Raw genomic sequence first — 52,359 nt, 5'->3', positions numbered from 1 at the left:
GAGATCACGGCATAAGCCGTAAAGCCATTGCGCAGGGAAGGCCGGGTGTTCTCCGCTGCCCTGTATGCTCGTGTGCACCTTGTTTTGTGCAAACCGCACGCGAGACCGCGGGTGCAGCGCGCACCCGGTCTTCCCTGCGCCCTCTCATTTGGGGAGGGCGGGAAGTTTCTGGCAAAGCTCGGGCGCAATGCGTCGCGAGAATAATTTTTGTCGTCCCGCGAAGGCCGGGACCCATAGGCCGCGGCCCCTGTTATTGAAAAAGGAAGATGACGACCAGCGTGCAAAAGCAATTACCGCCTGTGGTTATGGGTCCCGGCCTTCGCCGGGACGACGGATAGTGATTGGCATACTGGAGCGCCTGTGGTGATGACAGCTGATGGCTCACCCCGCCCGCATCTCGGCCTTGATCATATCCGCCGCCTTCTCGCCGATCATGATCGTCGGCGCGTTGGTGTTGCCGCCGATCAGGGTCGGCATCACGGAGGCATCGACGATGCGCAGGCCTTCCAGGCCGTACACTTTCAGCTTGGGATCGACCACTGCCATCGGATCGCCAACGCCCATCTTGGCGGTGCCGACCGGGTGATAGACGGTGTCGACACGGGCGCGCAGAAGCTTGCGGATGTCGTCGTCGGTGTGCACATCAGCGGTGAACATGTCCTGTTTCTGCAGCGCGCGCAGCGCCGGCGTGTCCAGCAACCGTTTTGTCACCTTGTAACCGCCGACCATGGTTTCGAGATCGTCGGGATGGCCGAGGAAATTCGGATCGATCAACGGCGGCGCAAAAGGATCGGCGCTGCCGAGCGCGACATGGCCGCGGCTCTTTGGCCGCAGCTGGCAGACATGGAGCGAGAAGCCCGTGCCCTTGTGCCGCTTGCGGCCGTGATCGTCGGTCAGCGCCATGCCGAAATGCAATTGCACGTCGGGCACGTCGAGGTCGGGCCGGGTTTTCAGGAAGCCGCCGCATTCGGCGAAATTCGACGTCATCGGCCCGCGGCGCTCGCGCCGGTACTGGCGGATACCGCGCAGCAGCCGCGGCAGGGCCTTGAGCGAAAGGCCGTTGAAATTCGGATTGTCGGACAGGTAGCCGAACACGAAGTCAGGATGGTCCTGCAAGTTCTGTCCGACGCCGGGCAAATGATGCACGCTTGCGATGCCGTGCTTGCCAAGCGCCGCGCCGTCGCCGACGCCGGACAGCATCAGCAGCTGCGGGGTCTGGAACGCGCCGGAGGCGACGATCACCTCGCGCCGGGCGCGGAGCTGCTTCAACTCCTTGCCCTGGCGGTATTCGACGCCGACCGCGCGCTTGCCCTCGAACAGGATGCGCGTGGCTTGCGCGGTGGTCTCGACGCGCAGATTGGCGCGGCTATTCATATGCGGATGGATATAGGCGCGCGCCGCGCTCCAGCGTTCGCCGTTCTTCTGCGTCACCTGGTAGATGCCGAGGCCTTCATGGTCCTCGGCGTTGAAATCTTCGCGGATCCGGAATTGGCCTTCCTGCGCCGCCTGCAGGAAGATCTGCTGCACCGGATTTTCGGTGCGCAGTTTGTTGACGGCGAGCGGGCCGTCCTTGCCGTGATATTCGCCGCCGAAATCGGCGTTGTTTTCCGAGCGCTTGAAAAAAGGCAGCACGTCGGAGAACGACCAGCCGGCGTTGCCGAGCGAGGCCCATTGGTCGTAGTCGCTGCGGTGGCCGCGGATATAGACCATGGCGTTGATCGCGGACGAGCCGCCGAGCCCCTTGCCGCGCGGCTGATAGCCGATGCGGCCGTTGAGGCCGGCCTGCGGCACGGTGTTGAAGGCCCAATTGTTGATGGTGCCGGTCACCATCAGCGCCAGCGCGAACGGCGTGGTGACCACCCAATTGTCGTTCTTGCCGCCGGCATCCAGCAACGCCACCGACGTCTTTGGGTCCTCCGAAAGCCGTCCCGCCACCGTGCAGCCGCCGGAGCCGCCCCCCACCACCACGAAATCGAATATGTCCGTCACGCGCCGCCCCCGATAATGATGTTTTTGTGGACTTTTGTTGCGTCAAAGTTCCGCTTTTGCGCCTTTGATGGCAAGGGCGGCTTCCCGAGGCCGTTTCGTGCCGTTTTTGGCGTCACAAAAACCTCAAAAACTGCACCATGGGCCTTTCCAAAGCAGGCTTGCGTTGATACATACCCCTCGCACCCAGGGGCATTGCCCGGGTTGCCTTCTCAGGAAGCCTCTGGACGGGAACGATCGACGCCCAAAAGCGTTGGCCGCTTTCGCTTCGGGTTCGGTTTTTGGGAAGGCGCGCAACGGTTTAACGCGGGGTGGAGCAGCCCGGTAGCTCGTCAGGCTCATAACCTGAAGGTCATAGGTTCAAATCCTATCCCCGCAACCAAGTTAGCCCTTCCAGGTCATCGACCTGGAAGGGTTTTTCTTTGGGGTCGCCGATCCCGGCCATCGGGCCAATCCCGTGCGGGCGAATCGCGCGGCGTCAAATCGGTGGCTTCGATGCGCAGGCGATTGGCGGAAGGTCTCAACGCCTGCCTGATGTGTGCCGTGTGCCGCCACGGCGTTCCGACTCTCAACGAGCGAACGAATAGCGCCGGCCGATCTTCGCGCATATACGCTGCCGTGCTGCACCCGACAGCTGTACTGCAAACCCCATCGCTATGAGTACTCAGTAAGCAATGCGCTGCCTAAATCTTCCGACGACAGACAATTCTTTCACCACGAAAGCGAAACGTGAAAAGGTTAGCATCACGCGGGGCCGCTTGGTGGGAGTGGTGCACGTGAGTTGTGAACGAAGAATCTTTCCAAGGCGATATCAGGCAAACATCGCACAGCCTTATACCCTCATCGGGTTGACGGTAGAGGAGACACGTGAGTTCGAACGGCTGGACCATCTTTCTGTCGAAGGCGATTCAGGCAACGCCACCTGGACTCCGGATGGCGAGCCAACGACGCCCGAAGAGAGGCGATGGTTCGAGCTTTATCGCAAACACGAAATCGGCTGGAGTGCCTGGCTCGCAGCCGAAGGTGGGTCGACAGCGGCATTTCCCGTTCGAGATCGCTCGGTGCTCTAGCATTCCGATTTTTTTTGATCTGGTGTCCCCTCGCTTGGAGCGATTCGCCGGGCTCCTATTTGAGTATGTCTGTTATTCATTGATTGCATGGGTCGGTTGCGTTGTTGCAGAAGCTCGCCGGGTGGCACGCCTTGTGCTTTTTATTTTCTGTGCGCCGGAACCGCGCGCTTGTCGCTTTATTGTCGCAACTCTGCGCCAATACAGCCCGCCAAACAAAGTGGAATAGAAGATGAGTTCACCAATGCTATGTGATGACGATCAGGATTTTTCCGCCGGTGAACACCTTGGACGTGAAATTCAGCTGCAGGATTCCTCCCTCCGCAATATCTACGAGACGCGTTTGCAACTCGCCCAGCAGCTTGAGGAAAATCTGGCCTTGCGCCGCGCGATAACGCTTCGGCAACGGCAGTCACTGGCGCCCCTGGAGCCCAGTAGGGTTCGCGCAAACGGGCGGATGCGTTAGGGCGATCGTTTGATCGTCGCTGTCGACTGAAAACTCGGGAATGCGCGTTTCCGCACCCGATTGCGAGGTGCATGCCGACAGGTCCCATCACATGGGCGCCCAACCCTGCAGCGCTACTTTTCGGGGGAGCACATCGGTCGCGCACGCCGAATTGCCGGTGCTGGGCTCACTGGCATTCAAAAGGCCCCGATCGGGAAGATGCCGAGCCGGATTCCGATTTGCACCGGCTCCGGCCAACTTCAAAAGATTGTATCATTATAGGAGGCAACCATTGGATGTTGTGGCGGGCAAATTTGTCCTCCAAATTGCCTCCTGCGAGAAATTTTTTTGATGCGAACCCGTATTTCCCCTAATCAAATGTGGTAATTTTGCGAAGTATTGAATGGGAATACAACCTGAGCGAACAAATAAGTCGCCAGAAAAATATTGCAGGGAGAAGAAATGAAGTTTCGCAAATTCAATCTCTCGTCATTTTCCATGGATGAGTTGTGGGCCCTCCATGAGCAAGTCGGCAATATCCTGGCCGAAAAAATAACGAGTGAAAAACGTGAGCTGGAGCAACGCCTTGCGAAGCTGAACAGCGGCATGATGGCGAAAATCAAACGGCCGGATCGGCAAGTGGCGGAACGGCGAGCCGCTCGCCGAAAATATCCTCCGGTGCTTCCCAAATTCCAGAATCCATCTGACCCGTCCGAAACGTGGGCCGGTCGAGGCAAGCAGCCGCGCTGGATGGTATTGCAGCTCAAGGCCGGCAAGAAGATGAATGATTTTCTGATTGATCGCGTCAAGCGCAAGCGCGCGAGCACCCGGTAGACCGCAGAAGTTCGGCCCCGACGCACGTTCGCTGCCGCGGACGTCATTCAGCGCGCCGCAAATCGGCCGGGCCATACGCTGGGCCTGCCGCGCAAGGGTGACTGCCTCGAGCGCACGGCGGGTGGGCGCGCTGGAAGTCGTCTTCCCGCTTCGCCGGTCGACGGCCTAGCCGGCCAGTGCCACCTCGGCCAGTTCGAGCCATTTGGTTGCCATCTCGCGCAGCATCCGGCGCGATTGTTCATCGGTCGTCGTGGCGGCCAGCTGCAGGCAGTGATTGGCAAAATCCACATATCTGTCGCTCAGAGAAGTCTGCTGCATGATCGATCCGCGAATATCAGGAAGTTTTGTCCGTCGAGGAGAAGGCCAAACGGACTGAGATGCCATCTCGCGAGAGTTATCTTGCTGCCGGCATTTAAATAGATATTACTCCGATCAAATTTTAAAATTCAACTGCCCAAGCCACATTTGGATTAGGAATCAGATTTTATTTGATCACCGAGCTGATCGACATTTACTGAACACAGTGCGCCACTAGAGGGTGTGCCACGAGCTGATCAGGTTCAGCACCTCGTTCTCATTTCTCCAAACAAGCAGAGCGCGCCAAAATGCTGCAGCGGCCGGAAAGAATCCCGTTTGTTGTCAGGGCCAAAGAGAAGTTTTTCACGGGAGGATTCCTAGGGCTGATACTGCTGGTAATGGCGGTGTGGATGTACTTTCTGGGCTCCATCTTTTTGAACCTGGTGACCTGGTTTCTTTCCTGACCGACGGGCAGGATGCAGGGCCCGGTGAATTCGGATTCGATCGAATCGCTTTCCATGGGCGTCACGGGCGCGAGCGGCAGGCAATCAACAATCAAAGTGTCGGTGCCGCAAGACCGGCTGCACGGGCGATCGGAGTTATGGGAGCGTGAATGGCGTACATTTTCCTGGCTAAGCTGTGGGACGGTGCGGTCGCGTCCTTTGTTCGCTCAGACGGTGAACACTTGATCGTCCGCGTCGAAGGCCATGAACGAAAAATTTCGCGGGACGTATGGCGAGAGCTCCCCGAGCAGCAGGATCGCGTCCATCATCGCGAGCATGGGCATGGACGGCACGGACCGGCAGATCCTGGCTTGCGCAGATCCGAGCAATGAATCGACGAGTGCCTTGAGTGGCATCGGTGCTTGCCGCGATCGTGCGAGCCGGACCTCAGATCAACGACATTTGAAGGGAAGATGCCCGATGCCCGCAGAGCCGTCCGCAAAATTAAATAATTATTAACCAGGTTCGAGTGACCTAGGGCATTATGCTGCCGTGGCGGCGCCAACGGGACGGGCATTAAACGATGTTTCAGCTGCTCTCACGGACTCGCGCGCAAAAGCATGCTGGCGATCGATCGGGCGACCGGGATTTCAGGGTTCGGTCGGCCGGACGTGATCTCGACACCGACCGGTTACGGGTGAGCTCCATTCTGGGCGCGCTGGATGCTTCCATTCGCGAGGCGGAGCAGGAGCAATCGGGCCTCAGCCGGCGCGTCGAAGACGTCCTGGCCCGTGCTGCGGTGACATTCGGAAATGGCACCGACGAGTACCTTGAGCGCGACGCACTCGACAGCCACCACCAGACCTTGTTCGGCAACGAGATCTCCAACGGACAGCGCCGGCTTCAGGAACTTGCGACAACGATAGCCCACTTCAAGTTTTTGAAGGCTGCTTTGCTTAGCCGCTTTCCGGACTTCAAGCCTCCTGCACCCGCCGCGTAAGTCTTGCGCGGCCGCAGCGCCATTTTCCTGGGACCAGATTCAGCCCGGTCAGTACCGGTCCCTCAAGACAACAGGCTTCGGATCGAGCTGTACGCCTTGCCAAACGCCGTTGATCGCCCGGATCGGGTCTCGGTCCGCGACCGACTTGCCTTCGAAACTCCCAGGCTGCGCAGCAATCGACCATCGCCTTGGCGATCATTTGGACTCTCGCCGTGCGCCGGAGGACGCTACGATCGGCGCTTTACGAATCCCGATTTTAAACTGGAAAGGCATTGCCTGAGGGTTGCTTGCATGGATCCAGAGGATTTCCGATATCGGGTTGCGGACGATGGACGGATTGCCATTGCCGGCCTCACTCTGGAGGAAACCCTGGAACTCGAAGCGCTGCTTCGGTGGCAGGACGTTGCGAGGGATTTGTCGCGCGAATTGCGGCTCCTCGAACTATATCTAAGACATCATGCGACCTTCACCGACAGGCGCCGGATCATCGACGCAGGCAGCAGCGAGTCGCTCCACGTGCGCCGGCCACGCGACGTCAGCTCAAACGGTCCTCGCCGAGCCCGGCGGATGGCTGGAATGTCTCCGCGCATCCAGGTGCTGCGATCGGCGCTCGCCATCGGCATGGTCAGCGTGGGAATGCTCACCGTCTACCTGGTCGTCGTCAGCCCATAGTCCGACGGCAGCACTGAAAAGCTGGCTGCGAACAACTTCGCGCCGGGCTCATTCCGGAACGGGTCTTCAGGCAAGGCGCCGCAACGCCAAGGCGTTCACAGGAACGCGAAGGTTTGAAGCGCCTCGATCACCACGCAGATAATCATTCCCCATAAGGCGAAGTTGATCTCGATCCCAACTCGCATAGGACATCCTCCCCTTTTTTGCCGCCCGATAGCCGTTGCTTCGCGCGTGATTATTTTAATCGTAATTGAAGAACGGTCAGCTTCCCAGCCTGACTTCTGAGCAATCCGCAGTTCCCTAACGGGGATGCCGTCTCGGTCGGCATGAATCCGGCGCCAATCGCAGCCCATTGCCTGGATCAGCCATGGCCGCACCCAGCGAGCCGCAAGGCTGGCGACCCGGACGGCGCGACGGCTGGCCATCCGTAATTGCCTGGGACGCCGGTGCCCCGGGGCAAGCGATGCTCAGATTGCCAGCAGGCTGGAACCCTGAATTGAGAGCAGCGTCAAATTGCCGGTGGCGTAGGCGCCCGTATCTATGTTGGCGCGGTTTGCCAAAATCTCTGCACTGCGAACCGGTGTATGACCATGAACAATATATTTGCTGAACCGCTTCTTATGCTGAAGAAAATCCTCTCGGATCCAAAGCAGGTCTTCCTCCCGCTGCTCAGCCAGCCGGATGCCCGGTCGAACACCTGCATGAACAAAAAAGAAATCCCCGCAAGAGAAGTTGAGACGCAAGCGCCCCAGAAAGTCGCGATGGCGCGCCGGCATTACCTCGGATAGCTCTCTCATTAATGCATGCTGCTCGTCGCCGTCCGGATTGACCGACGGGGAAAGTCCGTAGGACATCAATGTTTCCAGTCCACCGACCTGAAACCAATTCCCCATGCGGCCGGGATCGCGAAAGACGTCGTCAAGAAAGGCTTCGTGATTGCCCTTCAGGAAGACCGCGTTTCCACGTTGGGAACGTTCAATCAGGAGGTCGAGCGTTGAGCGCGAATCCGGCCCGCGGTCGATGTAATCGCCCATGAAGACTTCTATCGCGTGACGTGGCCTGCTGTGTGCAACGTCGGCGTCGATGACCCGGAGCATTTGATCAAGTAGATGCGCGCAGCCGTGAATATCGCTGATGGCGTAGATGCGAACCCCGTCCGGCAACCTTGGCTTCGCCATCGGCTTCGCATGGCGCAGTGCTGACAACATCGGGATAATATACTCTCAAAGGCGTCCCGGGCTCGAGGCCGCGCGAATCCTCACCTTGGCATTAATCGCCTGGGATGAATATATATCATCCTGATACAGGTTTGGCAGGACGCCGGGCGAGTCCCGGGTGTTCGACGGCAAGCCGCAACGGCGTTGCTCACTGGCGCGGCCGGATCAGGCCGCAGGGACAGGCTGGCTGACGTGCGTCCTGTGGTGGACTTGCAATCGCCCCTTATCGAGGATCAGGACTTCCGGACAACGACGACGCCGGCATGGGGCACCGTCCTGTCGGCACGGGGAGCCCTTGCGAAGGACTTCAACAGCGCTGTGCATGCGTATCCAACCTGGAGAAGCGCTGCGAAAACCACTATCGCTGAAATTGCCTGGAGCAGGGTCTGGCCCTGTGTCATCGAAATCGCCGCCAGTGAAACCGATCCAACGAAAAGAATGGGCACCAGAATCAGAAACCGGAAGCGAATTCCAAGAACCAATCCAATCAAGGTACTGCAAATGGCCAGTGTGGTCACACCACCTACTCCATACAAACTACTGTGTTTCCTAACGCTGGCCTCCCTAAAATTGGCTTAATTTAGCCATTGAAATTGCTTGAAATTCTGATGCCAGGCCGGTTGCCGGGGAGATGCTCGCCGACGGGCGCTCAGCGCGGTAAATTTTCTGGATCGCGTTGAACCGATCAACATTGCGCATTTAATTTCCGGCGTCCCTTGCTTCCAGACCTTTTGTTTCGTGTGAGTGCTGCGTTTGCAGGACAATCCCGGATTTTGCGCCGAGCGCTGGGAAATCGGGCTGCCTCCTTAATCGAAGGGGTAGGTTTGACCCGCTTCCATGGTTAATTTAAAGCCTTCGCTGTCGGGAATTAAATACCGGAAAAAGAAAGTGCTCAGCTCATGCGCGTTGTTGTTGTGGGAACGGGATACGTTGGATTGGTTTCGGGTGCCTGTTTCGCCGACTTTGGGCACCACGTCACTTGCGTGGACAAGGACGAGGCCAAGATCGCGTCGCTACAGCGCGGCGAAATTCCGATATTCGAGCCCGATCTTGACCGCGTTGTCCAAACCAACGCGCGCGAAGGCCGCCTCGTCTTCACGACCGACCTTGCGGGACCGGTAGGCGAAGCCGACGTTGTCTTTATCGCGGTCGGCACGCCGTCGCGGCGCGGCGATGGTCACGCGGATCTCAGCTATGTTTATGCGGCGTCGCGAGAAATTGCGAAATCCGTCCAGGGTTTTACCGTCATCGTCACGAAATCGACCGTCCCGGTGGGCACAGGCGATGAGGTCGAGCGAATCATCGAGCAGGTGAATCCTTCTGCCGATGTCGCCGTCGCGTCGAACCCGGAGTTTCTGCGCGAAGGCGCGGCCGTGCGGGACTTCAAGCATCCGGACCGCATCGTCGTGGGCACCGAAGATCCGCGCGCGCGCAAGGTGATCGGCGAGATATACCGGCCGCTTTATCTGAATCAGGCGCCGATCATGTACACCGGGCGTCGTACCGCCGAACTCATCAAGTATGCGGCCAATGCATTTCTGGCTACCAAGATCACCTTCATCAACGAAATCGCCGATCTGGCGGAAAAGGTCGGCGCGGACGTTCAGGAGATTGCCCGCGGCATAGGCTTGGACAATCGCATCGGATCGAAATTCCTTCATGCCGGTCCTGGTTACGGTGGCTCGTGTTTTCCCAAGGACACCCGTGCGCTGATCAAGACTGCGCAGGACTACGACGTCCCCTTGCGGATTCTGGAAGCGGTGAATTCGGTCAACGACACCCGCAAGCGCGCCATGGCCCGCAAAGTGGCCGCGCCATTCGGTGGCAACCTTCGCGGAAAAACAGTTGCTGTCCTCGGCTTGACCTTCAAGCCCAATACCGACGACATGAGAGAGGCCCCCTCGATACCGCTGATTACGGCGCTCCGCGACTTGGGCGCGACGGTTCGGGCGTTCGATCCGGTGGGCATGGAACAGGCCCGATTGGAGATGCCTGACATCGAGTATCACGAAAACGCCTACAGCTGCGCCGAGGGCGCCGACGCATTGGTCATCGTGACCGAGTGGGAGCAATTTCGAGCCCTCGATCTTGATCGGCTAAAGCAGGAGATGGCGGCTCCGGTCGTGATCGATCTGCGAAACGTATACAATCCGGACGATCTGACCGGCAGGGGATTCCTGTACCAAAGCGTCGGGCGCCAAACGAAAGCAGCGGGCTAGCGTGAACGCGATACCAACGTCAGCCTGAAGGCAACTACCGCTTCTCAATCCAAGTACTGCTTTCGTGGAGAAACCCGTGTCCCAAGGCCCTGCCATTCTCGTGACCGGAGGAGCCGGTTATATCGGCGCACACTGCTGCAAGGCTTTGTCGGAGGCCGGCTACGTCCCGGTATGCTTCGATAACCTGTCGACCGGTCACCGCAGCTTCGTGAAGTGGGGTCCTTTTGTCGAGGGCGACGTCAGTGACACGGCGCGAGTGGCCGAAGCGATCGCGTCCCACGACGTCGTCGCCGTGATGCATTTTGCTGCATTCAGCCAGGTGGGTGAATCCGTCACCGCGCCCCAGAAATATTATCTGAACAATGTTTGCGGAACATTGTCGCTATTGAAAGCGATGCTCGAGCAGAAATGCCGCCGCCTGGTCTTTTCGAGTACCGGAGCGGTCTACGGCAATGCGGGTCGCGATCCGATCAGTGAGGGCGCCGCCGGCGTTGCCGTGAACCCTTACGGCGTCTCGAAATGGATGATCGAGCAAATCCTGGCGGATTATCGCTCCGCCTATGGCATGCATTCGTTCTGTCTGCGCTATTTCAACGCCTGTGGTGCGGAATTGTCGGGATCGATCGGCGAACTTCGTGATCCGGAAACCCATCTCATTCCGCGCGCGATGATGACCCTGCAAGGTCATGTCAGCGACTTTGCGATTTTCGGGGATGATTATGAGACCCCGGACGGTACGGCGATACGCGACTACATTCACGTGGTGGATCTGGCTGCAGCGCATGTTCGTGCCCTCGATGCCCTGCTGAAGGGCTCTCCGGGCGGTCGCTACAATCTTGGTACGGGTTCTGGATTCTCGGTGCGTCAGGTGCTGGCGGCCATCGAGCGCGAAACAGGCCTTAACGTTCCACTGGTGACAAGGCCGCGTCGGCCCGGTGATCCGCCGATTCTGGTCGCCGATCCGTCGGCAGCTCGCGCTGATCTCGATTTTCGTCCCGCTTGCTCGGATCTGGCAACGGTTGTGAGGTCCTCGTGGGCCTGGCATCAATCGGCCCACCCCCGCATTGATGCCGAAACGCGATCTCGATAAGCGCACGAAGGGCGTGCTGCACCGGCGCCACATAATTATCAGGATTATGACGCGACACCGGAATTATGGCGCGGTGGGAAAAAATTGCCCTGTTTTTGATGGTCCATTGCGCATGTGGCGCGCATATTGAATATTTAAATAGCACGGACTGATCATTTAATTGCCGCATTGACGCAATGCAAAAATACATTTGATTTTTTGGGTGCGGTGCCACACTCTCGCTTCGATTGGTTAGCACTCTCTCAAAGCGGTCGTCGAAGATCTTTCCGCGAGATTAATTCGGCATCGCTCGTTGCCCTCCGATTATTTAAATCAACACCTCGGCGGTTGCAGCGATGTCGGCGGTTGCAGTGATGGAAGTGACGAGGGCCTGAGATGTCTGCAACAACATATGGTACCGAAGACGTCTCTGCGACGATTGCAAGTCGTGGCGCGTCCCTGCAGCGCCCTTTCCAGATTTTTCTCATCAGTGGCGACTTTCTGCTGATCCTGGTGAGCTATCTGGTGGCGGGTGTCGTCTATCGCCAGTTCATGGGAACGCCGGCCGATCAGGAAGTTCCGATTGGTGCGGGCCTGATCGTCGGTGTTGCGTTCGTCGCAATAGCGTTTTTCCAGCGCGTCTACGACAGCCATCGTCTGTTCAACGGAATGTGGCAGGCGCGGAAGGTTGTTTTCGTCTGGATGATGTCGCTGGCGATTCTGGCTCTCATCGCCTTTCTTCTGAAATCGACCACGAGCCTTTCGCGCGGTACGACCATCGTGTTCGCGATTACCGGGCTTGTCAGCCTGGGCGCGCACCGGGCGGCCTGGCGCATCGGCCTGGCGTCTTCGCTGGCAAAGGGTCATTTGATTGACCGCAGGGTCGTGCTGCTCAGCCTGAAACCGCTCGATTTTACTTCGAACCGCTTCAAGGACTTGCGCAAGAACGGCTTCGACGTCGTGCGTCATTTCGTGTTGAACGCGACGCAGGATGACGCGGCCCTCGACGCCGAGATTTTGAACATCATTCGGCAGTCGCGCACGACGAATGCCGAGGAGTTTCTACTGGCAATCGACTGGAACGAACTGCCGATGCTTCAGAAGCTGAGTCAGCGGCTGCGCCAGGTCCCGCAGCCGATTCGGCTGCTGCCTGATTTTCCGATCGCAGATCTGGTTTCGCGGCCGTTCATGCCCGTCAGCGGAACGATGGCGATCGAAATTCAGCGGCCGCCGCTATCGATCTTCGAACGCGCGCAGAAGCGGTGTCTGGACATCGGCCTCGCCTCGATTGCCCTTTTGATGCTGGCGCCTCTGTTGATCATTTCAGCGGTTTTGATCAAGCTCGATTCAGAGGGCAGCATCATCTTCCGGCAGTCCCGTCGCGGCTTCAACGGAAAGCCTTTCGAGATCTGGAAATTTCGCAGCATGAGCGTTGCGGAGAACGGCCACACCGTTACCCAAGCGACCAAGCAGGACAGGCGGGTGACCCGGGTTGGCCGCTTCCTCCGGAAGACCAGCATCGATGAATTGCCGCAGCTCTGGAACGTGCTGCGCGGGGAAATGTCGCTGGTCGGTCCGCGACCGCATGCGCTGGCCCATGACAATTATTACGACCAGGTGATCAGCAACTATGTGTATCGCCATCATATGAAGCCAGGCTTGACGGGCTGGGCGCAGGTCAACGGCTTCCGCGGCGAAACGCCGACCATCGACCTGATGGAAAAGCGCGTCGAGTATGACGTCTGGTACGTCAGCAACTGGAGCATTTGGCTGGATATGCGGATCATCATCCGGACCGCGATGGTCATGATGTATCAGGAAGCCTATTGAGCGGGACGGGGTGCGTCCCGCGCTCGGCTGATCCCGGGACTTTGCCTTTCGGGGCTCCTAGTCTAGGATTTTCCGATGCTGTTGGCATCATGCAGGGTCCTGTTTGCGGCACTTGTCTTTGGTGGCGTTTTTCCGCCTGAAGTCATGGCGCAGGTCGAGTCGGAGTCGGAACAGCCCGGCGAGCCCAGAATGTCTCGCGAGCAGTGGCTTGCCGATATTGAGGCCGCCCGCCGGCGTATCGAAGAAAGAAGGCGTGAAGGGCGGAGTTTTGCCCAGCCCACGCCATCCGATGCGGACGTCGCCCGCGAATCATTCCAAAGAATTCTGGAGGATGACAGTTTACGCGCTGGCGACATCGTCGCCACAAGCGGCGGCCTGCTGATGTTCAAGGGCCAGTCGTCCAATGAGCGAAGCCTGAACGATTTCGCGCCCGTCGCATGGGGGGCCGCAAAGCCGTAGCCCGTACGTCTTTTCACGGTCGCCGTACATCGACGGCTGGCGCGGGACCTGCTGGATAGCAACGGTGGCGGATCTGCAATCCGCTCTCGGACACGAAATGAAGAAATACCAGTCGCTCGGTTTCCGCAGCGGCACAGGTTCGGTCGAGCAGTTTCGTTTGGGCAGTGGCGGTTGCCCCTTGATAGAGTATGGCTGCGCTTGGATATAGCCGGGCTTGAAAAATGTCTTCGAAATCCTGTGCGACCGCGTCCTGCAGGACGGGTGGCAGGGCGTTGAAGCTCCGCAGCGCCAATGGCGCTCGAATGAGCTGGAGCCAGGCCTCGTGGGGCGCCTGGCGATAGGACTGGTCAAGAAGCGCCACCGCGCGTGGTCCGAACCCCTCCTGGCGGATACTGGACCAGTACATGCCGAGCCAGCCAAGGGATTCGGTGGGTGCGCACGCAATCACCGCCTTGCTCTGGGAGTTGACGCCGGCGGTGTCGGTGTCGGCCTGCAGCAGATTGGCGCTACGCACCGTTTCATCGGCTAGTCCGATCTGCAGGAGCAGCAACTCGCGCAGCGTCTTCGAATTGCATTGCCGCTCGGCGGCCGGGAGGTTCGCGGCAATCATTCCCCGCAGGAGGGCCGGGTCGTACTTCTCGCCGCGCGCGAGGCGGCTGGCAACGAGCGGAACCGCGGGATCGCCAATGTCGGGAAATACCCGAGCCGCCCAAACCAGTGCGGCGGCGGCGAGAATGATATTGGCGCCCAGCATGAGCCGGCGATGGAGGCGGCGGGATGGCCGGTACGGCAGCGCCGCCTCAGGCGCCTTCGACATAGTAGCTATTGTAGTGTGAGCCCTTATAGGCCTCGATACGCTTGAGCATCTTGGGGTTTGCCCGGTTTAGAACTGCCCCGAGAAGTTTCTTTTGGATGGCCTCCGAGCTGGCCAGCGATTCCTGCAATGCGCTGCGCGTCGTCCGGCCCCACTCGATGACATAGACCATCGCATCAAGGAGGTGGCTGATCGCCTTTGCGTCGGTCACCGGCATCACCGGCGCGAGATCGATGATGATGTAGTCGTAATTGTCGCGCACCGTCGCCAGCATATCCGTCATCGCCTTGGAGGCCATCACGTCAGCCGAATTGACCATGCGCGAGACGACGAAGGACGGAAGGAAATCCAACCCGGTTTCCTTGCTGCGCTTGATGTGCTGACCCAGCGACTGGGGATCCCTGAGCGCTTCAAGCAATCCGGTCTTGGCGTTCGGTGCCAGTTCGCGCGTCAGCGAGCGGGTGTGCAGGTCGCCATCGATCAGCAGGGTACGGTGACCGGTCAGGGCGATCAGGTGGCCAAAATTGGCGGCAACCGTGGTCTTTCCCTCCTTCGGCAACGAAGAGACGATGCCGATCACGCGGACGTCGCGGGTCAGCCGGGCGACGTCGATGGAAACCTTGATGTTCCGCAGGGTTTCGGCGTAGCGCGAAAACGGGTGGTCGACGACATAGTGGGAGAGGGAATCGTCCCTGCCCTTCGCTGCCGAACTATCGATCGGCAGCAGCAGGCGCGCCTTCTTCCCAGCCGGCTTCTGCGGATGTAAATCGGGAAGCACGCCGAGGCATTTCACGCCGAGCTCGTCCTCGACCTCGCCGGGAGACCGCAGCACGTCACTCATCAGCTCTTTCGAGAAGGCCGCGCCGAATCCGAAGCAGAGCCCGCCGACCAGGCCGCCGACCAGCGCCAGCAGGGTTTTTGGCGAGCTCTTCTTGTCGGGCTTGACCGCCGTGCCGATGATGCGCGCTTCGCTGATCGGGAAGCTCTGGTTTTGCGTCGCGTGTTGAAGCTTCTCGAGGAAGTTGTTGTACAGGTTGCGATAGGTATCGGCGGCACTTTCGAGATCACGCAGCCTTACCTGCGCCTGACCGGTGTTGCCGGCCTGGGCGACCAGTCCTTTCATGTTTTCCTCAAGTGAGGCTTCACGGCTCTTGGCGATGGCGTAATCGCTTCGGTAGGCGTCGGCGATTCGGCGGACCTCATCGGCGATCGCCTTGCGCAGCTCTTCCATGCGGTTGTTGAGATTGATCGATGCCTGATGGGTCTTGCCGTAGCGCGCCGACCAATCGGCATACTGGCCCGCCAGATCGAGATATTGGGCGCGAAGTCTGGTGATGACCGAATTGTTGAGGGCGTCGGTGACGGTCGGCTGAGCCAGATCCTTGTCCGAAATCGCCTCGATCCTGTCGAGACGAGCCTTGGCTTCGGCAGTGGCGGCGCGGGCCTGAATGAGCTGGGTATTGACGTCCGATAGCTGCTGCTCGGTCATCAAGCCGCGGCTGGTGCCAACGATGTTGTTCTCTGTCTTGAAGGTCTGGACGGCGCGGTCGCTCGCGGTCGCCTGTTCGCGCAGTTCGGCGCTGCGCTGTTGCAGCCACTCGCCGGCCCGCTTGGTTGACTGGTATTTCGCCTCGAGCGCGCCAACGATGTAGGCGTCGGCGATCGCATTCGCGATTCGCGCGGCCTTGTCCGCATCCTTGGAACGGTAGTTGAGGGACAGAACATAGGTCGTGAGTACGCGTTCGACCTTGAGGTTTTTTTGCACCGCCTCGACGGCCGCGCGCTCGATCCTCTCCTTCGAGGGCGGCCCGTCGGACCCGAACAGGGAAAGCGTCTTACCGATAATGATCGCCACTATTCCGGGATCGGATCCGTTGAATTCAGGGTCCTCCGTCAAGCGCAGCCGTCGCACGATCGACTGGATCAGGTCCTCCGAGCCGATGATCTCGACCTGGCTGTCTACGAATCCTGTGTCGATAAGGTTGCTGTTGATAGCGGTTTCCTTGTCGAGGACCTGGGTCTGGCGCGTATCCATCAGAATACGGGCATTCGCCGTATACATCGGCGTCGATACCAGCAGATAGATGACGACAAGCGCCAACGTACCGGCGACGACCGAGGCGATGAGTGGCCACTGCCGGCGCACGATATCGATGGCACGCTCGACGCTCAGCGTCGTGGTGCCAATCTCGATGCCGTACTTCTTGAGCGCCTGGAACTGGTCTCTGGGTTGATACATCTGCAAGCTCAATTGTAGCGGGATTGGCTGAGCGGGACCGGTATCTTGGCAAACGGATCTGATATCTCGGTGTTCCATTCACCCGTCAGCAGACCGGAACCGGTATTGGCTGGCTTCGCAGCCTGAGCAGGTGCCGCCGCGCCCAACTGTTCGGACTCGGCCGCGTAGCCGATCAAGACCGCGCGGTCTCCCAGTTTGCGCACGAAATCATTTATCTTCCGAGACGCTTCAGGCTTGGTCGTGAGACAGCGTGACTCCGCTCTGTAAAGACCTGAGCCGATTGCCACGCGATCCTTGTCCGATGATTGGTTCACCAGCTTTTCCACGGCAGGCAGCAGTGACGGATCGGTGACCAGGTATCCGCTGAGCCGTCCCGCCAGTTTTTCCTTGTCGTTACGCAGCTGTTGCAACAGCGATCCGGGTGAGGTGCTGAAAGCCTGCAGGGCCGGCGGGGGGACGCGCTCAGCCAGCGCGACGCATTGCGCATGGCATGGTGCCGAGATCACCAGGAGCAGCGCTATGCCTGCCAGAAGCCTGAACCCAGCCACAAGAGTCTGTCGTCGAATCAAGGACATACCATTCATTCGTGTACCGCTGGCTGGTGGGGAAATACGGTTTAATCGAAGGTTCAGTGTTTAATCGCCGGTTCAGGCGTTTAATCACATCTGCAGGCATTTAATCACCTGTTCAAGGCAATGATGGCAAAGAACTGTGTCATCTTTTTGTGCAGTGCAAAAGAGTGTCCCCGTGACTTTGAGGAACTAGCAAATTCCGGACCAGTGAAATGTCCCGTCCGTCCGGCGACCCATGACGGCCTTCATCCAGAAGCGGCCTGGGCGGCCGCCGATGCCTGAGGGTGACAAGATTTTTGAGGTATTAATAAGAATATAATCAATAAAGCGCGCGTTCTCACCCGACGGTGAGACGAACTGCAACCCGCCCGTGGCCCGGAGCCATCGATGGCGGGTGCAGGCTCACGGGAGGGCAACCATGCCGTGAGTTATCAATAAATGTTCACTGAAGCTGCGGCCTAACGGATGCAAGCCGGTTCGCCTGGAGGCGCTGGCCGTGGCTGCCGACAGCAACCCAAAAGCGCGGATTGTCGCTCGATTGCATCGATATCCACGTATAGCCCATGGCATTCCAGGGACGGACGTCGCGCGACAGGTTGTCGAGAACAACGTCGCCGTCGGGAAGCCGGGCGACCAGCACAAGGTGCCCCTGACCGCTGCTGGTCAGGACCACCGCCAGGCGCAGCGCGCTCTGGGGCCAACCCCTTGCAATCAATTGGTGCCGCTTGGTGACTGCGTAATCGTTGCAGTCGCCTGCGGCCGGCGAGACCGTCCAGCGCGCGGTTATCGGATCCGTGGACTTGCGCAGCGGTGATATCGCTTCGTTAACCGAGGCGTTGACGTCTCGCAGCATTTCCATCGCGCGGTCGGCGGTCGGCAATGCCTGCACGCCGGTTTCCGCGTCGCATTCAGCGCGGTAGTTCATGCAAAACTTCACGAACTGGAGCGGCGCGAGCGTGTTGTCGAACTCCTCGATGAAGGCCGTCCGGTTGGTCCGCGACACGTCGGTCGAGGCGTCGGTTTCGGCCCTGGCGGCGCCACCGGCAAATGCGATTGCGGTCGCCAGCATCGGTGCAAATAGCAGTCTCATGTCGTCCCCCGTCATTCTTTTTCTTGACGCAGGTACGGTGTCTCACGGAGTTGTTGGGTTTAGGTTCCGCCGATAGTTAAAATTGAATCTAACCGCAGATGACGTTATCTGCCTGATGGATATTGGTTAATTCGCGATCAATCCAGGCGTTCCATGGCGCTCAGTTGGTCGGACTGACCGGCGTCAGAACGGATGGCGTTCCGGCCGCGGCTGTCGTGAAAAGCGTCGTTGTACTGGTACTGGCGCCAGCGCCGCCGCCGAAAGTTGTGCTGCTGTTGCTCGAAACGGCGCCCGGCGACGGCGTCGATGTGGTGCCCTGTCCACCGCCGGCGGTGGTGTCGCCGTTGGGATCTGCTCCGGTGATCGCCTCGGTCGGAATATCCCCTGTGATGCTCACGAAGGCTTGAATCAGCGGCGGATTCTCAGCCTTCAGGACCACTTCCTGGATTTGCTGGGCAAAGGCCGGCTGCGTCAGCACGCACACGGCGGCGGCGGTGCCGAGACCGGCACCGATCGCACGGCTTTGATCGGCGGAACTGGCCTTGGAAAGCGATGCGATGCCTTCGAGCGTCTCGGGCCGGGTCATCAGCATGTCGCGGATTTGCGACGCGAGGCCGCCCTGACCGTCCTTGAACTGGCTCAGGAGCGCTTCAGGGTTCTCCAGAAAGGATGTCGCGCGCTCTGCCGACACCAGCGAGGAGTTCGGGACGCATCCGCCGCTGGCGGGTGCCGCGGCAACCGGGGCCGTTCCGCCGGTCACGAGCATCACGAGACAAAAACCCACCAAACGCATTGTCATTGCCCAATCAATCGCAATTAAAAACAGCCGATTTAAATTAAATCATAATTCAGTCGCCACAGCTCCGCCACCGTTTTTTCGCAATGACGACGGAAGGCACTGCGCCAGCCCGGCACCGGTGATCGCGGCGAAAAAAACCCCGTAACCGGCTATCTGCAGCGAAAAATCGATGCTGCTGTGAAGCAACCCCAGCGCGGCGACGCTGGCTCCGGTGACGGGGATGTAGCGATCGCGCCGCCGCAGCAAGCTGCCCCGGAACAATTGGTAAACATACCAAAGCACGGTCGCAACGATCGGGATGGTCGCGGGCAGGCCAATTTCGACCGCGAGTTGCAGCGGCGTGCTGTGGGCGCGGTCCCAAATCCCGAGGCTGCCTAATTCGGCGGGCCGGTAGGCGGCAAAAGCCGCCTCGAAATTGCCCAATCCGACGCCAAACAGCGGATGGTCGCTGACGATTGCGATCGCGGCGCGGTAGGCCGCCAGCCGCTGATCGTCGATCAGGCCATAGGTGAGAATCCGCCCTGCCACCGCGCCGCCGATCAGCTGAAGAACCAGGACGGAAACGACCGCGGCTCCCGCCAGCAGCGCCCATCTTCGAAAAGTACCGAGCTCAAGCGGCCACAGATAGAGTGTGCCGGCCAGCAGAAACGCGCAGATCGACAGCAGCAGCCCTGCGCGTGATCCCGTCATCGCGGTCGCCAGCGTGCAGACGGTAAATCCGACAGCGAGAGCCGCTGGTGCGGCGAAATAGTGCCCGAGCAACGCGAGCGGCTGATCTGACGGCGGGGCAGCGCGCTGGTCTCCGCGATGTAGCGAGCGCAACAGAGGCACCAGGAAGAGCAAGGCGCAACTGCCCCAGAATGTCGCGGCGGTGTTGCGATTGACGAATGTGCCGGTGGCGAAGCCGAGATAGGCCTCCTTCTGCCTGAATAACAGCGTATTCGGGTCGGCAAGCTGCGCCAGGATTCCGTAACAAGCGTAAAGAAAACCCGCCCACGCCAATATCCGGAGAAGCCGTTGGGCCACTGGCGCATCGGCTGCAAGAAGAAAGGCGCGCACGAACGCAAGCGACACCAGCAGAGGGGAGCCAAAAGCGAGCCAAGGGCCGGCCGCGGTCATCGAAATGCGAGCAGGGACATCGGCGCCGAGGAGATCGAGCGGAAGCTTCCAGACGGCATTCGTCCGTCCCACCAGCGGACCGGGCCATGTTTGCAGCATGACGATCGCGCTGATCAGCACCATCGTCATGAACAGCGGCAGCAACAGGCGAAAATCCTCGCGGCCGATGGCTTCCAGATCCGCCGTCAATAGACTGAGCGCGAGCAAGACGATCCAGATCCAGATCCAGACGAAATCCGCCGATCCAAGCGGAAATGGCGCCAGGACGAAAACAGCTATCGCGACAAGATTGGACGCTCCGCCCAGAATTTTCCTGATTGATCCCTTATGCGACGGCAGGTGCCAAACCCCATTCCTGAACTGACTGGAACTTGGGCGCGGTAAACGGCGGCGGCCGACCGGGCTGGTCCCAGGTTCCCGAATTTATCGATCTGCCTTCCAAAGAGCCAGCGATGCGAAGGGATTGTTTCACGCCCGCTTTAAAATGCGTCGTCTTCGTGGCCGCATCCATTTGCGGATATGCCGGCGCAGACGACGGCAAATACGTTGCTTTTCGCCGGTGTATTTATTCTGGAGCCTGCCACACGGGACGATTAAACGTGCAGGGCGATTAAAAATGCGGCCGCGCTTCTACGGGGGCATTTATTTGCGGAGCTGCCATGCGCGGTCGGTTTTTCTCGGGAGGATTTTAAGGTTCGGGTTGAACGGAAAACGGAAGAGAGGCACTATGTTGCATCGCAACAATTCGGACATAATTCGATCGTGACGGGCCATCGCTCAAAAGAACACTATGTCCCGCTCGACAGCGTTCGCGGCATAGCCGCGCTTTGCGTCGTGGTCCATCATTTTGTCATTTCTCAACCGCTTGCCGCGGTCCTGCCGAACAGGGCCTGGATCGACTTTGCGTTTTTTCATAACGCCTGGCTGTTCGTTGATCTGTTCTTCGTTCTGAGCGGCATCGTGATTTCGATGAGTTACGTGCGAGGCGGCTTCGGTACTTTCGAGTTTCGGGAGTACATCGTGCGCCGGCTCGCTCGCATCTATCCGCTCCACATCGTCACGTTGCTCGCATTCCTCTCGTTTCGAATGATGAAGCTCGGCCTTGTGGGCACCGGCCTGATTCATTTCGCGCCGCCCGAGATGGCGGTCAACAACGGCTATTCGTTTTTCCTGAATGTGCTTCTGCTGCACGCGATCGGTTTCGTTGATTATTTGAGCTGGAACGGCCCAAGCTGGAGCATCAGCGCCGAATTCTATACCTACCTCGTGTTTGGCGGCGTCGTGGTTCTGGCTCAAAAATTCCGGGACGTTCGCATTGTCTATGTGCTTTCGCTGTTTCTGTCGTTGGCCAGTTGGGCTTTTATCCTGCTGGTTCTTCGACAATATGCCCTGGACTTTCACACCTTTGGCATCGCACGCTGCATACTGAGTTTTTTCCTCGGCGTGCTGACGCTCAGAGCGGTGGCGTCGGTGCCTCCTGCCGTGCGCCCGGCTTTGCAGTCGATCTGGCAGATCGGCGCCGCGATTGCGGCCATCGCCATTGTCTGCGTGGTCGGAATGTGGCCGATGTCGAGCTTTCTCGCCCCGGTCATTTTCGCCGTCCTGCTCGGATCGCTGATGGCGTTCCCCGGACGTGGCCTGCCGAACCTGCTGTCGGTCAAGCCGCTGGTGTGGCTCGGCAAGCGATCCTATTCGATCTACATGGTACACGCGCTCGTGCTCGTATTGATCGAATACTTTGCGCGCGGCGTTGGCGTGCGGAAGTTTGAGGTGATTGATCAGTTCGGTTCGGGAACAGCTGCAACGCTACTGCTGTCGGGTTACGTTGTAGCCGTTCTTGCGCTGTCGAACCTGACCTATGCGAATATCGAGATCCCCGGCTCGAAAGCCATCGTCGGACTTTTGGCCCGCAGGCCTCGCGTTGTCGCGACGGCCGAAGGAGGGGGGCAATGACGAGCCGGTCGTCGCCATCTCTCGCAGCACCGGATTTCAAAGCTCCGGAGCCGTTGCCTCTAAACAACCAATTGCCGGAAATCGGCATCTGGAACGTCGAGGCGATTGCGCTGCTTCTCTATTTCTATCGCGACGCGTTCGCCGGCGCCCTACGCTACTACCTGAGCATCGCTAAACTGGACGTCCTGTGGTTTCTTCCGGATATCTTTGCGCTGATGTGCATTCTGGCTTTTATCCAGCGCTACATCATCACCGGCAAGAGCCTGATCGCTGTCCTCACGCTGCTATACATCGCGTTCGCCTTATACGTCGGATTTGTTTTTCTGGGCTACTTCGCCGGCATGGCATCGTCGTTCAAGATGATAGCGCCCGTGTTTGTGGGTTTTTGTTTTTGTCGGCGCGACTTTAGTCAGTACAAGCAGCTTCTTGCCCTGATCCATCCCATCTTCTTCATTACCATTTTCGGCATCTTCCTTTCATCACGCGTGCAGATGCCATGGGTTGGCTTTGCTTTCGAAACGCTGGGAGCCACGCGGCAGGCCACCAGACTTTGGTGGGCGGCGTCGGAAACGCGACTGGCGGGGTTTGCCGCCGACAGCACCATGGCCGCGTTTTTCGTGTTTATTACCTTCGTGTTGACGTCGGCTCGCAGAAGTCTGCTGTGGATCGCCATCTGGGCGCCGGTCGGCCTTTACGCCATCAAGCTCACGACCAGCAAGACCACGCTGGGCGTGATGATAATGTACCTGTTGTGCCTTGTTGTCATTCGAATGCTCCCGGAACGCGAGAAGTTTCCCATGCTGCGCCGGATGGCGGGGCTCTCCTTCGCATCGATCCTGGTTCCGTTCGTGCTGATGATGTTCTTCGCCGGCGACGGCCTCACCAGCATCTCTCGGGGATTCTTCAGCCTTCAGGATCGCGTCAATAACAGCTGGCAGCTCCCGTTTGTGTATATGCAAGAGCTCATGCCCGTGGGATTCGTGACCGGTTGCGGCCTCGGCTGTTTCAATTATCCGCAGCAGCTATTCTCGAACAAGCTCAGCTACTATGTGCCAGTCGATAATTTCTATATCGGCACGTATCTGATGTTTGGCCCGATCTTCGTCGTATTCATGATTTTCGCCATCGCCGCGGTCATGAGGACCAGGGATATCTACAAGCTGTCCGCCACGATCGCGATGAACCTCTTTACCATCACGGTACTGGCCTATGGCCCGGCCAGCGGGTTGATCATGATCGGTGCCGCCTTTAGCGACATGTTCGCCAAGCGAGGCGCGCCGAATCGGGATCTGGTGAGTTCTGCACCGATCGCGCCTGGCATCGATGGTCTGGCATCGCGGCCGGCATGATGAAAGTCTCGTGGCACTCACCGGCGCTGATAGTGCCTTTCCCCCGCGCGCCCCGCGTCCCTGCCATGGCTCCCTCTCAGAGGAGGGAGCGGTGATGAGCGCTCCAAAACAGGATTTTCTCCCGGCCATCCAGGGGCTGCGCGGCATCGCTGCGCTCAGTGTCCTGATCGTGCATCTTTACGACATGCCGCTGCTGGCGGGATTCATGGCGCCGATTTGGCCGTGGCTGGGATCGACCATCAATATGGGTGGACACGGTGTCGAGCTGTTTTTCATGATCAGCGGCTTCCTGATTCCGGCCAGCCTGGTGCGCCACCGCAGCGTTGCCAAGTTCTTCTATGATCGCTGCCTTCGCATCCTTCCCGTGTTTGTCCTGCTCCATCTGACGCTATTCACGATCGGCCCGATCGTCGGCTACAAGTTCTTCAAGGGAATTGATGTTGGAACTTACGTCCAGTTGTTCCTCGTCAACCTTGCGTTCCTGCCCGACGCTCTGGGGCTTCCGATTGGCCAGCAGAATGCATGGACACTGAGCTATGAGTGGGCATTCTACATTCTGTTCGCCGCGACCTTTGTGGCCATCGTTCAGCAGAAAAACTGGATGCTGGCGCTGCCGCTGATCGCGTTGGCCGTCGCAGGCATATGGTTTCGGCCGATTGCCGCGTATTTCCTGGTTGGGCTGCTGTTCAGTGCCGTGGATCTGCCGATCCGGCTCGGAGGGTGGACCGGGTTGCTGGCCGGCGTGGTTTGCGGCGCCGCGATGTATGTCTCGATCGAATACCTGCACCCATTTATCGGTCTCGTGCCCGGTGTTCTGCTGTTCGGCATGGCCCTGACGCAAAACTCCGGTATAGCGACGGCGTTGAGTGCACCATCGCTGCAGTATCTCGGCAAGATCAGCTACAGCCTCTATCTGGTCCATCCCTTCGCCCTTTTTCCATTGCAGATGATCGGGGCGAAGCTTGCCGGACGCGGCGTGGATCTTTGGCTTCTTTCCGGGACCTTTGCGGTTCTGGGCTTCGTCCTGTCGATTGTCGCTGGAGCGATAAGTTACGAGCTTTGCGAGGTGCGTTTTCGGCGCTTTCTGGATGCCGCGTTTCGCCCCCGGCTGTTTCGGGCGCCCGATGGAGCAGGGCAGGGGCACCTCGCATGACGAAGTTGGCCTCAGGACGCGGTCTGGACACGTTACGATCAACCCGCCGGTTGGCGCTTTCGAATATTGCGCAGCCAGGTGTTGAGCGGATGCGGGGCTGGAAAAACAATATACGGATGACTTCATGATCCTGAAAAATCTGCTCTCGATGTCCGGCGTGAACATCGTGAAATCGGTCGTCCAGTTTCTGATGACGCTGCTGATGACCTATTTCGTCACCCCGGCCGAGTTCGGTCTGGTCGCCTTCTCGCTGCCGTTTGTCGCCTTCATAGCCCTTCTCACCGATCTTGGTCTGTCGAGCGCCATGATACAGCGAGGCTCGCTCTCGCGTGAGGAGACCGGAGCGGCCGTGACCATGATGCTGGCGATCGGCATCGGCTGTGCCGTGGTGCTGGCGGTTGTAGCGGGACCGCTGGCCGGGGCCGTGAAGATGGATGGCCTGTCGGGCGTGCTGACGGCGCTGTCCGTCTCCGTCGTCCTTTCCATAGCGGCGCTCGGACCGCGTGCGGTACTCGAGCGCGCGTTGCGCTACCAGACCGTGGCGAAGGTGGAGGCGGGCGCGTCAATCACCGCCGCGTCCGTGGGCGTCGTCGGAGCCGTTCTGGGCTGGGGGATCTGGGCGCTGATTTCATATTACGTCCTGATGCAGATCATTCGCGCGATCGCTTTCTACGCGGTTACGCGGCATCAGATCAGGCTCAACTTCCGATGGCGTGGTGTTGGTTCGATGCTCTCCTTCGGGAGCTGGATACTGGCCTCGAACATTCTCAATTTCGCCGCGCGCAACATCGGCAATCTGCTGATCGGTGCGAAGCTGGGCGCGGCCGCGGTAGGGCTCTTTGGTCTCGCCTTTCAGTTCATGATCTTTCCGTTGATGATCCTTTCGTGGCCAGGCGGCGGTGTCTTGATGGCGACGCTGAGCCGCATGTCCGGTAACGGGCGGCACGCGGAGCAGAACGCGGCGATCTGCGCGATGCTGAGTGTCACGGCGATGATTACCTTCCCCGCGATGATCTATCTGACGTTTGGACTCTACTACCCGGTGACGACATTCCTTTCGCCGCATTGGCAGGACGTATTGCCGCTGGTTAGCGCGCTTGCGCCGGCGGGGGCCGCGCAATCCATTGCTGCCTATGCCGGTCCGATTCTGCTCGCGCGCGGGAAAGCCCGTCTGCAGTTCTGGATCAGCAGCGCCAACAGCATCGCCATGATCCTGTCTTTCGTGGTGGCGCTGCCGTTCGGTCTCAAGGCCGTTGCTATCGTGTATCTTGTCACGGCGATTATCGTGTGCACCTTTATGCTGGTGGTTGGCAGCCGAAATACCGGGTTGCCTTTCATGTCGATCGTCAAATCCCTGCTTCCAGCGACCATCGCGACCCTGGCCGGGACCGTCGTGGCTCTCGCGGCGACGTCGGCCGATGTGACAAGCATGAAGCATTGGCTGCTTGCAACCAGTCTATATCTGGTGGTCGTGCTGTCCTGTTACGTCGCATTCAGGCATCAGATTCGCGGCAGCGTGCGCTCGTTGCTCGGCCGATCAATTGAAGCGCAACCGTTAGACGTTCCCTCGGCGACGTGAGAGATCCTTGATATGAACGCGCATGTCGAACCAGATAAAATGGTGAGGCGCGAGCCTCCCCAGGCTGCGTGGCGGGCGGATTTGCTGGCGAACACCGGGAACTCCGGCGTCGTTGCTGCCGCGGTTGCCTTGATCACTGATCCCGGCTTTACGGTGATTGCCTGGTGGCGTGCTGCCAAGTGGTTGCGCTTCAACACACGTTGGGGGCACGGCATTACCTGGCTGATCGTGCGCTCACTGGCGCGGCGCGGCTGCTTTATCTCGGTGCTCGCGGAAATCGGCCCGGGACTCAAACTTCCGCACCCGACCGGGCTTGTGATCGGGGAGGGCTCGCATGTCGGGAGTGGGGTTACGCTCTATCATAACGTGACACTGGGTCGACATGCCTGGAACGAACCGGGCTGTCCGCGCGTTGGAGACGGTGTCGTCATCTACGCCGGCGCTGTCATCATTGGGCCCATCAAGATTGGTGAAGGTGCAACGGTAGCAGCAAACTCGGTGGTCAATCGGGATGTATTGCCGAAAGCGGTGGTCGCGGGGATTCCAGCCAAGTCGATGCGTTCCGCATCGTCGTCTTCTTAGAGGTAATGCGGCGGCTAGCAAGGATACGCCGTCGCTCCGGCCAATGAGATCACTTTCGTTTTCGTCGAAGATCGTCAGGCCCGTCCTGGCGTGACAGCCCGGTCTAAATCGCAGTTTTGAGCGTTGATCGACGATCGTTCACTGAAACCAGTCGACGAGGGGATCAGCATGTCGTCAATCATGACCGACTTTACGGGCATTTTTCCATATCTTGCAGGTACGAAGTTCAACGAGAACATGGCCGTGACTTACGGCGGCAAGACGGGTGTCAGGTACCGAAGTGACGTGTTGATCGACATGTGCCGCGGCAAGCGGGTTCTTCATGTCGGATGCTGCGATCACGTTCCTCTCATCAAGAAGAAGATCGATCACCGGGATTGGCTCCATGGTCTGATCACGGAGTGCTCCGAGTATACGGTCGGTGTCGATATCGATGCGGACGCGGTGCGGGAGGCGAGCCGAATTTCCGGACTGGACAACATGGTATCCGGCGATGTGACGTCCGGCCAGAAGATTGACCAGATCTCCGGCCGGAAGTTCGATATTGCCCTGTTCGGTGAAGTGGTCGAGCACATCCCGAATCCGGTGTCCTTTCTCGGACGATTTAGGGAGAACTATGGTGACGCCGTCGAGAAAATCGTCATTACCGTGCCGAACGCTTTCAGGGGCGGTAACATCAAGGGAATCCTGAACAACACCGAAACCATCAATTCCGACCATCGTTTCTTCTTTACGCCTTACACGATCGCAAAGGTTGCCCTGGATGCCGGATTTTCTCCGGAGGAAATCCAGATGGCGACGTTCAAGCGGGCCGGCATGATGAAGAAGATGTTGCTGCGGCGTTTGCCTCTACTGGCCGAGGACATCATCTTCACCGGCTCGGTGGCGCCCGGCCGGGCGTGACCCGGTCCGGCTTCTAGCGATGCAGACTTGTCCCGTCGACCGGGATCCGCCGCGATCCCTGCCTTGAGAAAGCCGATGCGCTCACGGGAGAGCGCATCGCCCCTCAGACGAACAGGAAGTTGCTGTGATCGAGGTTGGTTGCGTAAACATTCTTCAGTGTGATCGAATCCGTGGCTGACAGGTGGATCAGCGTGTCGGCTCCCGATTGCGTAAACTGAAGGTGACTGTAGTCGGCCACCAGCGACGCTGCGATCTTGATCATGTCATGATTGGCCGCGGCGCCGGCCTGGAAGCTGTTGATCTGGTCATTGCCATGGTCGAAGACGATCGTCGTCGATCCCGGGGCGGCTGAAAACAGGTCGTTTCCGTTTCCACCCTGAATCGACTGACCGGTGCTGACGGCCGTGACGGTGTGGGTGCCGTTGCTGTTTTGAACGTCGATCTGCAGGAGCGTGCCGCCGGCGGTATAGCTTTCGTGCTGGGTCGCGCCCGGGTTGCCGCTGACGACATACTTGTAGACGTCCTTGGTGCCGTCGGCGTTGTTGACGATCTCCTGGGTTTTGGATCCGGTGCTGTCGTACAGATCGGTCACCTTGCTGCCGTCGGAGTTGATGACCTGCTTGTAATCCAGCGAGCCGTCGGCGTGCAGGCGGGTGTCAGAGGTGATCTTGCCCGCGGCGTCGACATGCTGGATCTGGGTCGTGTAGGTCTGGCCGGTGATGTTGTAATAATAGTTGTCATCGCTGCCGTCGGCGTTGCTGACATACATCTTCATCTTGACGCCGGACGAGTACAGCGTGTTCGAGGACGAGCCATCCGTGTTCTGAACGTAGTCGCTGGTCAGGTTTCCGGCCGAGTCGAACAGCTTGCTTTCCTTGAAACCGTCCGCGTTGGCGACGTAGATCGAGGCGATGACGCCGCCCGAATAATTCGTGGTGGTGACGTCACCCCCGGCCGTCTTGACGACGTCCTGAACCAGCGCGCCCGATGAGGCATTGTAACTGTCCGTCACGGTGGACCCATCCGTGTGGTGTGTGATCTCGGTGAGCTTGTGCCCGGTGCTGTCGTAGAGGTCCGTCACCTTGGTGCCGTCGCCGCTGATGACCTGGCGATATTCGAGCGTGCCATCGGCGTGCCAGCGGGTGTCCGCCGTCATCTTGCCGGCGGCATCGTAGTGCTGGGCCCGGGTGGTATAGGCCTGGCCGGTGATGTTGTAGTAGGTATTGTCGTTGCTGCCGTCGGCGTTGGTGACATACATCTTGGTCTTGATGCCCGCGGAGAACAGCGTGTTCGAAGACGAGCCATCGTTGTTCTGGACCATGTCGCTGGCGAGCCGGCCGGCGCTGTCGTAGATCTTCGTTTCCTTCGAGCCGTTGGCATTGACGATATAGACCGAGGACAGCTCCGACCCGTTATAGTTTGAGGTCGTTACGTTGCCGGCCGCGGTCTTCACGACCTCCTGGATCAGGTTGCCCGACGTATCGTACTTCTCGGTCCTGGTGGCGGCCGAATTCCAGCGGATCACGGTGGTTTTGTGACCGGTCGCGTCATACAGCGCTGTCACCTTGCTGCTGGCGTCGCTGCTGACATCCTGGTGGTAGTCGAGCGAGCCGTCGGCATGCCAACGGGTTTCCGCGGTCATGACGCCCTTCGAATCGTAGTGCTGGCTCCGGGTGGTATAGCTCTGGCCGGTGATATTGTAGTAGGTGTTGTCATCGCTGCCGTCGGCGTTGCTGACATACATCTTGGTCTTGACGCCGGCCGAAAACAGCGTGTTCGAGGACGAGCCATCCTTGTTCTGCACCAGATCGCTGGAGAGGCGACCCGCGCTGTCGTAAATCTTCGTTTCCTTCGAGCCGTTGGCATTGACGATATAGACCGAAGACAGCACCGACCCGGTATAGTTGGAGGTCGTTACGTTGCCGGTCGCGGTCTGCACGATCTCCTGGACCAGATTGCCGGATGAATCGTACTTGTCGATCGTGGTGGCGGTCGAATTCCAGCTCGTCACGGTAGCCTTATGGCCGGCCGCGTCATACAGCGTCGTCACCTTGCTGCTGCCGTCGCTGCTGATCACCTTGGTGTAGGCGAGCGTTCCGTCGGCGTGCCAGCGGGTATCCGCGGTCAATACGCCGTTCGAGTCATAGTGCTGTTTCTGGGTCGTATAGGATCGGCCGGTGATGTTGTAGTAGGTGTTGTCATGGCTGCCGTCGGCGTTGGTGACGTACATCTTGGTCTTGACGTTGGCCGAATACAGCGTGTTCGAGGACGAGCCATCGGTTTTCTGAATCAGGTCGCTGGCGAGGCGGCCGGCGCTGTCGTAGATCTTGGCTTCTTTCGTGCCATTGGAGCTGGCGATATAGACCGAAGACAGCACGGACCCCTTGTAGTTGGATGTCGTCACATCGCCGGTGACCGTGTGCACGATTTCCTGCACCAGGTTGCCGGACAAGTCGTATTTGCTGGTCGTGGTCGCAGCGGAAGTCCAGGCGATGACCGTGGTCTTGTGGCCCGTCGCGTCATACAGTGTCGTCAATTTGCTGCTGCCGTCGCTCGTGATCACCTGGGTGTAGGCGAGCGAGCCGTCGGCATGCCAGCGGCTATCCGAGGTCAATTGTCCGGTCGGGCTGTAGTGCTGCGTCTGGGTGGTGTAGGTCTGGCCGGTGATATTGTAATAGCTGTTGTCATGGCTGTGGTCGGCATTGGTGACGTACATCTTGGTCTTGACGCCGGCCGAATACAGCGTGTTCGAGGATGAGCCATCCGTGTTCTGCACCAGGTCGGCGGTGAGCTTGCCGTTGACCGGATCGAACGACTTGGTTTCCCTGGAACCGCTCGCCGCATCGACGGTGACCTGCTGCGTGGCCACGCCCGCGGTATAGAGGGTGCTATCGGTTGATCCGTCCGCAAATACCGTCGATTTGCTGGTAATGAACCCGCCGAGGAAGTTGGAAGTGGTGGTCGATTGCAGGTTTGCGGAGGAATCGAAGACCTTGGTTACGCTCCAGGCGCTGGTGGAGGTCGTAACCGAAAACGAATAGCCGCCCTGGATGGCTGAAAGCGCATTGCCATAATGCGAGATCATATAGTTCATCGTCGATTCGGACGCGACCGGAAGCACGTGGGTATCGGTCAAGGTAATCGTCTGGAGCGATTCGTTGGTGTTCAAGTCCGACAATTGCAGCGCGATTTCCGCGGCCGTCCCGCTGACATCGGTCGGCAGCGGCTCTTCGGGCGCAGGCGACAGCGGCGCGTCGATCTCGATGATCAAGGGATGATCGCTGAGCGGGACGGTGATCTGGCTGACGTCGGTATAGGTCGCGATCGGGGTTGTGCCGCTCAACGGATCGTAGACGCTGACCGTATGGTGCACGCCTCCGAGATTGACGGTGACAGGTTGAGAAGGGTTGGAGATTTCGGTGTCGGTGGCGTCGTTCCAGACTTTCGGCTCGGCCCAGATCACGAGTTCGTAGGCGCCGTTGCTCTTGCCGAGGACCATGCTGTTGCCCGTATCGGGCATGTTGCTGAGTGAGTAACCCAGCTGCGCGGTCGGTTGGTGGCCACCGGTGCCGTCGTCGCTCAGGATGGTCGTGAGATTGTGAACGGCGGTGGCGGCCAGCTTCGGCGTCCCATCGCTGTTGAACAAGCCGAAATGCATCTCCGGATCGTTGCTGACGCCGCTCGCACCGGCGTCAAGCAGCTGGTAGAGATATGTCGTACCAACTCCGCCCTTGAAGGCATCGACCAGGGTGTTGAGGATCGACTTGGCCTGCACGTTTTCGCTGGCGCCGATGTAGGGGGTGTCGCTCTGGGTCGTATAGCCGGTCTCGGTGATGACGGCCGGGTTGCCTGACGATACGGACTTGGCGTTGGCCAGCATCAACGCCAGAGTGGCCTGCGGCGTCGTGCTCGTGCTGACATAGGCGTGCGAGTTCGCATAGTCGGAAGCGCCCGACAAGTCGCCCAGCTTGGCGTAGTCGGTCGTGTCATTGTAGCCCAGCGAGAGATTGTAGACGGCGATGTTGGCCAGGGCGGCGTTGCCGTTCACGGCGGAAAAATAGGCCGCCTGGAACTGGGCCGCGGCTTCGATGGTGGAACTGCCGTTGTAGCTGAATGCCTGAAGGTTGGCTTCGTTCAGGCCCTCCAGCGCAATAACGCTTCCCGCATGAGCTGTGCTGAACTGTTCCACCGTGGCCAGGTACTGCTGCAGCGCGGCGCTGCCGCCGGCGGGTACGCCGGACGGAACAACCAGATCGAACTTATAGCCGTCCGCAGCCAGGCCATTCAGGACAGGTTGCGCCTCCGGAATGTTGGTAAGCCCGTCGCGCAGTTTTGTGACACCGAGATATTCGAGGCTGTCCTGCAGCAAAGCGAGATTGTCGTACGAGCCCCAGGAATACCCCACATGCGTGTTGACCCCGATGGAACCAACAAAGGAACTTGCGGAGAGGATGGTCTGGTCGGCGGATGTGGTCATCGATTGCCCGGCTGTTGGAAGGGGAGAGTTGTGCGAGATTTAACTGCGAGTTTTCTCTTTTGAGTATTTGATTTGGATAAAAGTCGAAGCAACAAGGGGATTTTTCATTGCTAAGGATTTCCCGGCGGTTTGTTTGCGCGACGTCTGGAATGGGAACCAGAATCGGCAAGCTTCGATGGTGACAGCTTGGTCTGTTCTCATGATGACGGACTGAAGGCGGCGGCTGCCTTGCGTTGCCTACTTGGAATGCTCGGCTGCTTGCCAAGCAGGCAATCATGCACTTCGGGAACGGTACAGATCGAAATAATACGGGTTTATCTGGAGCGGTTAATCGGAGGTTGGTGTAACGCCCTGCATTCGGCAGATATTGAAAGCTGGAGCGGATGCCCTGATGGCGCTGAATGGGCATAGTTTGGGCGCGTTACGACCAAACGATCAGATTAAATCAGCTATTAAAAGCCGGCCGCATCTGCATTCGGTTCCCGGGCTGGACCCGACTTTTGCGGCGCGCTAAAGCAAAACGCCTTACCGCGGCAAATCGCAGCAACGGCATGCGTAGGTCGGGTTTCGCATGCTCCTTGCTTTGTTTCGAAAAGCCAAGGCGTCACAGAAGGTGATTATGATGAGCGTTGTAAGGGCAACTGGGATTGAGCGGACGGCCGCATCGACCATCGCGTGGAAATTGGGCCTTTCGCTCCTTGTCCTGGTTGCGGCCACGATCAATTCGTTTCGCGCGGACGCCCTGGAGTGGGGCACCAACGGGCCATCCGCCATCAGGGCGAATTTGGGGCCCGCCTTTAAGGTCATGAAAGAGCGTGGCCTGACGCAATTCAGGATAGGTGTGAATCTGACCAAGGACACCGAACCGACCGAAGCCCCGATGTTGAGGCGGGCGATCGCACAGGGCAAGGCTCACGGGATAACGCTGCATCCCGTGTTCGGCTTCGCCTTCCGGTGGGGAGATCGCACGGATGCGGGCAACTATCCGAAGGGCGACCGTGACGCGCTGTATCGCCAGGGCTTCAACCGGACCTACGATTTCGTCAACCAGTTCAAACACGATATCAAGGACTGGGAACTGGAGAACGAGTTGAACCTCCTCGCGCTCGGTCCGGATGGCAAGAGATTGTTCGGGAGCGGCGGCACGGCGGAAGAGTTCGAAAAGCCCATCATGGAAGATTGGGCGGCCGTCTTGCGCGGGGCTTCAGACGCGATCGACAAGATCAACAAGGAAAACGGACTTCATTTGCGCAAGGTCCTGAATACGACATCGACGATGTTCGGCTTCCTGGACTTCATGGCCGCGCGCGGGGTCGGGTTTGACGTGATTTCCTACCACTATTACGAAGTGCTGGGAGAGAATCCGAACAGAGCCTGGAATGGCCGCAATCCGCGCTTCAACCTGTTCAAGAAACTGGCCACCTATCAGAGGCCGGTCATATTCAATGAGATCAATTGCGGCGAGATCTACAAACCGGACTATGGCAACAAGCCCGGCGACCATATGACGGAGCGTTGCCTGAAGAGCCTGAACGACACGCTCACCGCGCTGAGGGACCAAAAGGATATCGTCGTCGAGAGCATCAGCATCTATGAGCTGCTCGATGAACCCGCAAAAGCCCCGCCTGAAAACCGGTTCGGCCTGATGTACGATCTCAAGACGCCGAAGATCGCGATGTACCTGGTTTCCCGGTTTGCAGGGGCTCCTCTCGCTCCTGAAGAGGCGGCCGAACTGGAAAAGAGAGGGCTTTGAGGGGAGGCCGGCTGACGTCTGCCGCCGCCCCCAGGGTCCCAATCGGCGATGCGCGCGGCCCGCATCTTGCACCTTGCTAATCAGAGAAAAATCTGAAAATCGGAGAAAAACCGGGCGTGCGACGGAGATCCGTCATCGATCGGGACGGATTTCCAAGCTAAACCCCGCCTTATGTTTCACGAGATCAAGTAGAGAGATAAATCGATGACCGAGGTCGCTTCCGGCAGCGCCAATGTCCTGTTTCTGGTTGAAGTGGTGAATTGCAACGACGGCATTGCTTCGTATTGCGAGACGCTTGCGACCGGCCTGCAAGGTCGTGGCGTGCAGATCTATCTGGTTTCCGGCGAAGTGCGCTCGGACGAGAAGTCCGAATACAAGCGCAAGAAACTGACGGCGGCCGTCAGGGAGTGGCATGAAATTCCCGGACTGGGAAAACTGCCGTCGCCGGCGATATTCTTTCGGCTGCTGAAGCTGATCCGGGAACGCAAGATTACGGTCATCAACGTCCATGGTCTCGGCATGCTGTTGTGGGGCAGGTTGTTGTCTCTCCTGACGGGAGCCCGTTGCGTTGCGACCTATCACCCGTCCGTTCTGGGCAATATCGAAAATGCCCAGAACGCGCCGAAGTCAAAGTTCAGCCTGAAGCAGATCCTGTTCTTCAACGCCTTCTTTCCCCACAAGCTGATCCTGATGTCCGAAGAATCGCGCGAGCACCTGAGCCGATATCTTTTGCTTCGGAAGGATGGAATTGCAAAGGTCTATGGCGGCGTTGACACCGATCATTTTTGTCCGCCTTCGGCAGCTGACCGGCAGCAAGCGCGGAAAAGATTCGGTCTGGCAGAAGGCGACTTCATGTGTCTGCTCGCGGCCCGTCTCGCATGGGTCAAGGGACACGACCTGCTCATCAAGGCGGCGCGAAAGCTACGCGACCGCGGCGATCCCCCGTCGCTCGATTTGAAGTGCTTCTTTGTCGGGAGCGGCGGCGCCGACCGCGAAAAGGAGATCAAATCGTTCGCCTATGCGGGCGATGAAAAGGATAATCAGACGTTTAAATTTCTGGGTTTCATGGGCGACGTCCGCGAGGCGCTATGGGCCGCCGACGTGTTTGTGCTTCCCAGCCGCTTCGAGGGGTTTCCATTGGGCGTTGCCGAAGCGATGGCGACAGGGCTGGTCCCGGTCCGGACGCCGGCCGGCGGCGCCTCGGATCAGATCATCAACGGACAAACCGGTTTTGTCGTTCCGTTCGAAGACGTGGATGCCCTGGCCCAGGCGATCGAAAAGCTGGCTGATCCCGCCCGGCGGCTGGCAATGGCACGAAACTGCATCGCACGAGCCCAGCAGCATTTCGGTGTCGGTCCGATGGTCGATCAAACGCTGCAGATCTACGGATTGGCTCCGGCGCTGCCGCAACGAGCCGGGAAGGGCCGGGAAGATTACGCTCTGACGTGATGGATCAATCTTTGTCCGGACCTTGGTCCGCGCGTCTGGCCGACAGAAACTCGCCCTGCCAGGCGACAAGCGCGACGGCCAAGGCTGCGATGACAATCTTACCGGCCAGCCAGAGCATGGGTTCGGAGGGGACTGCCGCGAAAGCTCCAATCAGGATGGCTGCAACAAGCGATGCGCCTAGCAGGAGCCATCTCGGGACCGCTCCGAAACGAATGATCGGACCACTGCCGCACAGTATGACGATTGCCGTTGCAACGGCGGCGCTCGCGACCTGAGCGGCTATGGACAAGCCCAGCAGGGCTGCAATCATCGATACAACCGATACCAGCGCCAGTTGGCAGGCAGCGACCACCACGAGCCTGGTTGCGGATTTTCTCAAGTGCGGGATCACCGCTAGCGTGGCCTGGAGATGGGTATGAAGAAAGTAAAACACGGCGGCTGTCGGCGCCACCGCCATGAAACTCGTCAGGAGATCGGCCGGAACGAAAAGCCGGCTGGCATCCGGCAGAAAGCCGATCAGGCCGCCCAACATGACTGTTGTCGCGCATAGAATGAAGTCGAGCAACCGGGACGTCGCCCGCCGCGCCTGCTCGTCTGTGCCGCGCTCGAACTGGATGACCACGTCAGGATAACTCACCGTGTGTATCGCGGCCACGAGAACCGAGAATGGCCGCTGCAGCAAATCGATCGCCATCAGAAAGGCGGCGGTCGCTGTGGGGGCTGCGGCTCCCAAACTGCTGACAACGATGAAGCGGATCATCACCGGAACGGAGAGATGGATCACCGATGCTCCGGCGGCCAGCATTCCGTAGCGGGAGAAATCCATCCAGTCCGTCAACATGATACGATAGGGTACCCATCGCAGCGGCGTGCGATGCGCGAACAGGCCGGCAACCAGGGATGTCGCATGGCCGCATACGATGCCAAGGAGAGTGGCTTCGGCCGTACCATAGATGCTCGCGCCGGCAACGGCACCGACAAGCAGGAGGCTGGCTCGCAGGATCAGGAGGAAGGCCGCCGCACCAAGCCGATCCGATACGCGGATCGCCATGAAATACATGTCGGTGAGTCCCTGCAGAACCGCGATTGCCAGCCCAAGCGCGACGACGCGGGGTGCGAGAGTGCCGATCAGTGAGGCGGCGCTCCCGACTGAAACCAGCACCACGGTGCTCAATAATCCCGCGGCGAACAACGAGGACCGCAATCTCGCGGCGTCTTCGCCCTCCGCCGCCGCGAGAAAACGAACGCCGGCAAGTTGCAGCCATTCGAACATGAATACGCACAGCAGCTGGCTTGACGCCAAAGCGAGCGAAAACGAAGTATAGCTGGCGGGCGGCAGGAGATGGCTGATGGCGAAAATGAGCGCGATGGCGGCCGCACTCTGGAAAACATAGCCGCCGAACGCGAGGAGGCGAATCATTTCAGACCGAAGTGAGTTGGCGGCCGGCCCGGGTATCGAGCCGGGGCGTAGCTCTCAGCCGCTATGGCCGGGACCATCATGATCTGGCCATTCCCCGGGATTGCCTGACGTGCCCGAACGCGTCGCGATATCTGGCAACGACGTCGACGAAGGTCCATTTGTTGAGTCCAGCTCTTAACCGTTGGCTGATATCGGAAATCTGCCGGGGGGACTCAATGATCTGCAACAGGCTCTTGGTCAGAGACCCGGGGTCAGGCGCCGTCAGCCATCCCGTAACATCCTGTTCGATCACTTCCTGTATTCCCCCGAAGCGGGTCCCGAGCAGCGGTTTTCCGGCCGCCTGCGCGTCGGCCACCACCAGCGGGCTTGGGTCTTCCCAAACTGACGGAACCACCACGACATCGACCTGTTCATAGAATTCCCTGGGTGCGACAAAGCCCAGGAAATCAATTCGGGCGTTGGGCGCCAGCGATTTGATATGCGCTCGCTGGCTTTCCGTCGCATGGCCGGCGACGACAAGCCGCATCAGGTGAGATGGAATTGCCGCAACCGCCTGGACGAGGTTGTAGATGCCCTTCTCCTGCGTCAACCTTCCGATAAATCCAAAGGTAACCACTCCGTCGGGACTTTCCGTGGCCTTGTCACCGACATCGGCAGTCGAAGCATTGCGAATGACGGCGCGTAGTGGCGTATCGGCAAACAGCCCGAACTGGGTATGGATATCAAGGATACGTTGGCTCACGCCCACGACTGCGTCGAGATGCTTTGTCGTGCTGCGTCGGTTGACCGTCAAAATCTTGCAACTGACGCAGGTGTGAGCACACGCGCTTCCGTTCGAAAAGCGAGAGCACCGCGGGCAGGTCAGGTAATAGTCGTGAAGGGTATGAAGAACCGGAACGCGCAGGTCCGAAGCAGTTTTCCATACCCCTGTCGTCAATCCCGAGAGATTGTTGGAGTGCAGGATATCGGGCTTGAAGGCCCGTATACGTTCGGCAACCAGTTGCGAGGTCTGCTGCCAGTCTTCCACCGCATGCCAGACTGCGCGAACCGGCGCGCTATGGGGTTTGCTGAACGGGAAATACACATTCTTTACCGGCGCCGAATAAACGTCGATGCCGTTGCACGTTTCCATCGTTTGGTTGGGAGCGGACGCGGCGCGGATCACTTCCACGCTGTCACCCTTGTCCACCAGGCTTTCGGCAAGTCGACGCACGAATATTTCCGCGCCGCCCACGACTTTTGGAGCCTGCGGCGTTGGATAGATGGATGACGTAATAAGAACTCTCATTGAAGGAGTCTCGTCCCCAAGAACAATAAAAAAATGGATGCTTGAAACTATTCCCGGTCAGGGAGCTTTCGAATTGCCGGCCGAATAAACCTCCATGTATTGCCGCGTGACCGACTCCGGCGAAAATTTATCTGCAAAATCCGATTGTAGCGGCTGCGTCATTTTCCATCTCGTTGTGTCGTTGACCGCCTTCACCATGAGTTCGGCCAACTGACGAAAATTGTTCGGCTCGTAGGAGCCCACCATATTTGAAAATCCCGAAATCTCCGGAATCCCTCCTGCCGTCGAGCAAATGGTTGCGCGGCCGGCATTGATGCTTTCGATCAGCGTCCGCGGCAGCGGTTCCGGCCAGACCGAGCTGACGAGGCAGACGTCGATGCTGGCGTAGAAATTCGCCGCTTTCGTAAAGCCAAGCCATTCGATGCGATCGTTCTTCTGGCTGGCCTTCAGGCCGCCTACGTACTGCTCGAGCCCCTTTCCGGCAATCTTCAGCCTCCAACCTGCGTCAGGCAGCAATTCGGCCGCCTTCAGTACGACCTCGATACCCTTTTCGGCTTCGATCCGCCCAATGAAGCCGAACACCAGATCGCCGGTGGCGGGCGGCGAAACCGGAGCCGCCTCGCTGACGTCGGCAATATTGAAGATGACCTTGCCCGGGATGTTGGCGAAATAGCCAAGTTTCTGGTGCTGATCCAGCACAAACTGGCTGTTCGAAACGACGGCGTCGACCATACGCGAAGCAATCAGGGAAGGGGCGGTCATGGTCGCGCAGGCCGGGCACCGGCGGGCACATGTCTGTCCGTTGCGGAACAGGGTCGACCTTTTGCAGATCAGGGAATAGTCGCGCAGCGTGTGGACGACCCGCAGCTTGCGGCGCCTGGCTTCCGACCACAACGATACCGAAAATCCCGTGAGATTGTTGGTGTGCAAAACGTCGGGCGCCTCAGCATCGAGAACCGCGCCGAAGCGTTTGGCCGCCTCGCGATTCCAGGTGTCACGCAAATGCCATTTAAGTCGCCGCAGCCGCGACGGCTTTCGATCCTGGTCGAACGGCCAATAGTCGTTGTCGATCTGCAACCTGTATACGCGAACACCCCTGATCTCGCTGATCGAGGTTTCCGCCGCCTTGTGAAGGCAAATCACGGAAACCTGGTGACCCCTGAGGGCCAGTGCTTCCGCCAGCAGAGAAACGGAAACTTCAGCGCCTCCCATGATTTCCGGAGGGTAAAGGCTGTTTACGAGAAGTATCTTCAACTATCGCCTCATCGGTGTCGATCGATTGCCGCCGGTGCCTTGTTGCGAAGCAGGTCCTGAACGATCGACTCGTTCGACCTTACCTTCCACCAAGCGGTGCTGCCAGCCGAAACGCGCGGCACTGCGCGCAACAACGTGTGCAGTATTAAATGTCCCTTGCTGAAGGACGTCAGGAAATTAAATCCCTGTTAAGGGGCGCCGGCGGGAGGGTTGGCTGCTCAGCTGGCGGCAGGATACAGGAGAAATCGGAGCCGCATCGTTCCCCACCACACGGCTAGTCCTCACGGCGGCGCAGCTGCTCGAAGACCGCGCGGTATTCGGCGACGACTTCCGAGAATGTACGTTGACTGTTCTTGTCGGCGAACTTCCGGGTCATTGTTGTTACTTCGTCAGGATTCGACAACATCTTCCTGATGCTTTCGGCCAGCGAGTCGGGATCGGGCGCCGTAAGCCATCCGACCGCGCCCCGTGCGACGGCCTCCGGTATGCCTCCGAAGCGGGTCCCGAGGAAGGGCTTGCCGGCGGCCTGGGCATCAGCGACCACGATGGGGCCGGGCTCCTCCCAGATCGGCGGAATCACCACGACGTCGATTTGACGATAGAACGTTTCGGGGGCGACAAATCCCAGGAATTCGATCTGGGCTTCAGGTGCCAAGGCACGCAACCGCTCCTTCATCTCGGTGCTGGCAGAGCCTGCGATCACCAGCTTGACGGAGTTTGGCGGCAACGAGCCGACAGCCTTGACGAGATTGTAAATGCCTTTCTCCTCCGTGAGGCGCCCGATGAAACCCAGGGTCAGGAGGTCGGCCGGGCGTCTGGGCTCGGGCGCGACCGGGGGAAGTGCCGAAGCGTGTCTGATGACCTTGCGAAGCGGGGTGTCTGCGAAGAGGCCCAACTCCGTGTGAATATCCAGAATGCGCTGGCTCACGCCAACGATCGCGCTGAGCTGCCTGGTCGCGGTGCGGCGGCTTACGGTTAGTATCTTGCAGCTGAAGCAGGTGTGCGTGCAGGTGCTGCCGTGGGAGAAGCGCGAACATCGCGGGCACGTCAGGTAATAATCGTGCAAGGTGTGGACGATGGGGACGCCGTGGTCGGATGCGGCCTTCCAGACCGCCGTCGTCAGGCCCGACAGATTATTGGAATGCAGCACGTCAGGCCTGAACGCCTTGATCCGGTCGGCGACCAATTTTGTCGATCGTCGCCAATCCTCGACCGCGTGCCAAAGTCCCCGCATTGGTGCGCTGTGCTGTTCGGTGAACGGCAGATAGATGTTACTGACCGGCTCGGAATAGATATCGACATCGTCGCATGATTCCGTTTGCTGGTTGGGGGCTGACGCGGCGCGGATCACTTCCACACTGTCCCCGCTGGCGACGAAGCCCTCGACCAGTTTGCGTACGAATATTTCCGCGCCGCCGATGACCTTTGGGGCCAGCGGCGTCGGATAGAGGGATGTTGTAACAAGGACCCTCATCAAAAATGAGCCGTCCCGGTGCAGATCGTATAGCGATTGGTTGCAATTGCTCTCATTGATACAGAACTGTCCCCCTAGCTGTCGGCCGAATACATCTCCAAATATTCGCGTGTAATGGTCTCAGGCGTGAACTTCTCCGCAAAGTCTGGTCGCGGAGGCAGGCTTTTTTTCCATCGAGCGGCCTCGTCTATCCCCTTCAACATTAGTCCGGCCAGCTCGCGGTGATCGCTTGGTTGGTACATACCGATAAGGTTGGAAAACCTCGATATCTCCGGTATCCCACCCGCAGTGGAACAAATTGTGGCGCGGCCGGCGCTAATTCCCTCGATCAGGGTGCGCGGCAGCGGCTCCGGCCAGACCGAGCTGATCAGGCAGACGTCGATACCGGCGTAAAAATCCTGAGATTTGGCAAAGCCCAGCCATTTCACCCGGTCGCTCGGGTGACGGGCTTTGAATTCCCGGACATCGGACTCGAGACCTCTGCCGGCAATCTTGAGCTGCCAACCGGTGTCGGGCAGCAATTCTGTTGCCTTGAGCACGACATCGATGCCTTTCTCGGCTTCAATCCGTCCGATGAATCCAAATGTCAGGTCATGCTCATCGGAGGGAGCCGCCGCAGGGGCGAGCGCGCTGGTGTCGGCAATGTTGAAGATCACGCGATCCGGAATTTCGGAAAAGTATCCGAGACGCTGATGCCGATCGAGCACGTACTGGCTGTTGGAGGTGACTGCATCGACCAGGCGCGAGGCGAGCCGGGACGAAGCCGTCATGGCGGCGCAGGACGTGCATCGGCGCTCGCAGGTAGCGCCATTCCTGAAAAGCGTCGACCTTTTGCAGAGCAGCGAGTAGTCGCGCAACGTATGCACGATCCTGATGTTGCGGCGCCTGGCTTCCGACCAGAGCGCCACTGAAAATCCCGTCAGGTTGTTGGTGTGGACGACGTCAGGCTTTTCAATATCCAGAATTTCCGCGAAGCGTTTGGCGGCCTTCCGGTTCCAGGTGTCACGCAAGTGCCATCTCAGGCGTTGCAGCCGCGATGGCTTTCGATCCTGGCCGAACGGCCAGTAATCATTGTCGATCTGAAGTCTGTAGACGCGGACACCCTTTAAATCGCTGACCGCGGTATTCGTCGCGTCATGCAGGCTGACGACGGAAACCTGATGCTGGTTGCGGCAAAGGGCTTGCGCGAGCAGCGACACGGAAACTTCAGCGCCCCCGATGATCTCCGGAGGATAAAGCGTATTGACGATGAGTATTCTCAAGGATCGCCTCAGGTTGGAAGCTTACCGGTGCGAGAGTTCCATTCGCCAAGGGAAATCGAAGGCGAGGGAAGTCGGGCCATCTGCATCGACCGGCAGCAGGGTTCCGATGCGGCATGCCGTTCCGGCATTTGGCTTCGGTGCTTGATCGGCAGAGATAGGTAGTCTCGCTATCGGCTGCCATGCCTTTTCAGTTGCAGGGCATGTCGGAACAGCGTGCGGGTTCCTGACGCCCGATGTGTTCCGGCTCTTGATCAAGACAAAGGATCCCGTCCGTGGCCGATTGCGAGCAATCGATTTCCTGAACGCGTCTATCCTCTCTTGTTGCGGTTCGAGTTGGGCGATGCTCCCTGGTCTATCTCGAGTTCGCAATGGTGGCGCTGATATTTGCCGCGTTCGTGGTTGCCGCGTTCAGCGGATTCATTAGCTTGATGAACTCGGTCGACGGCGACTCCGCGACCGAAATCACGTCGTGATCGCGCATCCGGAATGAGTCCGCGTGGAACCAGCCATCGGGCTTGCTCATGTCGAACTTGTAGATGGCGGGCGCCAGCTGGGTCGGGAACTGAGATACCTCCAGTCCGATCTTCTCCAGCAGCGGCTTTGGTTCGAAGCGATAGACGAAGATCGATTTGGCATCGGCGCGGATGCCGTCCAGACCGCCGGCTTTCGCCAGCGCTTCGGCCAACGTCATGCTGTCGTTTTCGAAGGTGAAACGGCGGTTGTTGGTGCCGCCGATCGAGCCGGGCGACGGTGTCGAGCCGAAGACCATGAACACCCTTGGAATTCGCGTCAGGAAGACGACGTCGCCGGGAGCGAGCAGTATGTCTTCGCCGGGATGTCGGACCACGCTCGACATCGACTCGTTGTAGGTACGACCGCTTCGTTTGATCGTGATGGTGGATTCGTAAGAGGGGTATTTGGGACCGCCCGCGCGCGCGATGGCGCCCATCAGCCGAATGCCGCCGGGGTCGACCGGGAAGCGCAGCGGCGTGTTGACCTCGCCAAGCACGCTAACCTGATTGCCGCGCTGCTCAGCAACGCTGACGACGGCTTGTGGATCGATGGCGCGATCCTTGAGACGTTCGCGAATGATATTGCCCACCGCGCGCGGGGTCAGGCCGGATACCTTGATCGCACCGGCATACGGGATGTTGATATTGCCCGACTGGTCGACCTGCTGACGTGGAATGTCGACGAAATTACCCGGCCTCACGCCCGCTTCGCGCGGGATGAACAGACCGCCGGCCTGGGCCTCGTAAACGGTGACGGTAACGATATCGCCGACACCAATGGTCACATCGCGATAGTTCCCGCCAGGCAACCGGGAAAATACCAACCCCGCCCCGTCGGTAAAGGAATTGGTGGCTTGCAGCACCACCGGATTGATCGGCATCAGTATGTAGGGAAGCGGTGCCGATGGCTGCGTAACGATCGCCGCGTTCGAATGCGTCGCTGATCCATCCGGCGCATCCGTCGGAATAAAGCCCGCGCAGCCGCCAAGGCCGAACGCCAGTGCCGCGAAAAGAGCAGAAGAACAAATCAGCCCTCTTGCTTTTGCTCTTCTTTCAATCACTGCAGCACCCTCGTGATACGCTTGGTCCAATTTAAAACTCTTCGTCCCATTTAACCGTAGCAATCATCCGGATCCGAAGTCACTCCCGAGCGGCCACCTTCCGAGGTAAAGCCTCGGCCATGTGACCTTCTTGCAACTTGCACTGAGAGGGTTCTGAGCAAAACCTGGCTAAAGTTTGAGCATGGCGTGTATTGTCAGTAAATACGTCATTTTCTCGTCACTATCTCGCCTTCATGCCCGGCGGGAGAATTAAATATCGTATTATTCGTCGCTATTTAATATCAGGGCGACGGCGCGCATACGCTGCGGCGGGTGACTGCGGTGCCTGGTGGATCAAGGTCGACATGCAAGGTCGAGCGGCCGGCCGGGGGATCAGCCGAACGATCCCTGGGACGCCGGGCTTAAAACTGCGGAAAGACCAGGCGCGGAACGCCGCTCGGCGCACTTGCCGAGCGCCCGCCCCGGGGTGGTACAGGCGCCCAGGACAGCCGTCCCGGATCGGCTACGGCGGGCGCACGCAGGATTTGAACGGCTAGGTGGGTTCTTGCTTCGCGGCGATCGATGAGCGAACGCGGTCGCTTAGCCAGTGGCCAAAGAACAGAACCCTGGTGACGATTGAATGGCCAGGTCCACCGGGCGATTTAAACAGCAATGGACGCCCGCTCGCGGCATCGGATGGATCCGCAGCGTGAGATTTGGCCGGGTTATCGGTTGAGGCAGGATTTGGCCGGATCGGTCGGAAGTACATTGCTAGGGCGAAAAGGATATTAAACACGAACCAGCCTGCCAGAACGTACAGCAGCGTTTCCAAATGGAAGCCTCCTTTAGGGGGCGTTCGCCACTTATACATGAGTTGGCACGGGGAACTCCCCGCAAATCGATGCCGCAGCGCAACAATATTTCGCGCGGCGCGGCGAAAGCCGGTTGTCCAATATTTGTTAGGGATTTCAGCCGTTAAGCACGAGTCTCCTGGATTGACGTAACTACTTACTAATCCGGGCCCCCTAGCTATACTCGCTTCAAACGAGAAAAGGGAGGCAAGCGAAATGGATGCCCTACCGGTGGCATTGTTGGCGTTCACCGCGGGTTTTTTGACCTGCGCGTTGCTCGTCGCTGTCCTGATACGGTGGTCGTTCTCCGACAGGCGCGAGCGCGGGAACGAGTCCGCCGCCAGCGATGACCAGAAGCCGCGCGGAGTCGACTTTCTGTGGCTGGGCAGGTGATTTGACGGGGCCCGGCCGCCAGCCGTTCGACGAGGCGTCCAGGCTTTTGAAAATTAATGCCTTTGAAAATTAATGTCTTTCGGCGCCGCAAGGCAGCGGCTGCGATTAGAAATTGTTCGGCAAATCCGATTGCAGTTCGGCTTGTTGCCGGGACCGGATGTGATCGCCTCGTCCGAGGTCGACATAGACCTGGCTAAGGACGCGATGCGTCTTCTCGATGTCATAAAGCTGTCTGAAGCGCTCGTAGCCTCGCAGACCGACCGCAGGCAGATCGAGCTTCAGCGCGCGCCGAAACCCTTCAACGAGTTGGGCGGCGGAAGCCGGCTCACAAAGCACACCCGTCACGCCATCTTCGACGATTTCCGGCAACGCGCCGATGCGAAAGGCAATGATCGGTTTGGCCGCCCGCATCGCCTCGAGGGCGACGAGGCCGAAGGCCTCCCAGCGTGAGGGGATGACGACGAGATCCGCCTTCTCGAGCTGGGCCTCGATCTGGTGTCGATCCTGCCAGCCCAGCAACGAGACGTTGGAGGGAAGCGCACGCCCCTCATCCTTGTATTTGCCGATCACCGGAGCCCCGACGATCCGGACGTCCACCTGGTCCTCGAGCGCGCGGGCGGCTTCGGTCAGGAGATCGTACCCCTTCTGGCGGTCGAGGCGGCCGATGAACAGAACCTTGGTCTTTTCCGTAGGCCATATCGCCGAGACAGTATCGAGCAGCGGACGGTGCTTCGAAATACCGTTGTGCACAAGGACCAGGCGATCGGCTTCAATTCCGGCCTGAACCCCCTCTTTGTATTCATCCCTCGAAATGCAGATGATCCGGTCCGTGATCCTGGCCAGGATGCCTTCCGTGATTTTGGTGACCTGATGGCTCAGCCGGCCCGTCTCGCGAGAGAAAGCCCAGCCGTGCGGACAGTAGACGACCCGCGGCCGCTTGCGCCTCAGCAACAGGAACGGTCGGAGAACCAGTCCGGCGAACGAGGAGTGCAGGTGAACGACATCCGGTTGCTGGCGGTGAACGGCGCGCAGGGTCGCCACCAGCATCCGGAACAGGCCCGAAATACCCCGGTCCGAACGGCCGAATTCCGTGATTTCCGCGTCTTCGATCCCAACCAGATCGGCCCGATGACCGGATGGTATCACATAGTGCACGTTGCCGGCGCCGAGGCTGGTCCGCTGGTGGGGGTGCAGCTCGTTGAGATAAGTCGCGATGCCGCCCCGGATCGTTTCGGCGACATGCAGAACTCTCATGGTTCTAACCTGACTGCTGGGCACCCTTAATCCTTCATTTTCTTTCACGCCGATACGACAAACTGATCCCCAATACGCAGCAATAATTGGGCCGCGATGTGGTGGGCTCCTGCCTTTGTTCAGGTTTAATACGTTTATTTAAATTTTAAACTGGGGATTTTTCGAGAAAACGCAACATGGCGGTAGCGGATTTAGCCCACGAATAGGCTGCCAGGCGCGCTTCCTGTTTCTGCCGCTCGGGGCCGGATATGCCTCCTGCTGCAATTCTTTCGAGCATGCGTTGATGCAGCTCGTCCACGTTGAGCGGGTCGAAATAGGCAGCGGCGTCGCCGCAGGTTTCGCGTACCGCCTCTGCCGTACTCGCTATCACCGGACAGGCGAAGAACATTGCCTCCAGCGGAGGCACACCGAAGCCTTCATAAAGGCTGGGGAAAATAAATGAATTTGCACGCGAAAAGAGCGCCGCGATCTCTTCGTCGCTGAGCCGGCCCGCCATTACGACCCCGGCCTTTGCGGCGGTGGGGCCGTCCGAAAACACCTTGCTGTTGTCGCCGCCGACCACGACGAGCGGAATATCCGCGCGGCCCAGCCGCTCCGACGCCCGAATGGCCAGCGAAACGTTCTTGTTCTTCGTCATCGACCCGACGAAGAGAAAGTACCGGTGGGGCACGAGGCCCAACCGGTCGATCACGCGAAAATCCGGCACTGTTGCCGCAAAATGCTCCGCGCTGTTGGAAAACACCGGCACGGCCGGCAGTGCCAGCCGCAAGGCGGCGGCGAGTTCGCGTCGCGAGAACTCGGAAACCGTGGCGATTGTCGCGGTTCGGGCCAGCAGATGGCCCAGCGTCCGGTGCAGCATCAGATAGCTCCGGCTGAAGAAATCCGGCCGGCGAAACACCTGGGCGTCATGAAGGACGACGAGGTGGTTACGGTGCAGAACCGGCCCGGAGTTGGCGAGGCTGATCAGCCGGCCACCCGCCGACGCCCGCGCAAGGTCGATCTGATCCCAGGCATGCCCGGTCCGCCGGCCCACCTGCGTGGTCCTGATGACGGCGAGGTCGAGCTCGGCCTTCGCGTTGGGCGGGGTGAGGAGCTGCCATTCCGCCGCGAGCAGGGGCTGCGCGGCTTGCCCGGACGCCAGCAAGCGATCCATGGCCTTAACCATTTCGGCGGCATAGCGCTGAACGCCCGTGAGCGATTGCGACAGGAATCTACCGTTGATGAAAATTTTCAAAGACGATCTTCTTCAGCTTTCACGCAACCCAGCGTCGGCTGCTGCCTTGTTAGTGGGCACGGGGAGTGAGTTCGAGTTCTGCCAAGTCTGGCATGGCGAAGTCTGGCATGGCGAACCATCCGTGGGAACCGTTCCGCACGCATGCTGCCTCCGTTAAATCAGCACATGCCGTGCTGGCAAGAGAGGCTCAATCAAATGCAAACCAAACGAGCATGTCGGCTTCATGAATCTTGCAGCGTGCTAATTATTTAGGAACGAATTTGGTTTGATGTGATCAGGCGCGCGCTGTCGGCTGGATTTAATTGAGTGGAGATGGAACTCAGCGCGCAACAAAAAGCACACATTCTGCGCGCATGGGATTTGTGCGGGCATGTTTCCTTGTTGGATCAGCGCGGAATGGTGGAGCGGGATTTTCGCAATGGCTGGGTCTGGTCCAATTAAGGCAAGCACCGTTCTCGTCAACGGCGTGAAGTCGTGCGTTCCGGCAGTCATGACGACGGTGGTTTTCAGCTTCTTCATTAATCTGCTCGCATTCACCAGCCCGCTTTATATGCTGCAGATTTATGACCGGGTGATCGGCAGCCGCAACGAGACCACGCTGCTCGGCATTACGCTGCTGGTCGGTTATCTCCTGATCATCAATGCGCTGCTTGAGATGCTGCGCTCGCGCCTGATGGTTCAGGCCAGCCTCGCGGTCGACAGCAAGCTGGCCGGCTCGGTCTTCGATGCAACGCACTCCGCCGGCCTGCATTTCCCCCGTCTTGCCCAGGGACAAACGCTGCGGGACCTCGATTCGGTTCGCGAGTTCATCGCCGGTCCGGCGCTGATTGCGCTGTGCGACTTGCTGTGGATGCCGATCTTCATCGTGACCTGCTTCTTTCTTCACCCCTGGTTCGGGGCGATCGCGCTGGTCGGCTCGGCCCTTATCTTCCTGTTGACGGTTGCCAGTGAGCTCGCCACCACGGGCCCGATGAGCCAGGCCTCCAAGTCGTCGATCGCGGCCAACCAGAAGGCCGTATCTGCCCTGCGCAACGCCGAAGTCATTCACGCCATGGGCATGCTCGATGTCCTGCGCGAGACCTGGATTGCGCAACACGCCCATGTGCTCAATCTTCAGGCAATCGCAGGCACACGGTCGGGGTTGATGGCGGCCGCGTCCAAGTTCGTCCGCATGTTCCTGCAATCGATGGTACTTGGCCTTGGCGCCTATCTTGCGATCCACAATCAGATTTCTGCGGGCATGATCATCGCCGCTTCGATCTTTGTCGGGCGGGCGCTTGCTCCCGTCGAAGGCGTCGTCGGAAACTGGAAGGGACTGACCAACGCGCGCAACAGCTGGAGCAGGCTTGTCAAACTGTTCGCTGTCGCCGGCGAGGAGCCGCAGCGGGTGAGCCTGCCGCGGCCGGTCGGCCATCTGACGCTCGAGGCGGTCACCGCGGGACCTCCGGAACAGTCGCGCAGCACCTTGCGGAATATCTCGTTCGAAGCCCGACCGGGCGAAGTCGTGGGCATTGTCGGCCCGAGCGCCGCCGGAAAGTCCAGCCTGGCTCGGGTGATTACGGGCGTGTGGCGACCGTCGTCAGGCAATGTGCGTCTCGACGGCTTCGATTTTTCGCATTGGAATCCGCGCGAACGCGGTCGCTACATCGGTTATCTGCCGCAGGACATCGAGCTGTTTTCCGGAACCGTCGCGCAGAACATCGCGCGCTTTCAAGAGGTCGACAGCGAAGCGGTGATCGAGACCGCCCGGCTTTGCGGATGTCACGAGATGATCCAGCTCTTGCCGGACGGCTACAACACCGCGGTCGGCGAGGGGGGCGCCACGCTGTCGGGCGGTCAGCGCCAACGCATCGGGCTGGCGCGGGCGTTCTTTGATCGTCCGGCCCTGGTCGTGCTCGATGAACCCAATGCAAGTCTTGACCAGGGTGGCGAGGAAGCGCTGGTCCAGGCGATCAGCCGATTTCGCTCGTTCGGCACCACAATCGTTCTGATTACCCACAAGATCAGCGTACTGACCGTGGCCGACAAGATTCTCGTGCTGGAGGGCGGCATGGCGCAAGTGTTTGGTCCCCGCCACGAAGTGCTCAAGCATTTGATCGCTCCTCCAGTGCCCGTTCGGGCTGCGGCAGGCTGAGGTCAGTCATCATGTTCAAGGTTCGTTTCTCAATTCCTGCATGGTTTTCAATTCCTGCGCGCTTCAAGGCAGGTATTCCCCGGCGCGTCCCCAGTTCGCTGCCATTCGCAAATGCGCAAGGCAAAACGGCAATCGCCGGATACACGCTGATCATTTTCACCTTCGGTGTCATGGGAGGGTGGGCGGCTGTCGCACCGCTCGACCGCGGCGTCGTTGCGCAGGGCGTTGTCATGATCGAGGACAGCCGCAAGGTGGTGCAGCACCTCGAAGGCGGCATGGTGAGCGTGATTTCGGTCAGAGAAGGGCAGTCCGTCGTTGAGGGGCAATTGCTGGTCAACCTGTCGCCGCTGCAGGCGAGCTCGGGGCTCGAGACGGTACGTAGTCAACTCGACGGCGCGCTCGCGCTCGAAGCGTCGCTGGTTGCCGAAATCGATCGCCGCGATCGCATCACCTTTCCTCCGGAACTGCTGGAGCGGCAGGCCGCTTCACCGGTCCTGGCCAGGATCGTCCAGGACCAGACGCTGCAATTTGAAGAGCGCAAGCGCTCGCGCGCGACCCAGATCACGCTGATCGAATCCAAGATTCAGCAGCTCGGGTGGGAAATGGAAGGCATCGGCGTCGAGAAGTCGTCGACCGAGAAGCAGATCGGTTTCCTCGACGAGGAGTTGACGGGCCTTCGTTCGCTGAAGGAGCGGGGGTTGATCCCGATCACGCGCGTGCTTGCCATGGAAAGGGAGCGCACGCGCCTTGAGGGCATCGTCGGCCGGGCCATCGCGGATACGGCGAAAGCGACCAACGGAATCAGCGAAGCGCGCCTGCAGGTGATGCAGCTGGAGCAGAAATTCCAGGAGGAAGTCTCGGCCCAGCTGCTGGAAACACGCCAGAAGATCAACACCGCGAAGGAAAAGCTGATCGTGGCGCGGGACTTGTTCACCCGCCTCGATATTCGCGCGCCGCGAGCGGGCACCGTACAGAATTTGAAAGTGTTCACGGTCGGACAAGTCGTTCGTGCCGGCGAGTCGCTGATGGAAATCGTTCCCAGTAACCAAAAGCTCGTCGTCCACGCCCAGCTTCCCGTCAATTCGATCGAGCATCTCAGCGTGGGGCAGACCGCCGAAATTCGTTTCCCGGGGCTCCGCGCGCGCGGCATTCAAATGATGACCGGAAAGCTGGCATCTATTTCGCATGACAGGCTGGTGGACGACGTTACCAAGCAGCCCTATTTTCTCGGCCTCATCGATCTCTCCGATGCCAAGCTCGATGCACGCTACCGCGACAAGCTGATCGCGGGCATGCAGGCCGACGTCGTGGTCGCGACCGGCGAGCGCACGGCGCTGGAATATATCGTGTCGCCGCTGACGGATGCCCTGCATACGTCTTTCAGGGATTGAACGCGCAAACGGCGATTTAAATACGCTGCACGCGAATTTGGCAGATTGCGCTTGAAGCGTGGCGAGTTGCCTTACGCTGTTTAATGCGCGGACCGAGTGAGGATGACCGTGTCGACTTTGGGACCTGTGATTGTCACTGGGGCCGCCGGATTTATCGGCATGCAGGTGTGCGAACGGCTGCTCGCGCGCGGTGAGCAGGTTGTCGGCATTGACGCGCTCACACCCTATTACGACCCGGCGCTGAAGCGCGCCCGGCTAAATTACCTGACGCAGCACACCGGCTTCGCATTTCATGAAACGGATCTTGCGGATTCCAGCGCGACGAAACTTGCTTTCGATGCGGTCAGGCCTGATCGCGTCGTGCATCTTGCCGCACAACCCGGCGTTCGCGCATCGATCGACGATCCGATCGCCTGCATCCGGGCGAATTGCGACGGGTTCGTCACCGTGCTGGAGAGCAGCCGCCGCCACAACGTGAAGCACCTGGTTTTTGCTTCGTCGAGTTCCGTTTACGGCGCCAACCGCACGCTTCCGTACGCGACGGAGCAATCGGTCGATCATCCGGTCAGCCTCTACGCCGCAAGTAAAAAAGCCAACGAGTTGATGGCGCACACCTATGCCCATGTGCACCGGCTTCCGGTCACCGGCCTGCGGTTCTTTACCGTGTATGGCCCGTGGGGAAGGCCCGATATGGCGGCCTATCTCTTCACGCGCGCGATTTTCGAAGGCAAGCCGATCAAGATTTTCAACCACGGCAACATGCGGCGCGACTTCACCTATGTCGACGATATCGCGGAGGGTGTGATCCGCACCCTGGATCGTCCGGCTGCGCCGAATCCGGCCTGGGATGCGGAGCAGCCTGAATCTGCCACAAGTGCGGCTCCGTATCGCGTCTACAACATTGGTAACAACCGGCCGGTGAATTTGCTCGATTTTGTCTCGACGCTCGAGGAGATCATTGGAAAGCCGGCGGTTCGGGATCTCCTTCCGATGCAGGCGGGGGACGTGCTCGAGACCTGTGCCGACATCTCGGCGCTGCAACGCGATGTCGGGTTCTCGCCTTCGACGCCGTTGGCTGAAGGCCTGCGGCGATTTGTCGAATGGTATCGCGGTTACCATGGCGTGGCGGGCTGACCGGCACGGCCCATCCGGGCGAGAAATGAAATGGTTGCGGCCGGACTCACCGGCGAACTGCCCGGAGATCTCACGCCCCGCGACTGCAATTTGGGCAAATTGGGTCGGGCATGATGCTGTCGCATGCCTGCCCGTCGTCTTGAATAGGTAAGCCTCAGATCGTGGCACTATTCTTGCGTTTCATTGTCATTCGCATTTCGTGATCGACCGCTAGGTCGTGCGGTGATTGATGGGAGATCCCTTCGTGCAAGAGACAGGCGTGCGTAACGGCACCTTTGGCGCCGATAAATTTGGCTTAAAGAAACTCAAAGAGGTGCATTGGAACCTCGGAGCGCCGCAGCTCTACCAA

General features: G+C 59.3%; 42 protein-coding genes and 1 tRNA gene. 19 read left to right on the top strand and 24 right to left on the bottom strand.

Features of this window, described 5'->3' with window-relative positions; translation table 11 throughout:
• Positions 1 to 381: 381 nt before the first annotated feature.
• Entirely contained in the window at positions 382 to 1,989 is a 1,608-nt protein-coding gene (locus JQ600_RS34640; RefSeq protein WP_212267180.1) for a GMC family oxidoreductase N-terminal domain-containing protein, read from the bottom strand.
• A 302-nt stretch (positions 1,990 to 2,291) separates the two neighbouring features.
• On the opposite strand from JQ600_RS34640, the gene JQ600_RS34635 reads away from it, so the two are divergent.
• Positions 2,292 to 2,368 (top strand) — tRNA-Met (locus tag JQ600_RS34635).
• Positions 2,369 to 3,300: 932 nt separating this feature from the next.
• On the opposite strand, the gene JQ600_RS34630 is transcribed toward JQ600_RS34635, so the two are convergent.
• Entirely contained in the window at positions 3,301 to 3,459 is a 159-nt protein-coding gene (locus JQ600_RS34630; protein WP_212267183.1) for a hypothetical protein, read from the bottom strand.
• Between the two features lie 501 nt (positions 3,460 to 3,960).
• On the opposite strand from JQ600_RS34630, the gene JQ600_RS34625 reads away from it, so the two are divergent.
• Positions 3,961 to 4,332 (top strand): H-NS family nucleoid-associated regulatory protein, encoded by a 372-nt coding sequence (locus tag JQ600_RS34625; RefSeq protein ID WP_212267186.1) that lies wholly within the window; start codon positions 3,961 to 3,963, stop codon positions 4,330 to 4,332.
• Between the two features lie 165 nt (positions 4,333 to 4,497).
• Here the strand turns inward: JQ600_RS34625 and JQ600_RS34620 are convergent, their stop codons facing one another.
• The gene (locus JQ600_RS34620; protein WP_212490335.1) at positions 4,498 to 4,650 is read right to left on the bottom strand and encodes a hypothetical protein; all 153 of its coding nucleotides are present in this window, start codon (positions 4,648 to 4,650) and stop codon (positions 4,498 to 4,500) included.
• A 649-nt stretch (positions 4,651 to 5,299) separates the two neighbouring features.
• The gene (locus tag JQ600_RS37345) at positions 5,300 to 5,425 is read right to left on the bottom strand and encodes a hypothetical protein (RefSeq protein WP_283813447.1); all 126 of its coding nucleotides are present in this window, start codon (positions 5,423 to 5,425) and stop codon (positions 5,300 to 5,302) included.
• A gap of 230 nt (positions 5,426 to 5,655) precedes the next feature.
• Between JQ600_RS37345 and JQ600_RS34615 the strand changes: the two genes are divergently transcribed.
• Positions 5,656 to 6,072, top strand: coding sequence for a hypothetical protein (locus JQ600_RS34615; RefSeq protein WP_212391985.1), 417 nt, complete (start codon positions 5,656 to 5,658; stop codon positions 6,070 to 6,072).
• Between the two features lie 291 nt (positions 6,073 to 6,363).
• Positions 6,364 to 6,744: a hypothetical protein gene (locus JQ600_RS34610; protein ID WP_212391986.1), complete on the top strand. Its 381-nt coding sequence runs from the start codon at positions 6,364 to 6,366 to the stop codon at positions 6,742 to 6,744.
• Positions 6,745 to 6,839: 95 nt separating this feature from the next.
• Here JQ600_RS34610 and JQ600_RS34605 read toward each other — a convergent pair whose 3' ends face one another.
• From JQ600_RS34605 to JQ600_RS37340, 3 genes are all read right to left on the bottom strand, one after another.
• Complete coding sequence (locus JQ600_RS34605; RefSeq protein WP_212391987.1) at positions 6,840 to 7,169, bottom strand: hypothetical protein; 330 nt, start codon at positions 7,167 to 7,169, stop codon at positions 6,840 to 6,842.
• Between the two features lie 42 nt (positions 7,170 to 7,211).
• Complete coding sequence (locus JQ600_RS34600; RefSeq protein WP_212267204.1) at positions 7,212 to 7,952, bottom strand: metallophosphoesterase family protein; 741 nt, start codon at positions 7,950 to 7,952, stop codon at positions 7,212 to 7,214.
• 573 nt (positions 7,953 to 8,525) lie between these two features.
• On the bottom strand, positions 8,526 to 8,660 hold the full coding sequence (locus tag JQ600_RS37340) for a hypothetical protein (protein ID WP_283814775.1): 135 nt from the start codon (positions 8,658 to 8,660) through the stop codon (positions 8,526 to 8,528).
• A 200-nt stretch (positions 8,661 to 8,860) separates the two neighbouring features.
• On the opposite strand from JQ600_RS37340, the gene JQ600_RS34595 reads away from it, so the two are divergent.
• The 4 genes from JQ600_RS34595 (at position 8,861) to JQ600_RS34580 (ending at position 13,538) form a co-directional block, all read left to right on the top strand.
• On the top strand, positions 8,861 to 10,180 hold the full coding sequence (locus JQ600_RS34595) for a UDP-glucose/GDP-mannose dehydrogenase family protein (protein WP_212267208.1): 1,320 nt from the start codon (positions 8,861 to 8,863) through the stop codon (positions 10,178 to 10,180).
• Positions 10,181 to 10,256: 76 nt separating this feature from the next.
• Positions 10,257 to 11,270, top strand: coding sequence for a UDP-glucose 4-epimerase GalE (gene galE, locus JQ600_RS34590; RefSeq protein ID WP_212391988.1), 1,014 nt, complete (start codon positions 10,257 to 10,259; stop codon positions 11,268 to 11,270).
• 375 nt (positions 11,271 to 11,645) lie between these two features.
• Positions 11,646 to 13,079, top strand: a complete 1,434-nt coding sequence (locus JQ600_RS34585) for an undecaprenyl-phosphate glucose phosphotransferase (protein ID WP_212391989.1) — start codon at positions 11,646 to 11,648, stop codon at positions 13,077 to 13,079.
• A 75-nt stretch (positions 13,080 to 13,154) separates the two neighbouring features.
• Positions 13,155 to 13,538 (top strand): hypothetical protein, encoded by a 384-nt coding sequence (locus tag JQ600_RS34580; RefSeq protein WP_212391990.1) that lies wholly within the window; start codon positions 13,155 to 13,157, stop codon positions 13,536 to 13,538.
• A gap of 13 nt (positions 13,539 to 13,551) precedes the next feature.
• Here the strand turns inward: JQ600_RS34580 and JQ600_RS34575 are convergent, their stop codons facing one another.
• The 6 genes from JQ600_RS34575 to JQ600_RS34550 form a co-directional block, all read right to left on the bottom strand.
• Positions 13,552 to 14,355, bottom strand: coding sequence for a hypothetical protein (locus JQ600_RS34575; RefSeq protein WP_212391991.1), 804 nt, complete (start codon positions 14,353 to 14,355; stop codon positions 13,552 to 13,554).
• Complete coding sequence (locus tag JQ600_RS34570) at positions 14,339 to 16,591, bottom strand: polysaccharide biosynthesis tyrosine autokinase (RefSeq protein WP_212267222.1); 2,253 nt, start codon at positions 16,589 to 16,591, stop codon at positions 14,339 to 14,341. The genes JQ600_RS34575 and JQ600_RS34570 overlap by 17 nt, the downstream gene beginning before the upstream one ends.
• 8 nt (positions 16,592 to 16,599) lie before the next feature.
• Complete coding sequence (locus tag JQ600_RS34565) at positions 16,600 to 17,166, bottom strand: hypothetical protein (RefSeq protein WP_212267224.1); 567 nt, start codon at positions 17,164 to 17,166, stop codon at positions 16,600 to 16,602.
• Positions 17,167 to 17,605: 439 nt separating this feature from the next.
• Complete coding sequence (locus tag JQ600_RS34560; protein WP_212391992.1) at positions 17,606 to 18,253, bottom strand: transglutaminase-like cysteine peptidase; 648 nt, start codon at positions 18,251 to 18,253, stop codon at positions 17,606 to 17,608.
• A gap of 160 nt (positions 18,254 to 18,413) precedes the next feature.
• A complete protein-coding gene (locus JQ600_RS34555) occupies positions 18,414 to 19,052 on the bottom strand; it encodes a hypothetical protein (protein WP_212391993.1) in 639 nt (212 codons plus the stop codon).
• 42 nt (positions 19,053 to 19,094) lie between these two features.
• Positions 19,095 to 20,378: an O-antigen ligase family protein gene (locus JQ600_RS34550; protein ID WP_249136233.1), complete on the bottom strand. Its 1,284-nt coding sequence runs from the start codon at positions 20,376 to 20,378 to the stop codon at positions 19,095 to 19,097.
• Between the two features lie 555 nt (positions 20,379 to 20,933).
• Here JQ600_RS34550 and JQ600_RS34545 point away from each other — a divergent pair.
• The 6 genes from JQ600_RS34545 (at position 20,934) to JQ600_RS34520 (ending at position 27,690) form a co-directional block, all read left to right on the top strand.
• Entirely contained in the window at positions 20,934 to 22,124 is a 1,191-nt protein-coding gene (locus JQ600_RS34545; RefSeq protein ID WP_212391994.1) for an acyltransferase, read from the top strand.
• Positions 22,121 to 23,473, top strand: coding sequence for a hypothetical protein (locus JQ600_RS34540; protein ID WP_212391995.1), 1,353 nt, complete (start codon positions 22,121 to 22,123; stop codon positions 23,471 to 23,473). Before JQ600_RS34545 ends, JQ600_RS34540 begins: the two co-directional genes overlap by 4 nt.
• A 94-nt stretch (positions 23,474 to 23,567) precedes the next feature.
• Positions 23,568 to 24,626: an acyltransferase gene (locus JQ600_RS34535; protein WP_212392011.1), complete on the top strand. Its 1,059-nt coding sequence runs from the start codon at positions 23,568 to 23,570 to the stop codon at positions 24,624 to 24,626.
• 124 nt (positions 24,627 to 24,750) lie between these two features.
• Entirely contained in the window at positions 24,751 to 26,205 is a 1,455-nt protein-coding gene (locus tag JQ600_RS34530) for a lipopolysaccharide biosynthesis protein (protein ID WP_212267236.1), read from the top strand.
• A gap of 12 nt (positions 26,206 to 26,217) precedes the next feature.
• Positions 26,218 to 26,787, top strand: coding sequence for a serine O-acetyltransferase (locus tag JQ600_RS34525; protein ID WP_249136232.1), 570 nt, complete (start codon positions 26,218 to 26,220; stop codon positions 26,785 to 26,787).
• Between the two features lie 168 nt (positions 26,788 to 26,955).
• Positions 26,956 to 27,690: a methyltransferase domain-containing protein gene (locus JQ600_RS34520; RefSeq protein WP_212391996.1), complete on the top strand. Its 735-nt coding sequence runs from the start codon at positions 26,956 to 26,958 to the stop codon at positions 27,688 to 27,690.
• 103 nt (positions 27,691 to 27,793) lie between these two features.
• Here the strand turns inward: JQ600_RS34520 and JQ600_RS34515 are convergent, their stop codons facing one another.
• Positions 27,794 to 32,167: an RHS repeat protein gene (locus JQ600_RS34515; RefSeq protein ID WP_212391997.1), complete on the bottom strand. Its 4,374-nt coding sequence runs from the start codon at positions 32,165 to 32,167 to the stop codon at positions 27,794 to 27,796.
• Positions 32,168 to 32,789: 622 nt separating this feature from the next.
• Here JQ600_RS34515 and JQ600_RS34510 point away from each other — a divergent pair.
• Together JQ600_RS34510 and JQ600_RS34505 are read left to right on the top strand one after the other, a co-directional pair.
• Entirely contained in the window at positions 32,790 to 33,920 is a 1,131-nt protein-coding gene (locus JQ600_RS34510) for a glycosyl hydrolase 53 family protein (RefSeq protein ID WP_212391998.1), read from the top strand.
• A gap of 204 nt (positions 33,921 to 34,124) precedes the next feature.
• Positions 34,125 to 35,369, top strand: coding sequence for a glycosyltransferase family 4 protein (locus JQ600_RS34505; RefSeq protein WP_212391999.1), 1,245 nt, complete (start codon positions 34,125 to 34,127; stop codon positions 35,367 to 35,369).
• A gap of 4 nt (positions 35,370 to 35,373) precedes the next feature.
• Here the strand turns inward: JQ600_RS34505 and JQ600_RS34500 are convergent, their stop codons facing one another.
• From JQ600_RS34500 to JQ600_RS34455, 10 genes are all read right to left on the bottom strand, one after another.
• Positions 35,374 to 36,789, bottom strand: coding sequence for a hypothetical protein (locus JQ600_RS34500; RefSeq protein WP_212490334.1), 1,416 nt, complete (start codon positions 36,787 to 36,789; stop codon positions 35,374 to 35,376).
• A 76-nt stretch (positions 36,790 to 36,865) separates the two neighbouring features.
• Complete coding sequence (locus tag JQ600_RS34495) at positions 36,866 to 38,077, bottom strand: glycosyltransferase family 4 protein (protein WP_212392001.1); 1,212 nt, start codon at positions 38,075 to 38,077, stop codon at positions 36,866 to 36,868.
• 57 nt (positions 38,078 to 38,134) lie between these two features.
• Positions 38,135 to 39,331 (bottom strand): glycosyltransferase family 4 protein, encoded by a 1,197-nt coding sequence (locus JQ600_RS34490; protein WP_212392002.1) that lies wholly within the window; start codon positions 39,329 to 39,331, stop codon positions 38,135 to 38,137.
• 274 nt (positions 39,332 to 39,605) lie between these two features.
• The gene (locus JQ600_RS34485) at positions 39,606 to 40,805 is read right to left on the bottom strand and encodes a glycosyltransferase family 4 protein (RefSeq protein WP_212392003.1); all 1,200 of its coding nucleotides are present in this window, start codon (positions 40,803 to 40,805) and stop codon (positions 39,606 to 39,608) included.
• A 74-nt stretch (positions 40,806 to 40,879) separates the two neighbouring features.
• The gene (locus JQ600_RS34480) at positions 40,880 to 42,067 is read right to left on the bottom strand and encodes a glycosyltransferase family 4 protein (protein WP_212392004.1); all 1,188 of its coding nucleotides are present in this window, start codon (positions 42,065 to 42,067) and stop codon (positions 40,880 to 40,882) included.
• Between the two features lie 352 nt (positions 42,068 to 42,419).
• On the bottom strand, positions 42,420 to 43,640 hold the full coding sequence (locus JQ600_RS34475; RefSeq protein WP_212392005.1) for a polysaccharide biosynthesis/export family protein: 1,221 nt from the start codon (positions 43,638 to 43,640) through the stop codon (positions 42,420 to 42,422).
• A gap of 532 nt (positions 43,641 to 44,172) precedes the next feature.
• Entirely contained in the window at positions 44,173 to 44,451 is a 279-nt protein-coding gene (locus JQ600_RS34470) for a hypothetical protein (RefSeq protein ID WP_212392006.1), read from the bottom strand.
• A 517-nt stretch (positions 44,452 to 44,968) separates the two neighbouring features.
• Positions 44,969 to 46,117 (bottom strand): glycosyltransferase, encoded by a 1,149-nt coding sequence (locus tag JQ600_RS34465; RefSeq protein WP_212392007.1) that lies wholly within the window; start codon positions 46,115 to 46,117, stop codon positions 44,969 to 44,971.
• Between the two features lie 145 nt (positions 46,118 to 46,262).
• Entirely contained in the window at positions 46,263 to 47,351 is a 1,089-nt protein-coding gene (locus tag JQ600_RS34460) for a glycosyltransferase family 1 protein (protein ID WP_212392008.1), read from the bottom strand.
• Between the two features lie 240 nt (positions 47,352 to 47,591).
• Positions 47,592 to 47,870, bottom strand: a complete 279-nt coding sequence (locus JQ600_RS34455) for a hypothetical protein (RefSeq protein ID WP_212267298.1) — start codon at positions 47,868 to 47,870, stop codon at positions 47,592 to 47,594.
• On the opposite strand from JQ600_RS34455, the gene JQ600_RS34450 reads away from it, so the two are divergent.
• From JQ600_RS34450 to JQ600_RS34440, 3 genes are all read left to right on the top strand, one after another.
• Positions 47,842 to 49,485 carry a type I secretion system permease/ATPase gene (locus JQ600_RS34450; protein WP_249133376.1) on the top strand — a complete coding sequence of 548 codons (1,644 nt, stop codon included), beginning with the start codon at positions 47,842 to 47,844 and terminating at the stop codon, positions 49,483 to 49,485. The two genes, JQ600_RS34455 and JQ600_RS34450, sit on opposite strands and share 29 nt — an antisense overlap.
• A gap of 11 nt (positions 49,486 to 49,496) precedes the next feature.
• Positions 49,497 to 50,876: an HlyD family type I secretion periplasmic adaptor subunit gene (locus JQ600_RS34445; RefSeq protein WP_212490333.1), complete on the top strand. Its 1,380-nt coding sequence runs from the start codon at positions 49,497 to 49,499 to the stop codon at positions 50,874 to 50,876.
• 102 nt (positions 50,877 to 50,978) lie between these two features.
• The gene (locus JQ600_RS34440) at positions 50,979 to 52,010 is read left to right on the top strand and encodes an NAD-dependent epimerase (protein WP_212267269.1); all 1,032 of its coding nucleotides are present in this window, start codon (positions 50,979 to 50,981) and stop codon (positions 52,008 to 52,010) included.
• The last annotated feature ends 349 nt before the right edge of the window (positions 52,011 to 52,359 follow it).

The organism is Bradyrhizobium sp. AUGA SZCCT0176 (assembly GCF_018130145.1).
GTDB lineage: Bacteria > Pseudomonadota > Alphaproteobacteria > Rhizobiales > Xanthobacteraceae > Bradyrhizobium.
The sequence above is the reverse complement of the archived record's forward strand: the minus strand, read 5'-3'. Positions and strand labels throughout refer to the sequence as shown.

Coding starts and splice junctions, on each gene's coding strand:
- JQ600_RS34625 (WP_212267186.1), top strand. CDS start 3,961: ATGAAGTTTCGCAAATTCAATCTCTCGTCATTTTCCATGGATGAGTTG.
- JQ600_RS34620 (WP_212490335.1), bottom strand. CDS start 4,650: ATGCAGCAGACTTCTCTGAGCGACAGATATGTGGATTTTGCCAATCAC.
- JQ600_RS34615 (WP_212391985.1), top strand. CDS start 5,656: ATGTTTCAGCTGCTCTCACGGACTCGCGCGCAAAAGCATGCTGGCGAT.
- JQ600_RS34610 (WP_212391986.1), top strand. CDS start 6,364: ATGGATCCAGAGGATTTCCGATATCGGGTTGCGGACGATGGACGGATT.
- JQ600_RS34605 (WP_212391987.1), bottom strand. CDS start 7,169: ATGGCCAGCCGTCGCGCCGTCCGGGTCGCCAGCCTTGCGGCTCGCTGG.
- JQ600_RS34600 (WP_212267204.1), bottom strand. CDS start 7,952: ATGTTGTCAGCACTGCGCCATGCGAAGCCGATGGCGAAGCCAAGGTTG.
- JQ600_RS37340 (WP_283814775.1), bottom strand. CDS start 8,660: ATGCGCAATGTTGATCGGTTCAACGCGATCCAGAAAATTTACCGCGCT.
- JQ600_RS34595 (WP_212267208.1), top strand. CDS start 8,861: ATGCGCGTTGTTGTTGTGGGAACGGGATACGTTGGATTGGTTTCGGGT.
- JQ600_RS34585 (WP_212391989.1), top strand. CDS start 11,646: ATGTCTGCAACAACATATGGTACCGAAGACGTCTCTGCGACGATTGCA.
- JQ600_RS34580 (WP_212391990.1), top strand. CDS start 13,155: ATGCTGTTGGCATCATGCAGGGTCCTGTTTGCGGCACTTGTCTTTGGT.
- JQ600_RS34575 (WP_212391991.1), bottom strand. CDS start 14,355: ATGTCGAAGGCGCCTGAGGCGGCGCTGCCGTACCGGCCATCCCGCCGC.
- JQ600_RS34570 (WP_212267222.1), bottom strand. CDS start 16,591: ATGTATCAACCCAGAGACCAGTTCCAGGCGCTCAAGAAGTACGGCATC.
- JQ600_RS34565 (WP_212267224.1), bottom strand. CDS start 17,166: ATGTCCTTGATTCGACGACAGACTCTTGTGGCTGGGTTCAGGCTTCTG.
- JQ600_RS34560 (WP_212391992.1), bottom strand. CDS start 18,253: ATGAGACTGCTATTTGCACCGATGCTGGCGACCGCAATCGCATTTGCC.
- JQ600_RS34555 (WP_212391993.1), bottom strand. CDS start 19,052: ATGACAATGCGTTTGGTGGGTTTTTGTCTCGTGATGCTCGTGACCGGC.
- JQ600_RS34540 (WP_212391995.1), top strand. CDS start 22,121: ATGACGAGCCGGTCGTCGCCATCTCTCGCAGCACCGGATTTCAAAGCT.
- JQ600_RS34535 (WP_212392011.1), top strand. CDS start 23,568: ATGAGCGCTCCAAAACAGGATTTTCTCCCGGCCATCCAGGGGCTGCGC.
- JQ600_RS34530 (WP_212267236.1), top strand. CDS start 24,751: ATGATCCTGAAAAATCTGCTCTCGATGTCCGGCGTGAACATCGTGAAA.
- JQ600_RS34525 (WP_249136232.1), top strand. CDS start 26,218: ATGAACGCGCATGTCGAACCAGATAAAATGGTGAGGCGCGAGCCTCCC.
- JQ600_RS34520 (WP_212391996.1), top strand. CDS start 26,956: ATGTCGTCAATCATGACCGACTTTACGGGCATTTTTCCATATCTTGCA.
- JQ600_RS34515 (WP_212391997.1), bottom strand. CDS start 32,167: ATGACCACATCCGCCGACCAGACCATCCTCTCCGCAAGTTCCTTTGTT.
- JQ600_RS34510 (WP_212391998.1), top strand. CDS start 32,790: ATGAGCGTTGTAAGGGCAACTGGGATTGAGCGGACGGCCGCATCGACC.
- JQ600_RS34505 (WP_212391999.1), top strand. CDS start 34,125: ATGACCGAGGTCGCTTCCGGCAGCGCCAATGTCCTGTTTCTGGTTGAA.
- JQ600_RS34500 (WP_212490334.1), bottom strand. CDS start 36,789: ATGATTCGCCTCCTCGCGTTCGGCGGCTATGTTTTCCAGAGTGCGGCC.
- JQ600_RS34495 (WP_212392001.1), bottom strand. CDS start 38,077: ATGAGAGTTCTTATTACGTCATCCATCTATCCAACGCCGCAGGCTCCA.
- JQ600_RS34485 (WP_212392003.1), bottom strand. CDS start 40,805: ATGAGGGTCCTTGTTACAACATCCCTCTATCCGACGCCGCTGGCCCCA.
- JQ600_RS34465 (WP_212392007.1), bottom strand. CDS start 46,117: ATGAGAGTTCTGCATGTCGCCGAAACGATCCGGGGCGGCATCGCGACT.
- JQ600_RS34450 (WP_249133376.1), top strand. CDS start 47,842: ATGACGACGGTGGTTTTCAGCTTCTTCATTAATCTGCTCGCATTCACC.
- JQ600_RS34455 (WP_212267298.1), bottom strand. CDS start 47,870: ATGAAGAAGCTGAAAACCACCGTCGTCATGACTGCCGGAACGCACGAC.
- JQ600_RS34445 (WP_212490333.1), top strand. CDS start 49,497: ATGTTCAAGGTTCGTTTCTCAATTCCTGCATGGTTTTCAATTCCTGCG.
- JQ600_RS34440 (WP_212267269.1), top strand. CDS start 50,979: ATGACCGTGTCGACTTTGGGACCTGTGATTGTCACTGGGGCCGCCGGA.